The organism is Vibrio sp. OPT20 (assembly GCF_963889365.1).
Taxonomy (GTDB): domain Bacteria; phylum Pseudomonadota; class Gammaproteobacteria; order Enterobacterales; family Vibrionaceae; genus Vibrio; species Vibrio splendidus.
Genome location: NZ_CAWPOA010000085.1, coordinates 1 through 57,671 on the forward strand (window position 1 = coordinate 1; position 57,671 = coordinate 57,671).

Annotated in this window: 49 protein-coding genes and 17 tRNA genes (1 of these 66 running past the window's edge); 19 read left to right on the plus strand and 47 right to left on the minus strand. The window is 44.7% G+C overall.

The window, feature by feature from the left end:
- Positions 1 to 677: 677 nt before the first annotated feature.
- From AACR09_RS19000 to dusA, 7 genes are all read right to left on the minus strand, one after another.
- Positions 678 to 1,454 (minus strand): phosphoadenylyl-sulfate reductase, encoded by a 777-nt coding sequence (locus AACR09_RS19000; protein ID WP_017080080.1) that lies wholly within the window; start codon positions 1,452 to 1,454, stop codon positions 678 to 680.
- A complete protein-coding gene (cysI, locus tag AACR09_RS19005; RefSeq protein WP_017093961.1) occupies positions 1,447 to 3,174 on the minus strand; it encodes an assimilatory sulfite reductase (NADPH) hemoprotein subunit in 1,728 nt (575 codons plus the stop codon). The genes AACR09_RS19000 and cysI overlap by 8 nt, the downstream gene beginning before the upstream one ends.
- Positions 3,174 to 5,039, minus strand: a complete 1,866-nt coding sequence (locus tag AACR09_RS19010) for an assimilatory sulfite reductase (NADPH) flavoprotein subunit (protein WP_193835557.1) — start codon at positions 5,037 to 5,039, stop codon at positions 3,174 to 3,176. Before AACR09_RS19010 ends, cysI begins: the two co-directional genes overlap by 1 nt.
- Positions 5,040 to 5,162: 123 nt before the next feature.
- Positions 5,163 to 5,393 (minus strand): hypothetical protein, encoded by a 231-nt coding sequence (locus AACR09_RS19015; RefSeq protein ID WP_004735813.1) that lies wholly within the window; start codon positions 5,391 to 5,393, stop codon positions 5,163 to 5,165.
- A gap of 192 nt (positions 5,394 to 5,585) precedes the next feature.
- Positions 5,586 to 6,254 (minus strand): TIGR04219 family outer membrane beta-barrel protein, encoded by a 669-nt coding sequence (locus AACR09_RS19020; protein WP_029406239.1) that lies wholly within the window; start codon positions 6,252 to 6,254, stop codon positions 5,586 to 5,588.
- Between the two features lie 135 nt (positions 6,255 to 6,389).
- Positions 6,390 to 6,611, minus strand: a complete 222-nt coding sequence (gene pspG / locus AACR09_RS19025) for an envelope stress response protein PspG (RefSeq protein WP_010434219.1) — start codon at positions 6,609 to 6,611, stop codon at positions 6,390 to 6,392.
- Positions 6,612 to 6,900: 289 nt separating this feature from the next.
- A complete protein-coding gene (gene dusA / locus AACR09_RS19030) occupies positions 6,901 to 7,905 on the minus strand; it encodes a tRNA dihydrouridine(20/20a) synthase DusA (RefSeq protein ID WP_193835558.1) in 1,005 nt (334 codons plus the stop codon).
- Between the two features lie 104 nt (positions 7,906 to 8,009).
- On the opposite strand from dusA, the gene AACR09_RS19035 reads away from it, so the two are divergent.
- The gene (locus tag AACR09_RS19035; RefSeq protein WP_193835559.1) at positions 8,010 to 9,101 is read left to right on the plus strand and encodes a site-specific integrase; all 1,092 of its coding nucleotides are present in this window, start codon (positions 8,010 to 8,012) and stop codon (positions 9,099 to 9,101) included.
- Positions 9,102 to 9,192: 91 nt separating this feature from the next.
- Positions 9,193 to 10,551, plus strand: coding sequence for a KAP family P-loop NTPase fold protein (locus AACR09_RS19040; RefSeq protein WP_193835560.1), 1,359 nt, complete (start codon positions 9,193 to 9,195; stop codon positions 10,549 to 10,551).
- A 155-nt stretch (positions 10,552 to 10,706) separates the two neighbouring features.
- On the opposite strand, the gene AACR09_RS19045 is transcribed toward AACR09_RS19040, so the two are convergent.
- Complete coding sequence (locus AACR09_RS19045; protein ID WP_193835561.1) at positions 10,707 to 10,886, minus strand: hypothetical protein; 180 nt, start codon at positions 10,884 to 10,886, stop codon at positions 10,707 to 10,709.
- A gap of 247 nt (positions 10,887 to 11,133) precedes the next feature.
- Here AACR09_RS19045 and zur point away from each other — a divergent pair, with 247 nt between their 5' ends.
- Entirely contained in the window at positions 11,134 to 11,592 is a 459-nt protein-coding gene (gene zur, locus AACR09_RS19050) for a zinc uptake transcriptional repressor Zur (protein ID WP_017078243.1), read from the plus strand.
- A gap of 17 nt (positions 11,593 to 11,609) precedes the next feature.
- Positions 11,610 to 12,071 carry a chemotaxis protein CheX gene (locus AACR09_RS19055; RefSeq protein WP_004735847.1) on the plus strand — a complete coding sequence of 154 codons (462 nt, stop codon included), beginning with the start codon at positions 11,610 to 11,612 and terminating at the stop codon, positions 12,069 to 12,071.
- A 138-nt stretch (positions 12,072 to 12,209) separates the two neighbouring features.
- Here the strand turns inward: AACR09_RS19055 and pgi are convergent, their stop codons facing one another.
- Positions 12,210 to 13,862: a glucose-6-phosphate isomerase gene (gene pgi, locus AACR09_RS19060; RefSeq protein ID WP_004735848.1), complete on the minus strand. Its 1,653-nt coding sequence runs from the start codon at positions 13,860 to 13,862 to the stop codon at positions 12,210 to 12,212.
- Positions 13,863 to 14,188: 326 nt separating this feature from the next.
- Between pgi and AACR09_RS19065 the strand changes: the two genes are divergently transcribed.
- On the plus strand, positions 14,189 to 14,608 hold the full coding sequence (locus AACR09_RS19065) for a secondary thiamine-phosphate synthase enzyme YjbQ (RefSeq protein WP_102538009.1): 420 nt from the start codon (positions 14,189 to 14,191) through the stop codon (positions 14,606 to 14,608).
- A 116-nt stretch (positions 14,609 to 14,724) separates the two neighbouring features.
- On the opposite strand, the gene AACR09_RS19070 is transcribed toward AACR09_RS19065, so the two are convergent.
- The 3 genes from AACR09_RS19070 to AACR09_RS19080 are packed head-to-tail and all read right to left on the minus strand — an operon-like array spanning position 14,725 to position 18,437.
- The gene (locus AACR09_RS19070) at positions 14,725 to 15,930 is read right to left on the minus strand and encodes a BamA/TamA family outer membrane protein (RefSeq protein WP_193835571.1); all 1,206 of its coding nucleotides are present in this window, start codon (positions 15,928 to 15,930) and stop codon (positions 14,725 to 14,727) included.
- A gap of 23 nt (positions 15,931 to 15,953) precedes the next feature.
- Positions 15,954 to 17,039 carry an alanine racemase gene (gene alr, locus AACR09_RS19075; RefSeq protein ID WP_017080826.1) on the minus strand — a complete coding sequence of 362 codons (1,086 nt, stop codon included), beginning with the start codon at positions 17,037 to 17,039 and terminating at the stop codon, positions 15,954 to 15,956.
- Positions 17,040 to 17,045: 6 nt separating this feature from the next.
- On the minus strand, positions 17,046 to 18,437 hold the full coding sequence (locus tag AACR09_RS19080; protein WP_004735852.1) for a replicative DNA helicase: 1,392 nt from the start codon (positions 18,435 to 18,437) through the stop codon (positions 17,046 to 17,048).
- A gap of 176 nt (positions 18,438 to 18,613) precedes the next feature.
- On the opposite strand from AACR09_RS19080, the gene AACR09_RS19085 reads away from it, so the two are divergent.
- On the plus strand, positions 18,614 to 19,513 hold the full coding sequence (locus AACR09_RS19085; protein WP_029222163.1) for a DUF481 domain-containing protein: 900 nt from the start codon (positions 18,614 to 18,616) through the stop codon (positions 19,511 to 19,513).
- 254 nt (positions 19,514 to 19,767) lie between these two features.
- Here the strand turns inward: AACR09_RS19085 and rplI are convergent, their stop codons facing one another.
- The 5 genes from rplI to rnr form a co-directional block, all read right to left on the minus strand.
- Positions 19,768 to 20,220: a 50S ribosomal protein L9 gene (gene rplI, locus AACR09_RS19090; RefSeq protein ID WP_004735854.1), complete on the minus strand. Its 453-nt coding sequence runs from the start codon at positions 20,218 to 20,220 to the stop codon at positions 19,768 to 19,770.
- 38 nt (positions 20,221 to 20,258) lie between these two features.
- Positions 20,259 to 20,486, minus strand: coding sequence for a 30S ribosomal protein S18 (rpsR, locus tag AACR09_RS19095; protein ID WP_000090472.1), 228 nt, complete (start codon positions 20,484 to 20,486; stop codon positions 20,259 to 20,261).
- A 132-nt stretch (positions 20,487 to 20,618) separates the two neighbouring features.
- Entirely contained in the window at positions 20,619 to 21,032 is a 414-nt protein-coding gene (gene rpsF / locus AACR09_RS19100; protein WP_004735855.1) for a 30S ribosomal protein S6, read from the minus strand.
- 292 nt (positions 21,033 to 21,324) lie between these two features.
- Positions 21,325 to 22,065 carry a 23S rRNA (guanosine(2251)-2'-O)-methyltransferase RlmB gene (rlmB, locus tag AACR09_RS19105; RefSeq protein WP_004735856.1) on the minus strand — a complete coding sequence of 247 codons (741 nt, stop codon included), beginning with the start codon at positions 22,063 to 22,065 and terminating at the stop codon, positions 21,325 to 21,327.
- Positions 22,066 to 22,284: 219 nt separating this feature from the next.
- On the minus strand, positions 22,285 to 24,783 hold the full coding sequence (gene rnr / locus AACR09_RS19110) for a ribonuclease R (RefSeq protein WP_017078239.1): 2,499 nt from the start codon (positions 24,781 to 24,783) through the stop codon (positions 22,285 to 22,287).
- A 248-nt stretch (positions 24,784 to 25,031) separates the two neighbouring features.
- Here rnr and AACR09_RS19115 point away from each other — a divergent pair, with 248 nt between their 5' ends.
- Complete coding sequence (locus AACR09_RS19115; protein WP_193835562.1) at positions 25,032 to 26,441, plus strand: amidohydrolase; 1,410 nt, start codon at positions 25,032 to 25,034, stop codon at positions 26,439 to 26,441.
- 187 nt (positions 26,442 to 26,628) lie between these two features.
- Here the strand turns inward: AACR09_RS19115 and motX are convergent, their stop codons facing one another.
- Both motX and AACR09_RS19125 read right to left on the minus strand, forming a co-directional pair.
- A complete protein-coding gene (gene motX, locus AACR09_RS19120) occupies positions 26,629 to 27,264 on the minus strand; it encodes a flagellar protein MotX (RefSeq protein WP_102567622.1) in 636 nt (211 codons plus the stop codon).
- A gap of 298 nt (positions 27,265 to 27,562) precedes the next feature.
- Complete coding sequence (locus tag AACR09_RS19125) at positions 27,563 to 28,879, minus strand: adenylosuccinate synthase (protein WP_017078237.1); 1,317 nt, start codon at positions 28,877 to 28,879, stop codon at positions 27,563 to 27,565.
- A 172-nt stretch (positions 28,880 to 29,051) separates the two neighbouring features.
- On the opposite strand from AACR09_RS19125, the gene AACR09_RS19130 reads away from it, so the two are divergent.
- The gene (locus AACR09_RS19130; protein WP_026012244.1) at positions 29,052 to 29,240 is read left to right on the plus strand and encodes a DUF2065 domain-containing protein; all 189 of its coding nucleotides are present in this window, start codon (positions 29,052 to 29,054) and stop codon (positions 29,238 to 29,240) included.
- 228 nt (positions 29,241 to 29,468) lie between these two features.
- Here the strand turns inward: AACR09_RS19130 and hflC are convergent, their stop codons facing one another.
- The 8 genes from hflC to tsaE form a co-directional block, all read right to left on the minus strand.
- A complete protein-coding gene (gene hflC, locus AACR09_RS19135) occupies positions 29,469 to 30,446 on the minus strand; it encodes a protease modulator HflC (RefSeq protein WP_004735862.1) in 978 nt (325 codons plus the stop codon).
- Between the two features lie 2 nt (positions 30,447 to 30,448).
- Positions 30,449 to 31,651 carry an FtsH protease activity modulator HflK gene (gene hflK / locus AACR09_RS19140; RefSeq protein ID WP_004735863.1) on the minus strand — a complete coding sequence of 401 codons (1,203 nt, stop codon included), beginning with the start codon at positions 31,649 to 31,651 and terminating at the stop codon, positions 30,449 to 30,451.
- A gap of 27 nt (positions 31,652 to 31,678) precedes the next feature.
- Complete coding sequence (gene hflX / locus AACR09_RS19145; RefSeq protein ID WP_004735864.1) at positions 31,679 to 32,986, minus strand: ribosome rescue GTPase HflX; 1,308 nt, start codon at positions 32,984 to 32,986, stop codon at positions 31,679 to 31,681.
- Between the two features lie 44 nt (positions 32,987 to 33,030).
- On the minus strand, positions 33,031 to 33,297 hold the full coding sequence (gene hfq, locus AACR09_RS19150; RefSeq protein ID WP_004735866.1) for an RNA chaperone Hfq: 267 nt from the start codon (positions 33,295 to 33,297) through the stop codon (positions 33,031 to 33,033).
- A gap of 192 nt (positions 33,298 to 33,489) precedes the next feature.
- Entirely contained in the window at positions 33,490 to 34,422 is a 933-nt protein-coding gene (miaA, locus tag AACR09_RS19155) for a tRNA (adenosine(37)-N6)-dimethylallyltransferase MiaA (RefSeq protein WP_004735867.1), read from the minus strand.
- Between the two features lie 97 nt (positions 34,423 to 34,519).
- Positions 34,520 to 36,796, minus strand: coding sequence for a DNA mismatch repair endonuclease MutL (gene mutL / locus AACR09_RS19160; protein ID WP_193835563.1), 2,277 nt, complete (start codon positions 36,794 to 36,796; stop codon positions 34,520 to 34,522).
- Between the two features lie 51 nt (positions 36,797 to 36,847).
- On the minus strand, positions 36,848 to 38,569 hold the full coding sequence (locus AACR09_RS19165) for an N-acetylmuramoyl-L-alanine amidase (protein ID WP_193835564.1): 1,722 nt from the start codon (positions 38,567 to 38,569) through the stop codon (positions 36,848 to 36,850).
- A complete protein-coding gene (tsaE, locus tag AACR09_RS19170) occupies positions 38,563 to 39,027 on the minus strand; it encodes a tRNA (adenosine(37)-N6)-threonylcarbamoyltransferase complex ATPase subunit type 1 TsaE (RefSeq protein ID WP_004735870.1) in 465 nt (154 codons plus the stop codon). Before tsaE ends, AACR09_RS19165 begins: the two co-directional genes overlap by 7 nt.
- A gap of 247 nt (positions 39,028 to 39,274) precedes the next feature.
- Here tsaE and queG point away from each other — a divergent pair, with 247 nt between their 5' ends.
- A complete protein-coding gene (gene queG / locus AACR09_RS19175; RefSeq protein WP_193835565.1) occupies positions 39,275 to 40,417 on the plus strand; it encodes a tRNA epoxyqueuosine(34) reductase QueG in 1,143 nt (380 codons plus the stop codon).
- A gap of 632 nt (positions 40,418 to 41,049) precedes the next feature.
- Here the strand turns inward: queG and AACR09_RS19180 are convergent.
- The 18 genes from AACR09_RS19180 to orn form a co-directional block, all read right to left on the minus strand.
- Positions 41,050 to 41,125: transfer RNA gene (locus tag AACR09_RS19180), tRNA-Gly, on the minus strand.
- A 77-nt stretch (positions 41,126 to 41,202) separates the two neighbouring features.
- Positions 41,203 to 41,279 (minus strand) — tRNA-Met (locus tag AACR09_RS19185).
- 35 nt (positions 41,280 to 41,314) lie between these two features.
- Positions 41,315 to 41,390, minus strand: a tRNA-Gly gene (locus AACR09_RS19190).
- A 56-nt stretch (positions 41,391 to 41,446) separates the two neighbouring features.
- Positions 41,447 to 41,523 (minus strand) — tRNA-Met (locus AACR09_RS19195).
- A gap of 61 nt (positions 41,524 to 41,584) precedes the next feature.
- Positions 41,585 to 41,660, minus strand: a tRNA-Gly gene (locus tag AACR09_RS19200).
- Positions 41,661 to 41,735: 75 nt separating this feature from the next.
- Positions 41,736 to 41,812, minus strand: a tRNA-Met gene (locus AACR09_RS19205).
- Positions 41,813 to 41,915: 103 nt separating this feature from the next.
- Positions 41,916 to 41,991: transfer RNA gene (locus AACR09_RS19210), tRNA-Gly, on the minus strand.
- A gap of 77 nt (positions 41,992 to 42,068) precedes the next feature.
- Positions 42,069 to 42,145: transfer RNA gene (locus AACR09_RS19215), tRNA-Met, on the minus strand.
- A gap of 60 nt (positions 42,146 to 42,205) precedes the next feature.
- A tRNA-Gly gene (locus AACR09_RS19220) sits at positions 42,206 to 42,281 on the minus strand.
- Positions 42,282 to 42,356: 75 nt separating this feature from the next.
- Positions 42,357 to 42,433, minus strand: a tRNA-Met gene (locus AACR09_RS19225).
- 104 nt (positions 42,434 to 42,537) lie between these two features.
- A tRNA-Gly gene (locus tag AACR09_RS19230) sits at positions 42,538 to 42,613 on the minus strand.
- A 76-nt stretch (positions 42,614 to 42,689) separates the two neighbouring features.
- A tRNA-Met gene (locus tag AACR09_RS19235) sits at positions 42,690 to 42,766 on the minus strand.
- 120 nt (positions 42,767 to 42,886) lie between these two features.
- Positions 42,887 to 42,962, minus strand: a tRNA-Gly gene (locus AACR09_RS19240).
- A gap of 76 nt (positions 42,963 to 43,038) precedes the next feature.
- Positions 43,039 to 43,115 (minus strand) — tRNA-Met (locus AACR09_RS19245).
- 51 nt (positions 43,116 to 43,166) lie between these two features.
- Positions 43,167 to 43,242: transfer RNA gene (locus AACR09_RS19250), tRNA-Gly, on the minus strand.
- A 56-nt stretch (positions 43,243 to 43,298) separates the two neighbouring features.
- Positions 43,299 to 43,375, minus strand: a tRNA-Met gene (locus tag AACR09_RS19255).
- A 60-nt stretch (positions 43,376 to 43,435) separates the two neighbouring features.
- Positions 43,436 to 43,511 (minus strand) — tRNA-Gly (locus tag AACR09_RS19260).
- A gap of 179 nt (positions 43,512 to 43,690) precedes the next feature.
- Entirely contained in the window at positions 43,691 to 44,236 is a 546-nt protein-coding gene (gene orn, locus AACR09_RS19265) for an oligoribonuclease (protein WP_004733351.1), read from the minus strand.
- A gap of 149 nt (positions 44,237 to 44,385) precedes the next feature.
- Here orn and rsgA point away from each other — a divergent pair, with 149 nt between their 5' ends.
- From rsgA to AACR09_RS19290, 5 genes are all read left to right on the plus strand, one after another.
- On the plus strand, positions 44,386 to 45,441 hold the full coding sequence (rsgA, locus tag AACR09_RS19270; RefSeq protein WP_004733350.1) for a small ribosomal subunit biogenesis GTPase RsgA: 1,056 nt from the start codon (positions 44,386 to 44,388) through the stop codon (positions 45,439 to 45,441).
- A 125-nt stretch (positions 45,442 to 45,566) separates the two neighbouring features.
- Positions 45,567 to 46,493, plus strand: coding sequence for an archaetidylserine decarboxylase (asd, locus tag AACR09_RS19275; RefSeq protein ID WP_065607112.1), 927 nt, complete (start codon positions 45,567 to 45,569; stop codon positions 46,491 to 46,493).
- Positions 46,494 to 46,790: 297 nt separating this feature from the next.
- Positions 46,791 to 48,206 carry an SLC13 family permease gene (locus AACR09_RS19280; RefSeq protein WP_004733348.1) on the plus strand — a complete coding sequence of 472 codons (1,416 nt, stop codon included), beginning with the start codon at positions 46,791 to 46,793 and terminating at the stop codon, positions 48,204 to 48,206.
- Positions 48,207 to 48,466: 260 nt separating this feature from the next.
- Positions 48,467 to 50,347 (plus strand): methyl-accepting chemotaxis protein, encoded by a 1,881-nt coding sequence (locus tag AACR09_RS19285; RefSeq protein WP_193835566.1) that lies wholly within the window; start codon positions 48,467 to 48,469, stop codon positions 50,345 to 50,347.
- A 221-nt stretch (positions 50,348 to 50,568) separates the two neighbouring features.
- Complete coding sequence (locus AACR09_RS19290) at positions 50,569 to 51,456, plus strand: DMT family transporter (RefSeq protein WP_054542850.1); 888 nt, start codon at positions 50,569 to 50,571, stop codon at positions 51,454 to 51,456.
- A gap of 134 nt (positions 51,457 to 51,590) precedes the next feature.
- On the opposite strand, the gene epmA is transcribed toward AACR09_RS19290, so the two are convergent.
- Positions 51,591 to 52,562, minus strand: a complete 972-nt coding sequence (epmA, locus tag AACR09_RS19295; RefSeq protein ID WP_108189632.1) for an elongation factor P--(R)-beta-lysine ligase — start codon at positions 52,560 to 52,562, stop codon at positions 51,591 to 51,593.
- A 451-nt stretch (positions 52,563 to 53,013) separates the two neighbouring features.
- Here epmA and frdA point away from each other — a divergent pair, with 451 nt between their 5' ends.
- From frdA to frdD, 4 genes are read left to right on the plus strand one after another with little or no spacing between them, the layout of a single operon-like run.
- Positions 53,014 to 54,837: a fumarate reductase (quinol) flavoprotein subunit gene (gene frdA / locus AACR09_RS19300; protein ID WP_193835567.1), complete on the plus strand. Its 1,824-nt coding sequence runs from the start codon at positions 53,014 to 53,016 to the stop codon at positions 54,835 to 54,837.
- Positions 54,837 to 55,601: a succinate dehydrogenase/fumarate reductase iron-sulfur subunit gene (locus tag AACR09_RS19305; protein WP_004733343.1), complete on the plus strand. Its 765-nt coding sequence runs from the start codon at positions 54,837 to 54,839 to the stop codon at positions 55,599 to 55,601. The genes frdA and AACR09_RS19305 overlap by 1 nt, the downstream gene beginning before the upstream one ends.
- 1 nt (position 55,602) lies before the next feature.
- Positions 55,603 to 55,986, plus strand: a complete 384-nt coding sequence (gene frdC, locus AACR09_RS19310; RefSeq protein ID WP_004733341.1) for a fumarate reductase subunit FrdC — start codon at positions 55,603 to 55,605, stop codon at positions 55,984 to 55,986.
- Between the two features lie 11 nt (positions 55,987 to 55,997).
- A complete protein-coding gene (gene frdD, locus AACR09_RS19315) occupies positions 55,998 to 56,402 on the plus strand; it encodes a fumarate reductase subunit FrdD (protein WP_193835568.1) in 405 nt (134 codons plus the stop codon).
- A gap of 417 nt (positions 56,403 to 56,819) precedes the next feature.
- Here frdD and efp read toward each other — a convergent pair whose 3' ends face one another.
- The gene (gene efp, locus AACR09_RS19320; RefSeq protein WP_004733338.1) at positions 56,820 to 57,386 is read right to left on the minus strand and encodes an elongation factor P; all 567 of its coding nucleotides are present in this window, start codon (positions 57,384 to 57,386) and stop codon (positions 56,820 to 56,822) included.
- Between the two features lie 33 nt (positions 57,387 to 57,419).
- Between efp and epmB the strand changes: the two genes are divergently transcribed.
- Positions 57,420 to 57,671: the start of an EF-P beta-lysylation protein EpmB gene (gene epmB / locus AACR09_RS19325; protein WP_193835569.1), read on the plus strand. The gene runs 771 nt beyond the window's last position; 252 of the gene's 1,023 nt are visible here — the first part of the coding sequence; the start codon lies at positions 57,420 to 57,422; its stop codon lies beyond the right edge, outside the window.

Sequence of the window (57,671 nt, forward strand, 5' to 3'; positions counted from 1 at the left end):
TAAGATTTTGTCGGCTCAATGAATACTGACTTCAAAACTACAAAAAGTAATTCTAAAGCTATTATCTTTCCAACAGAAAGATAATGAATTGACTGTGCCAAATACTTTCTTTCTACAAGAGAAAGTAGTTATTCGTATTGGTCACTCAGTTCATTGAAACCAAAGTTGATTCCGAGGAATCTGTTTCACTTCTCTTAATTAAAAGGGAAGATAAAACGTTTTGATATTCATCAACGAGTGCCCACACAGATTGATAGGTTTAAATTGTTAAAGAGCTTCTCTTCGTTGTGACTTACATCACTTCGGAAGAGGCGGCCATTCTAGCGTTTTAATTCTCAGTGTCAAACACTTTTGAAAATTAATTTCTACTTTTAAAAAGTAGAAGCGAATAATCGCTTAAAGCTAGTTGCCTTACTAACATTCTTCGCTGAAGCCTTGTGGCGTCTACCGTGTCAGTGAGGCGGCATTATAGAGATGTTCCTCACATTGGCAAGTGTTTATTAAAGAAAAATGTAAAAATAACGGTTAGATGACGAATAAACACTCAAAGCCTTATTTGTGCAAGTTTAACTACAAAGTACCTACAGAATAACCACAGACTTATCCACAATTGCTCTAATTTTCACCCTAGAAAACAAAAAAGCTGCCTTATGGCAGCTTTTTAAATGGCAATGAGTCTAAATCCCAGAGCCATATTGCTCTCCATCGTCTTCATGGAGACCACATTCTCGTTTTAGACCATTAAAACGAGTTTCTTCTTCAGTCATACCCGGTTCCCATTTCTTAGTCGTATGAGTATCTCCAACAGAAAGGTACCCCTGCTCGCGAAGTGGATGGTAACTGAGACCATGCTCCTCTAAGTAATAATGAACATCTTTATTTGTCCAATCAATTACTGGCAAGAACTTAAACACACCATTTTGGATAGATAAGATAGGTAAGTTTGCACGCGATTGAGATTGCTCTCTTCTCAACCCAGAAAACCAAGTGCCTGCCTCTAGTTCATCCAGCGCTCTTCTCATCGGTTCAACTTTATTAAGCTTGTTGTACTTCTCTATCCCTTCTATACCTTGATCCCAAAGTTTGCCATATTGCGCTTCTTGCCAATTAGGGCTCTGCTGAGAACGAAAGACTTGAAGGTTTAGAGTCAACTTCTGACTTAACTCATCGATAAATCGATACGTTTCCGGGAATAGATACCCAGTGTCCGTAAGAATAACCGGAATATCTGGTTTTGCTTGAGTCACTAAGTGCAGCATCAACGCCGCTTGGATTCCGAAACTAGAAGACACAACATGTGTCCCTTCTAAATGTTCTAGTGCCCACTTAACTCTTTCTAATGCGGTTAGCTGCTCTAACTCAGCATTGATTTGTCCAAGACGAAGTATTTGCTCCGTCTTAGTCAATGCGAGTAGCTCTGCTAACTTCAGTTTTGAAGCGACAGAATTATGCATGCAGATCCCTCTTTGAAATGATCACCTCTTCGATGATGCCAGCTCGGATTGTAAAATCACCGAACCCTTCATTGTCGTTACGTTCCGTAGCCCAACGTCCCACCAGCGAATCAATCTCTTCTAAGATCTGAGCTGAAGTGATGTTCTCTTTATACATCTTCGGGATACGAGTTCCGGCTTTGTTGCCACCTAAGTGCATGTTGTAACGCCCCGGCGCCTTACCGACTAAACCCAACTCAGCCAACATTGCACGACCACAACCGTTTGGACAACCCGTGATACGAAGGATGATGTTATCTTCTTCTGGTAATCCGTGTTTCTTCAGAATGTCTTCAACATCCGTTACAAACTCAGGAAGAAAACGCTCAGCTTCTGCCATTGCTAAAGGACATGTTGGGAATGCCACACAAGCCATTGAGTTTTTACGCTGCTCGGAAACGGCATCATCCATCAGACCGTATTGACGTGCCAGTTTTTCAATTTTTGCCTTTTGGCTCTTAGGTACACCTGCAACAATGAGGTTTTGGTTCGCTGTCATTCGGAAGTCACCTTTGTGGACCTTCGCTATTTCAGCAACACCTGTTTTCAGCGCTTTCCCAGGGAAATCAAGTAAACGACCATTTTCGATGAATAACGCTAAGTGGTGCTTACCATCAATGCCTTCCGCCCAACCGATACGGTCGCCACGGCCAGTAAACTCATAAGGACGGCTTTCAGAAAACTCAACGCCTGCACGTTTTTCTACTTCTGCTTTAAATACATCAATACCAACACGGTCTAGTGTGTATTTGGTTTTTGCGTTCTTACGGTTCGAACGGTTACCCCAATCACGCTGAGTCGTTACCACCGCCGCTGCTACATCTAACGTTTTATCTAATGGCACAAAACCAAAGTCGTCAGCTTTACGTGCATAAGTAGAAGTATCGCCGTGCGTCATTGCAAGACCACCGCCCACTAATACGTTAAAGCCCACCAGCTTTCCGTCTTTAGCAATCGCGATGAAGTTAAGATCGTTAGCATGAACATCTACGTCATTTTGCGGAGGAATTACAACCGTCGTCTTGAACTTACGTGGTAAGTAGTTGCTACCTAAGATAGGTTCTTCATCCGTTGTTGCTAGCTTTTCACCATCTAACCAGATTTCTGCATAAGCACGAGTCTTAGGTAATAGATGTTCACTGATCTTTTTCGCCCACTCGTAGGCTTCTTGATGGAGCTCAGACTCAACCGGGTTTGTGGTACACAAAACATTTCGGTTTACGTCACCCGCCGTTGCAATGGAATCAATACCAATACTGTTTAGTGTTTGGTGCATTAATTTAATGTTCGGCTTCAACACACCGTGAAACTGGAAAGTTTGACGAGTTGTGAGACGGATAGAACCATAAGAGGTGCTTTCATCTGCGAATTTATCAATCGCGAGCCACTGCTTCGGAGTGATGATCCCGCCAGGCATACGAGCACGCAGCATGACATTATGTAAAGGTTCTAACTTTTGCTTGGTACGTTCGTTACGAATATCACGGTCGTCTTGTTGATACATACCGTGGAAGCGGATCAACTGAAAGTTATCAGCAGTAAAACCGCCCGTAATTCTATCTTGGAGATCTTGTTCAATCGTACCGCGAAGATTTTTACTTTCACGCTTAAGACGTTCATTGTCAGCCAAAGGTCCCAGTACTTGACCTAGCACTTCTTGCTCTATTACTTGCTTGCTCATTAGTACACATCCCTTTGGTAACGTTTCGCTTTACGTAAATCATTAATATATTGTTCAGCTTGCTCGCGGCTCTGATTGCCATGTTTTTCCGCAATTGTAACTAACGCTTCATGAACATCTTTCGCCATTCGAGTCGCATCGCCACATACATAGAGGTACGCGCCCTCTTGAAGCCATTGCCAAACCTGAGCTGCTTGTTCGATTAAGCGATCTTGAACATAAACCTTTTCTTTTTGGTCACGACTAAAGGCAACATCAAGCTTGGTTAGCGCACCAGACTTAAGGTACTTCTGCCATTCAACTTGATATAAGAAATCTTGAGTGAAAGTTCGATCACCAAAGAACAGCCAGCTTTTACCTTCGGCATCATTGTTTTCACGCTCTTGAACAAAACTGCGGAACGGTGCGATACCAGTACCCGGGCCAACCATGATGATTGGTGTATTGTCGTCTTGTGGTAGTTTGAAGTTATTGTTGTTCTCAACAAACACCTTCACTTCACCACCTTCTTCAAGACGTTGAGCTAAGAAGCTAGAAGCTCCGCCTAAACGAGATTCATCGCCTTTTTGGTATTCAACCAAACCAACCGTCAAGTGAACTTCTTCATCTACTTCTGCTTGGCTTGATGCAATAGAATAGAGACGCGGCGTCAGCTTACGCAGTAGACCAATCAATTCATCAGCCGATAGCTTAGTTTTCTTCTCAGCTAAAACATCGACAACTTGAGTATTACCCGCGTATTCACGAAGCTTGTCTTTATCTTCCACCAGCTTGATTAACTTCTTGCTGCCCGAAAGCTCAGCAAACTTAGTCACAAGTTGAGGATTTGAAGATGTAATCTCGAAGTTACTGACGAGTGCGCTGTGGATAGATAAGTTGTCACCATCGACATCAACACTTTCGATACCAGACAACCCAACCTTAGAAAGGATCTGATTAGCGAGTTCTGAACTGTTTTCAAACCATACGCCTAGCGCATCACCCGGTTGGTAAGTAATACCCGACTCATCAAGATCAATCTCGATATGACGAACATCTTTGCCCGAATCACGACCGGTGATCTTTTGGCTCGTCAATAATGTCGCGGTATATGGATTTTGTTTAGTGTATTGCGAATGACCGGCAGCCGCTTGACCTACTGGTAATTGAACCACATCGGCTTCAGTACCTGTCGATAGCGTCTCTTTTACTTGCTCTAATGCTTTAGCGCGCCATTCCGTTGCTGATTCTTCGTAATCAACATCACAATCAAGACGGTCGACAAACGATTTAGCACCAAGCTTAGCGAGGAAGCTATCGAAGTCTTTAGCCGTTTGGCAGAAGAACTCATAGCTTGAGTCACCTAAACCAATCACACCGTATTGTAGGTTTGATAATTTTGGCGCTTTCTTCGATTGTAGGAATTCATGCAACTCAATAGCGTTATCAGGGGCTTCGCCCTCACCATTAGTTGAAGCCACAAAAATGACGTGTGTCTCTTTGGCTAGGTTCTTACCTTTATAATCACTTGCATCGAAAAGCTCGACAGCAATACCTAAGGCTTTAGCTTCTGCCTCAAGCGATTCAGCGACGCCTTTAGCATTACCTGTTTGAGATGCGAAGATAATGCTGAGCTTACCCGCTGGCTTAGCCGCTACTGCAGCAGCCGCTTGAGCGATTGGCGCAGCTGCACCGACAGGCTGAGCTTGGCTCACTCCCCAAAGGTAACCACTGACCCATGCCAGTTGTTGTGAAGATAACTCAGAAACAGTGTGTTGCAGATGACCCAATTGTTGGTCATTAAGTGGTGCTGCTAGCCCAGGTAGCTCATTAGCCCCAGACTGTGCATTATTATTTTGTGAAGACTCTTTCTTATTTAAAGACATGGTCACGACATCCCTAATCATTGCGTGACGATAGATTAACCACTCCTCTTAATAACAAGAAAGAATAGAAAAGTATGTTTTATAACTTTTTGGAAGTAAAAACCGATTGAAACGCAAATTGACTTACTGGTTTTCAATACGCACTTGCTGAAAGCCAACCGCCATTGCCGACTTAGATGCTAGGTCTAAATCCGCGTAATGGCACTCTTCACCATGAACATCAGTAAGCAGAACAAAGCCACCTCCCATATGGCGAAACTCCACAACCCAAGACCCTTCTTGAATTGAGGGCTCTATGATCGCTTCAACTAACAGGTTTTCTCTATATAAATTTCGTAATTCATTGAGTGTCATATTCCATCCCTTGCTTTGACCTCACAACATAGACCTTATAAGAATAGACGCTAATTAGCTCTCTGTATAAAGGATGGTCGAAAGTGATGAATGTGCTAACTAATTCCAGAAGGATATAACCAATAGATATAAAAAAACGCCACTTAATAAAGTGGCGTTCTTAAAATTCGTTCTAAATTTGCTTTATGTGGCCTAGAAGCGCACTTCAGCGCCAGCAAACCAGCCATCAACCATGACAAACTCTTTGCCAACCTCTGAAGAGAAGAACTCTTCCGAATCAAGGTCGATCACGCGGTAACCACCACGCAGTGCCACTTCAGTTTCTGCTACAGGAATTCGGTACTGAACACCTGCCATCAAATCCGTGCTCTTAATACCACTGCTATCACCGAACTCCATCGTACCGATGATATCGAAATTGGTGTCAGGAACGTTGATCTCTGCGTTGCCGTAGAAGCTCCAAGTGAATTCATCAAAGCTTGTTTGAGCGCCACCCGTTTTCGGTTCGATGTAATTCGAGTTTGAATACTGAGTAAACGTCACACCCGCATCGAAGTTCATCAGCTTGTGATCTAACAACGTGTAATAGAAGGTGTAGTCGTACTTATCGAAGGCCAATGAATCTGCATCAACAGAAGTATAGCGAAAGCTAGCGTTTGGTAGCATCGGGGCATTATGCTCAAATGCGAAATACAACGAAGGTGAGTTAGAATCATCATCTTGTCTAACTTCGTTTAGCTTTGTACTTCCCCACCACATATCGGCACCGACTTTAGCCGTGTAAGAAAACTCTTCTTCAGCAGACACTGCCGAGCTTAAAGATAGCATTCCCACTAAAGCAATTAATGGCATTTTATTCATTTGAGATAGCTCCAATTCCATATCGTTGTGCTAATTGTATGCACATTCATAGATTATTGGGGAAAATTCTATCACACATCTTAAATTCTCAAACGATAAACCGCTGACGATCAAAGATTTGACGACACCATGACCTTAGTAACGTCTTTGGTTAGAACTGTGTACAAAGTTTTTGAAAAACCAGATACCCAATGCAATCACAATTAACCAAGGCAGCAACTTAAACACAACCCCCATCATACCCAAGACCAGCATAACTGCTAACGCGATTCCGGTTGCAGCCAATACCGTCATAAACGTGATACCAGTGACAAGTAGAGTTGCGACGAAAATAAGAACAAAGATTAATTCAAACATAATGGTCTCCCTAATGAGTTAATGACCTATCTTTCCTACTTTCTAACATTGCAGCTTCCATACCAAGTTAGTAAAACCAATAAAACCCTTACTTATCAGGCAAATAAAAAGCCACGCATCTAAATGCGTGGCTTTTAAAGAAACTATCAATGGCAAATTTAGCCTCTAGTGGCGAATTTAGCCTTAGGTTTTTAAGCTTAGGTTTTTAAGCTTAGGTTTATAAGCTTGGTTTTTAAGCTTAAGTTTTTAGCTTGGGCTTTTAAGCTCGAACTTTTCACCTCGAGGGAGGTTATACGTTTAGCTCTTTAGGGATCTTAGCCAATGCCGTTTGCATCACTTCGATACCTGCACCTTTCTTATGTGCGTTTTCACTGATGTAGCGACGCCATTGTCTTGCACCCGGCATACTTTGGAACAAACCAAGCATATGACGAGAGATGTGTCCTAAGCTTGCACCATTTGAAAGCTCACGCTCAATGTACGGGTACATTTCTTCAACCACTTGTGAGCGCTTCTTGATTGGCGTGTCTAAACCAAAGATCTGCTGATCAACTTCAGCCAAGATAAATGGGCTATGGTAAGCCTCACGACCGATCATCACACCATCAAGGTGTTGCAAGTGCTCTTTAGTTTGCTCAAGAGTAGTAACGCCACCATTCACGGCAATCACAAGATCAGAGAAATCTTTCTTGATTTGGTATGCACGATCGTAATCTAGCGGTGGAATCTCTCGGTTCTCTTTCGGGCTAAGACCACTCAACCATGCTTTACGCGCATGAATAGTAAATTGCTCACAGCCGCCTTTTTCAGAAACCGTCGAAACAAACTTAGTTAAGAACTCATAAGAGTCTTGGTCGTCGATACCAATACGCGTTTTCACGGTAATTGGAATATCAGTGACTTCTTTCATCGCCGACACACAATCTGCCACCAGCTCAGGCTCAGCCATTAGGCAAGCACCAAAGCGACCATTCTGAACTCGGTCGGAAGGGCAACCGACATTAAGGTTGATTTCATCATAGCCACGCTCACCAGCAAGCTTGGCACACGCCGCCAAATCAACCGGGTTTGAACCACCGAGTTGAAGTGCAAGAGGATGTTCTTGCTCGTTATATTCTAGAAAGTCGCCCTTACCATGTAAGATCGCACCCGTTGTTATCATTTCCGTGTACAGAAGCGTCTGCTGAGAAAGCAAACGGTGAAAGTAACGACAGTGGCGGTCAGTCCAATCCAACATGGGTGCAACAGAAAGTCGGTTACTAGCGTATTTACTGGCTTTATTAGTGTTTGTCATGATTCAGTCTCAATTAATACTGTACAAACATACAGTTAATTACCTAGAATTAAACGGAATTACTTCCTGTAGTACCCCTCAAGTACCCCTTTAGGAGTTGGACAATGGCAAGTTATACCATCGAGACCAGAAAGCTAAAAAGCGGTGAACCAAGGTTCAAGGTAACAATCATCGTTAAAAAGAATTCGCGCATTATACACAGGGAAAGCAAAACTCTAAAAAAGAAAGCACTCGCTAAATCTTTCGGTAAAAAAAGGGTAGCTGAACTAGAAGCTCAAGGGGTACTCAATCAGCCAAAAACAGTCCCCCTTTCGGTACTCCTCGATTTGTTCATGGCAGAACGAGATCTCTGGGACAATACAGGCCGAACAAAACGCTACGTTATTAAAATGCTTAGGGATTGCGACATCGCCAATGTTGAGAGTAATCAACTGCGAACTAGCGACTTAATCGAGCACTGTAAAAATAGAAGAGGCGCAGGAGCCAAACCCGCAACTATTTATCATGATATTGCTTACCTACGTTCTGTAATGAAAAAGTCTAAACCTGTCTTCAACATCGACACCAATCACCAGATATTTGATGAAGCCGTGCCCGTTCTGGTTGATATGGGGTTAGTCGGTAAGAGTCAGAAACGAACACGCCGCCCAACTTCTGAAGAACTGAAACTCTTAAAGCTTGGATTAGAGCAACGTGAATCTTTCCGGCCAAACGGCACAACTCGAATCCCATTCACCGATATTCTTGAGTTCAGCATTATTACTTGTATGAGAATTGGTGAAGTCTGCAAGCTGCGTTGGGAAGACCTCAACCAAGAACATAAGACGATACTGGTTAGAGATAGAAAAGACCCAAGGAAGAAAGAAGGTAACCACATGATTGTGCCGTTGCTTGGCGAGTCATTTGAGATCGCACTAAAACAACCAAACAAAGGTGAGCTTATTTTCCCGTACAACTCACGAAGTGTTAGCGCAGGCTTTCAGCGAGTGAGAAACGAATTGGGTATTGAGGATTTGCGGTACCACGATTTACGAAGAGAAGGTGCAAGCCGTTTGTTTGAAAAAGGGTATTCAATTGAAGAGGTAGCTCAAGTGACAGGGCATAGGAACCTAAACATTTTGTGGCAGGTATATACCCAGTTGTTCCCACACAAATTGCACAATAAACAAGTCGAAACCATCAATTCAGATAGGTGACAAGTATCAATACAATTAAACACACTTGATGATACCGTCATAACCAATTATTCACGGCTAATTCGGCCTCTCTTAATTATGGATTAAGTTAATGTTCGACATACATTTCAACAATCGAGATGAATTCAATCGACAATCTATCGCTATAAATATCATCAACTTACTAGAAAGCGACATTAGTATTTCACCACTAATTATTGATGGTGGATGGGGGACTGGCAAAACTGAATTTTGCTGCAAATTGATAAACCTTTACAAAGAAAAAGATTCGAGCTCAATAATCTACATAGATGCTTATAAATCAGATCATGCTGATGAGCCTTTATTAACCATTCTTGCTGAGGTACTTAAACTCGTACCGGAGAAAGATGGTAAGAGACAAAAGACCATAAACAAAATCCTACCTGCAATCCGTTTTGGGTTAAAAACTTCCCTAAAAGCTGGAGTTGGACACTTATTAAAAACAGATGCAGCTGACATTGCAGAAGGATTCGAAAAAGAGGTCGCCCAAGCAACAGACGCAGCAATAGATGCTTCTGTTGAGAGTATCTTAAAGAGTCACATCGAGGCAGAAGAAAGCTTAGCCGCGTTACAACAAGTGCTAAAGAAGTTATCTTCAGAAAAACCAATTACAATATTTATTGATGAACTCGATAGGTGTAAACCTAGCTATGCCATCAAACTTTTAGAAGTGATCAAACATACATTTAATGTTCCTAACGTTAAGTTTGTCTTAGTTACCAACTCAAAGCAGTTAGAAGCGTCAATAGAACACTGCTATGGCAATGGTGTCGACGCTTCAAAATATCTAGACAAGTTCATAAACTATAAAATAGCACTACCTACAACTCAAAAAACAAACTACGCAATTGATACAAATAAAGTATCTTCTGTTCATTACAAAAATTTGATTAAGTCTAGTTTAACTCTTGGTGACACATGCCTTAGAGGACAATACAGCGAACAGTTCACAAATCTAGTCACAAGAGCAATCTCAGTACATAGCTTATCACTCAGAGAAGTTGAAACCCTTGTACGACATATTGAAGTTCTAAACATCGTCACCCCTGATTACCTTTCTGAAAATAAAATCTTTGGTTACTCGATGCTACACATTACGGGAATTTTATTCTCAGTTATAACTCCACAAGTTGCTCGAAAAATACATTCAAGAAGTGTCACTGCTGAAGAAATAGGCACCCTTTATGGCTTAACTGCAATCCCCGAGCTCAGTGAAAACCAATGGGAATCACCTGAGCACTATGAAATATTTACAGCTCTTATAGCTCAAGAATGTTCATCTAAAGAATCCTTCACAATTGACGGAGAGGATGAGACAAGGTGGGAGCATTTGTTTAATAGGATGTTTGGGCGAGGGTGGGATAAACCAGATAAAACCATAGAAATTCTGGCATCCATTATAGACAGCATACATCTTTACAAAGCCTAATTATTGAGGGCTCTCTATGAGCCCTTCTTCCTAACTAAACGTTTTAGTCTCAAGTCGAATCAGTCGACTGTTATGCCGCCAAAACATTCCAATAATAACGATCATGGATGGCGGCAACCCCATCGAAGTTAAGTACTGTAAAATCTCAACCATAATTACTTGAACTCATTCCGTAGGGTTTCCCATAGGCCAAATACTATTGGAGCACTTGCGCCAATAATGCCACCGAATTGAACACCATCTGCCGATACGCTTGCGGTGATAAGCTCAGGGTGACCCGCGACCAAAGCCGCTCCCGCACCCAGTAACGCTAAACCTTTCCTAGTCGATGACAAGCTAATGTCTATTGAGAGCTTTTTATTAAAAGCACCTTATTGCACATTTTTTTATAAACATATTCACCAGATCTCTAATTCAGCCTCATTAATCAGTTATGCCTTGAGTCACACTGTCATTTTGAGTTACCTTGTCTTATTCAAAGTCGTGGGTCACAATACGCTCTGTACCTGACTTTAATAGAAATCATTGGCTCCCAAAACGTAGTAACCTAGAAATAGGGTTTGAATAGGGATGTCCGATTGAATGGTGAAAAATTTGGACCACACATTAATAGAGCAAGTTGAAGGGATATGCGCATCTCGAGGCGTTAGATTAACACCTCAGAGAAAGCGAGTGTTTGAGCTCATTTTCTCTAATAAAAAAGCCTCTAGTGCTTATGAATTGTTAGAGCAATTGAAAGTCAGTGAACCACAAGCCAAGCCTCCGACAGTATATCGCGCTTTGGATTTCTTGTTGGAACAAGGTTTCATTCACCGAGTTGAATCAACCAATAGCTTTATATGCTGCTGTTCTTGCAATGCAAACAAACATTTCTCCCAACTACTGATCTGCGATAAATGTGGCACTGTGATAGAATTACAAGACGATGCGCTTGTCACTCTACTCGCTAGTAACGCTGAGAAGCATGGCTTTCAATTGACCAATCATGTCATTGAATCGCATGGCATTTGCCAATCTTGCTCCTCCGAAATGAAAGAATAAGATTATAGAAGAACATTATGCGCGCTGAATTTGTAAACCCGTTTTTAGCTTCTTTGATGAATGTACTAAAAACGATGGCTTCTCTTGAATTGAAGCCACAAAAACCAAGAGTTAAGAAAGATGAGATCGCTCGTGGTGATGTATCCGGCCTAATTGGTATGGTTGGCACACAATCTCGTGGCTCAATGTCGATCACTTTTGATGAAGGTCTTGCCCTAGAAATCATGGAAAACATGCTGGGTGAACGACCAAATGGCTTGAACGAAGAAGTGACCGATATGGTGGGTGAAATCACTAATATGGTGACTGGTGGTGCAAAACGTATTCTTGCAGAAAGCGGCTTTGATTTCGACATGGCAACGCCAATCGTCGTTTCAGGCAAAGGCCACACCATTCGTCATAAGTGTGAAGGTGCTATTATCATCATGCCTTTCACATCTCAGTGGGGTAACGCCTTCATCGAGATCTGTTTCGAATAGAGACAATCGAGTAAATAAAAAATGAAAGGCTGACGTACATACGTCAGCCTTTTTTATTGCCGTAAAATCAACGGACATAAAAAACGCCAACCGAAAGGTTGGCGTTTACAGTTATTACTTGGTGTTACTTAAACAGTCTTAAGCTTTAAGCGCTTTAAATGCGTTGATTAGACCGTTAGTTGAGCTGTCGTGAGATGTTACTTGAGCATCATCAGCAAGCTCTGGAAGAATTTGGTTTGCTAGTTGCTTACCAAGTTCTACACCCCATTGGTCGAAGCTGAAGATGTTCCAGATAACGCCTTGAACAAAGATCTTGTGCTCGTACATCGCGATTAGGTTACCTAAAGAGCGAGGGTTGATTTGCTTAACAAGAATAGAGTTCGTTGGACGGTTACCTTCAAATACTTTGAAAGGTACAAGCTCAGCCACTTCTTCAGCTGTTTTGCCAGCCGCTAGGAATTCAGCTTCCACTGTCTCTTTTGTCTTACCGAATGCTAGTGCTTCAGTTTGAGCAAAGAAGTTAGACATTAGCTTCTGGTGGTGATCAGATGCTGGGTTGTGGCTGATAGCAGGGGCAATAAAGTCTGATGGGATCAGCTTAGTGCCTTGGTGAATCAGTTGGTAGAAAGCGTGTTGGCCGTTAGTACCAGGTTCACCCCAGATGATAGGACCTGTTTGGTATTCTACTGGGTTGCCTTCACGGTCAACAAACTTACCGTTTGATTCCATGTTACCTTGCTGGAAGTAAGCAGCAAAACGGTGCATGTACTGATCGTAAGGTAGAATCGCTTCTGACTCAGCGCCATGGAAGTTGTTGTACCAAACACCAATAAGAGCAAGAATCACTGGAATATTGCTTTCAAACTCAGTTGAAGCAAAGTGGTTATCCATCTCGTGTGCGCCATCTAATAGCTCAGCGAAGTTATCGAAGCCGATAGAAAGAGAGATAGAAAGGCCGATTGCAGACCATAGTGAGTAACGACCACCAACCCAGTCCCAGAATTCGAACATGTTGTCAGTATCAATACCAAACTCAGCAACTGAAGTTGCGTTAGTTGATAGCGCTGCGAAGTGCTTAGCTACGTGTGCGTCATCACCCGCTTCAGCCAGGAACCAATCACGAGCAGAGTGTGCATTCGTCATTGTTTCTTGAGTAGTAAATGTCTTAGATGCCACTAGGAACAACGTTGTTTCTGGGTTAAGAGGCTTAAGTGTCTCAACAATGTGAGTGCCATCTACGTTAGAAACGAAATGCATGTTCAGGCGAGTTTTGTATGGCGTAAGTGCTTCAGTCACCATGTATGGACCAAGGTCCGAACCGCCGATACCGATGTTAACTACATCAGTGATCTCTTTACCTGTGTAACCTTTCCACTCACCAGAAACGATGCGGTGCGTGAACAGTTCCATTTTCGCTAGTACTGCGTTCACTGCTGGCATTACGTCTTTGCCATCAACCATTACTGGGTTGTCGCTACGGTTACGTAGAGCAGTGTGAAGTACTGAACGACCTTCAGTCTTGTTGATTGCATCACCGCCGAACATTGCTTCGATTGCAGACTTCACTTCAGTCTCGTTCGCAAGAGCAAATAGGTGCTGCATCGTTTCAGCATCGATAAGGTTCTTAGAGTAATCCACTAAGATGTCAGAACCGAAACGAGTAGAAAAGCTCTCGAAACGCTTTGCATCTTGAGCAAACAGCTCTTTCATATCCATATCTTGAGCAGACTCAAAATGTGCAGTTAGAGCTTTCCACGCTTGTGTTTGCGTTGGGTTGATATTTTTCAACATGGTATCTATCCCGATGTTACTGTAGGTTTTATTCTAAACGTCACCTGGGTGATGAATAGAACCCCCGATTAGGCGAAAGTTTATATTTTTCTGTGATGACCAAACCGCGTCACCACTGAAAGATTCTTTGTAATTTTTTTTCACGACGTATTATGCCGCATATGAAGAGCTGTACCTTGAGATAAATCAGGATTCGATTTCCTGATACAAGAATCGGTACAGACTCTAGCTCTAACATAATTAAATGTGAGCGATACCTGATAAATTCAAGTTCAAAAGATAGCGTTAAACCACTTTTTTTCCAAATACATTATAAAGGATGGCGTATGTGGATTCAGAAGACTATACACCTAAATGCACGAAAGCGTGGATTTCATCTCATTACTGATGAAATTGAACAACAGATACACGATATCAATTCTCTATCTGTTGGTTTATTACATCTTTTTATCCAACATACCTCTGCCAGCCTCACGCTAAACGAGAACGCTGACCCTACCGTCCGTGACGATATGGAATCACACTTTAATAAGTTTGTACCTGAGCGAGCACCCTACTACAGACACACCTATGAAGGCGATGATGACATGCCTGCCCACATTAAAGCATCGACACTTGGCACCAGTGTGACAATACCAATTAGCAATGGTCGTTTAGCTTTAGGAACATGGCAGGGCATTTACTTAGGAGAACACCGAGATTGTGGTGGAAGCCGTACGGTTATTGCGACCATTCAAGGTGAATAACCTTAAGTAGCCAGCTATAAAATATTATTAAAAACATAATGATAGAAAACAAAAAAGGGTGACACAGTTATGTTCCACCCTTTAAAAACATGAGATATTCGAGTTAGTAAACCAGATTAGAAAGGCTGGTTTATCATGACCCTAAAGGTCCCTTCATCACCACCTCGAGCTAACTCAGCACGAACAACAATACCCTCTACTTGGAAACGAACCGCGCCGCCTAGGCTCCATTTCATATCCGAGTGCAGTGTTTTTATATCGTACTCATCCGCAACGCGCCCGACTTCGGCAAACGCGACCCATTGCCACCAAGGCAAATCGTAGTAATTAATCAGTGGGATATCACCCAAAGGTTGCCAGTCAGGAATCACTCGGTACTCAGCAGAGTAATGAACCGCAGAACGTCCGTGGTAGCGACCTCCGGTATAGCCTCGTAAGCGATATAAACCACCCAATCGAGCTTGTTCAGTTTCCGGTGGACGAGCACAATCTTGCCCAGAGCAGTTATCCCAGGTTGGTGTATCAGCAGTATAGAAATCGAGTGCCACGACTTGTTGGTCGAACAGGTCCCCTAAAGGGCCTAATGCGAAGTACTGACTGTTTTGGAACGTCCACTTCAACCATAAATCATCGTTAGACCAGCTTTCTGCGCCGGTCGTGAATTCAAGGTTAGTATGAGAGCCCGTGGTTGGGTTACGTGTGCTATCACGGTTATCCCAATCCAATGCCAGACTAAAGCCTGTCGCCTCTTCAGTATTATTTAAACCTTCTAGCTCACGAGCAGTATAAAAAGGCGTGAAGATAATCGAGCTGACACCCGACTCGACGGGCGAAGCAAAACTCACATCTTTGATTGGCTGAAAAGCCCCTAACAAGCCATGTTCTGCAACATTGCCCCAAGGTAGCAAATACTTGAATTCAAACTGATAGTTTTGCTCTAAGCCATCGGCAATGGTTTTATCATCAATAGATGAATCGTTGTCGCCTTGAGAGCCAATGTAATAAGGATTGTCGTTGAAGCGCGCTTGGTACATCTGAGTACTGAATAAAACATTCTCAGACAAAGCGTAGTTAAAGGCCGATAGAAAACCGACGTAACTGTCTTTGTCTGAATAAAGCGCCATACCAAACAGAGCGGCTTGAGGTTGCCAAACACCCTTTGCGACACCCGCAACCCCAAAGGTATTGCCCAATGTTTCAGTACTAAAATAGAAAGGAACAAAGGCTGAATCTTTTTCTTCGCTCAAGACAGAAGAAGAAAAACTGACACCGAGCAATGCCATAGCTGACGTTAGCCATTGTCGAGTAGTTCGCTTGAACATCATTTAGTTTACAAGATCCATAGCTACTTCACATACTCCATCGCAACACGCGAAGTCAGCTTAGTGACTAACTCGTACGCGATAGTGCCGATATGCTCTGCTACTTCTTCTGAAGGTAAATCTTTACCCCATAATGTCGCTTCATCACCGACTTTATCTGCAGCATCAGGGCCAAGGTCGACCGTTAGCATGTCCATTGACACACGTCCTGCGATCGGTACTTTTCGTCCATTAACGAACACTGGAGTGCCGTTAGGAGCCATGCGTGGATAACCATCACCGTAACCAATCGCGATCACGCCAACCTTAGTATCACGTTCACTGGTCCAGTTAGCGCCATAGCCAACGCTTTCACCCGCTTTAACATCACGAACCGCAATCAGATGTGAGGTCAGAGTCATCACAGGCTTAAAGCCAAGCTCTTGTGCTGATTTATCAGCAAAAGGCGAAACACCGTAAGATATGATTCCCGGACGAACCCAATCAAGGTGGCTGTTAGGCCAAGCCAATAGACCCGCAGAGGCAGCAAGTGAACGCTCACCTTCACAACCGTCAGTGAGAGACAAGAAAAGCTCAGTCTGTTCAACGGTGGTTGCTCTATCAAGTTCATCAGCACAACCGAAGTGGCTCATGTAACGTAGAGGTTTGGCAACATTCGCACATTGATGCAAACGCTCAACAAAGTTTTGGTATTGCTCAGGGCGAACACCTAATCGGTGCATGCCACTGTCGACTTTAAGCCATACCACGACAGGTGTTTCCAAATCTGCATTCTCTAGCGCGCTTAATTGCTCTTCACAATGCACCACGGTTTGAATGTTATTGGTCACCAGGATGGGTAAATCACCCGAAGAGTAAAAACCTTCCAGCAACAAAATGGGTTTAACAATACCACCAGCACGGAGTTGTAAGGCTTCTTCAATACGCGCCACACCAAAAGCATCTGAGTTTTTAGAGTGCTTGGCGATATGCAGTAAGCCGTGCCCGTAGCCATTCGCTTTCACAACCGACATAACTTTACACTGTGGAGCCTTCGACTTTATCTGGTTCAAGTTATGTTCGAGCGCGTTTAAGTCAATGCTTGCCGTCGCTGCTTTCATGTAAGTCATTAGCGATTACTCATCATCAAATGCAGGGCCTGCATAGTTATCAAATCGGGAGTGTTGACCTTGGAATGTCAAACGAACCGAACCGATAGGACCGTTACGTTGCTTACCAAGGATGATCTCTGCGATGCCTTTCAGTGAACTATCAGGGTTATAAACCTCATCACGATAGATAAACATGATCAAATCGGCATCTTGCTCGATAGAACCTGATTCACGCAAGTCCGAGTTAACTGGGCGTTTATCAGCACGTTGCTCTAGGGAACGGTTAAGCTGAGAAAGTGCGACAACCGGAACGTTCAGTTCTTTCGCCAACGCTTTCAATGAGCGAGAAATCTCGGCAATTTCAAGAGTACGGTTATCTGATAATGAAGGAACGCGCATTAATTGAAGGTAATCTATCATGATCATAGAGATACCATCATGCTCACGAGCAATACGTCGAGCACGCGAACGCACCTCTGTTGGTGTTAAGCCCGAGCTGTCATCGATATACATATTCTTCTTATCCATCAGAATACCCATACTCGACGAAATACGAGCCCAATCTTCATCGTCCAGTTGACCGGTACGAATCTTGGTTTGGTCGACACGAGAAAGTGACGCAAGCATACGCATCATCAGCTGTTCGGCTGGCATCTCAAGAGAGAAGATTAACACCGGCTTATCTTGCTTCATCGCCGCGTTTTCACACAAGTTCATCGCAAAGGTGGTTTTACCCATCGATGGACGCGCAGCAACAATGATTAAGTCAGAACCCTGTAGGCCTGCTGTCTTCTTATTGAGGTCGTTAAAGCCAGTGTCGACACCGGTAACACCATCTTGTGGCGATTTATATAAGATTTCGATACGTTCTAGCGTCTTCTCGAGAATGCTATCAACGTTTTGTGGGCCTTCGTTTTCACTTGCTCGGCCTTCTGCAATCGCGAAGACTTTACTTTCAGCAAGATCAACCAGCTCTTCCGATGTACGACCTTGAGGGTCATAACCAGAATCGGCGATCTCATTCGCCACACCGATCAAGCTACGAACCAGTGCTCGCTGTGCCACGATATCTGCATACGCATTAATGTTAGCGGCACTGGGGGTGTTTTTGGCTAAGTCAGCAAGGTAAGCAAAGCCACCTACGTCTTCTAGCTGCTCACGAAGCTCTAAATGTTCAGAGAGTGTAATCAGGTCCAGAGGAGAACTTTCTTCAAGGATATCCTTTACCGCTTCAAAGATCAGACGGTGAGGACGGCTATAAAAGTCTTTGGCCACAACCTTTTCAGCAACTGTATCCCAGCGTTCGTTATCCAATAACAAACCGCCAATAACAGATTGCTCAGCTTCTAATGAATGTGGTGGGACTTTGATGGCGTCCACCTGATCGTTGGCTGATTTCTGACTTTTGGTATCCACTATGACTACACTCAATAACTAATAATGATCGTTCATTATACCCAAGAACACTCATTTGTAATCCGTTCCTAAGCGTTTGTTTTATTCTTCAGGAAGAATTTACCTATTGCTGACGGAATTAACCAAGGGTAGCATTACGATCCTGCCATTCACTCACTGTATAACTAGAGGTATGCGTGTCCAAATTATTGGCTCTGAGCACTGGTCTTCTAAGCTCTGGTCTTCTAAGCACCAGCCTTCTGAGCTCTCCGTTGGCCTTAGCTGATGATGATGCTAAAGCCTCTGTCGATGCAATCCTCGACTCTATAGTAGTTTCAGAACCTACTGTTGAGCCGATCGTCGTTGCACCGACACCTGAAAAAGATATGGATATCGCACCAAGTGATACGAGTGACACAGAACTGCCGAACCCACTCAAGACGGAAGTCGAATTTGGGTATCAGTCGCATACTGGTAATTCTGATTCACGATCGCTAAATGCCCGCCTAAACGGTGAGTATACGGCTGGCCGTCATAGAACCAGTGGCGAATGGAAATACTACAACCTCTACAAAGACGGTGAAGAAGATAAAAGGCAATCGACTTACTCGGCTCAGAGTGACTACAAGTTAAGCCCTAAAACCTACCTCTACGGCAGCTTTAAAGGTGTCGATTCACGATACAGTGCTTACTTTAAAGACTACACAATCTCTAGTGGTTTGGGTTATCAGTTCTCGAACACTGAAGAGTTTGTGTTGGAAGTCGAAGTCGGACCGGGTTTTCGTTACCAAGAACCTAATCTCGATGAATTGGACGACGATGACATCATCTTCCCAGAGATTGTTGAAGAGGCGATTTTCCGTGGCAATGTGAATACATCATGGCAGGTGTTGAAGAATTTGCAGCTCAAGGCTGATGTGACGTTAGTATCTGGCCACAGTAACCTGAAATTTGATACTGAATTAGAAGCGATCAACGATATTACTGACAATATCGCACTGAAGATTGCTCACTCTCGTCAATACCACGATAAAGTGCCTCACGGATTAAGCAAAGAAGACTCTGTGCTGTCGATTAACCTGCTCTTTCAGTTCTAATCTCAAGAGCAGTTCTAATCTCAAGAGCAGTTCTAGTCTCAAGACCAATTCTAGTCTCAAGAGCAGTTCTAATCTTAAGGCCACTTCTAACCTTGAGAACAGCCTGTTCAGCAATAACAGCTTTTGGATCACTGCAAGCTTTTTACTTACCATAACCCCTTCGCTATGTTTTCCTATATTTCAGACATAAAAAAACACCAGCCGAAGCTGGTGTTTAAAACTTTCAAAAGAAAGAATTCGTCTTGGTACTGAAATTACTCAGCTGCAACGATAGCGATTTTCGCAGTAGCAAAAACTTCAGAGTGAAGTTGGATGCTTACTTCGAATTCGCCGATGTTACGTAGAGCGCCTTCAGGTAGGCGTACTTCGCTCTTAACTACTGCAACACCAGCTGCTGTAATAGCATCTGCGATGTCACGAGTACCGATAGAACCGAATAGTTTGCCTTCGTCACCAGCTTTAGAAGCGATTGTAACGCCTTCTAGAGTGTTAACTGTCTCTGCGCGAGCTTCTGCAGCAGCTAGTTGCTCAGCAACTTTAGCTTCTAGTTCAGCACGGCGAGTTTCGAACATAGCAACGTTGTCTTTAGTTGCCATAACTACTTTACCCTGTGGGATAAGGAAGTTACGAGCGTAACCAGATTTAACGTTTACTTGGTCGCCAAGGCCACCTAGGTTACCGATTTTATCAAGTAGAATAACTTGCATTATCTTAGTCCTCTTAAACTATTGTTAACTATTACCGATTACTGATGCTTGTCAGTGTACGGTAGTAGAGCTAGGTAACGAGAACGCTTGATAGCGCGAGCTAGCTGACGTTGGTATTTAGCACTTGTACCAGTGATACGGCTAGGTACAATTTTACCAGCTTCAGTGATGTAGTTTTTTAGAGTTGCTACGTCTTTGTAGTCAATCTCTTGTACGCCTTCTGCAGTAAAACGGCAGAATTTACGACGACGGAAGAAACGAGCCATGGGCTATCTCCTGATCTAAATTTAATAATGCGGTATTAACACAGGCTTATAAATAAGCGTAAGCAAATGCTTGTAGTGAAAATACCTAAACGAGTTGAATAAAATTTAATGACCTAAAAGGCCAAAAAAGAATTACTCAGCAGCAGCTTCTGGCTTAGCTTCTTCTTCACGACGTGGTGCACGTTCTTCACGGTCATCACGACGAGGAGCACGCTCTGCACGCTCTTCTTTTTGCTTAAGCATGATAGATTGCTCAGTCACAGCGCCTTTAGTGCGCATGATCATGTTACGTAGAACTGCATCGTTAAAACGGAAAGCAGTTTCTAGCTCGTCCATCACTTCTTGGCCAGCTTCAACGTTCATAAGAACGTAGTGAGCTTTGTGAAGTTTGTTGATTGGGTAAGCCATTTGACGGCGGCCCCAGTCTTCTAGACGGTGGATAGTACCGCCAGCTTCAGTGATTGAACCAGTGTAACGCTCGATCATGCCAGCAACTTGCTCGCTTTGATCAGGGTGAACCATGAATACGATTTCATAATGACGCATTTGGTTGCTCCTTACGGATTATTAGCTTCCACGAAAGGCTCGGTCGTCCAAGGGAAGCAAGGAACTAAAGAAAAATGACCGAGTTTTAAGGACGGCAAATATTATAGAAAGAACCCGGTATTGGCAAGCGGTATTTGGCTAATAATGAAACAGTTTTTCTTTCGCCATCTAGCCATCTGTGATTCTGTCAATTTGTCACTCTACGCCCTAAAAAGAAACGCCCACCAGCAAGTGGTGAGCGTTAATAAATTCATAGACTTAGAGTCGTTTTGCCTTTTGACTCAGCTTAACGCTATTGAGCTAGGCGCTGACGTACCGCTTCGAACAGACAGATGCCTGATGCTACCGAAACGTTTAGGCTCGACACGCTGCCTGACATTGGGATCTTAATAAGGTCATCACACGTTTCACGCGTTAGACGACGCATGCCGTCACCTTCTGCGCCCATCACAACGGCAAGAGGACCCGTTAGCTTCGCTTGATAGATATCATGCGTTGCTTCACCTGCGGTACCCACGAACCATACACCCTGCTCTTGCAGTGCACGCATTGTACGAGCTAGGTTGGTTACGCGTACTAGAGGAACGGTTTCAGCTGCGCCACAAGCAACCTTACTTACGGTTGCCGTTAGCGGCGAAGAGCGATCTTTAGGTACGATAACAGCCGCCACACCCGCAGCATCCGCGTTACGTAGACAAGCACCTAAGTTATGAGGGTCTGTTACACCATCTAGAACCAACAGCAGAGGCTGTTCGTGCTGCGCTAGGATATCGTCTAGGTGAGTTTCATTAAGCTGCTTAGCAGGCTTCACCTTAGCAATAAGACCTTGGTGATTTGCACCCTGGGCTTTTTCATCAAGCGGCTTACGGCCCATTTGTTGAATCGACACACCAAATTGCTGCAGTTGATTCAGTAATGGAAGAAGACGATCGTCTTGACGACCTTTAAGCACGTACGCTTCAATAAAGCGCGCTGGATCTTTTTCTAGTACGGCTTTCACCGCGTGAATACCGTAAATAAATTCGTTACTCATTGTCTCTGGTTACTCTTATTGCTCAGAGATGAATGACATCAAACCCGATGCACCCACCCCTGTGTTGTTTATTTCGAGAGTATGCGTCTTGCGCCTGATACTCTCGCATTAAAGTCTTTTCGCGTTAAAGTCATCTCGCGTTAAAGTCATGTCACATTAAACTAGCGCTGTACTAAACCTAACTAGCAAAGCGCCTTATTAAGCTTAAGACTTATAAATTTAAGACTTATCAGCCTTTGGCTTACGACTTGCGGTACGCTTTTTCTTAGCTCGCGCCTTCGCAGCACCGGTTTTATTCGCTGACTTCTTCTTAGCTGAACTTTCAGAGCTACCGTCTGGTCGCTTAGTCGGTTCAACTAAAGGCGTCGCAGGTACACCCGGCTTATTACTCTTCACCGCTGAACGCTTCTTGCTTTTCGCCTTTTTCATCGCTTCAGCTGCACGCTTCTTGGCTGTTTTACCTTTACCACGAGGCTGACGATCGGTGTCTTCTAAATCAAAGTCGATTTGGCGAGTTTCTAGATTAACCGCAGAAACCTTCACTTTAACCGAATCACCTAAGCGGTAGATGTTACCTGAGCTTTCACCGACTAAACGCTGACCAACAGCATCAAATTGGTAGTAATCATTCGCTAGCGCTGAGATATGTACCAAGCCATCAATGTGCAGTTCAGTGAGACGAACAAAGAAACCGAAGCCAGTCACGTTAGCAATTACGCCATCCATCACTTCGCCGACATGGTCTTGCATGTACTCACACTTCAGCCAGTCGTTCACTTCACGCGTAGCATCATCAGCACGACGCTCAGTCATTGAACACTGCTCGCCGTAGAAGTCCATATCATCGAAAGTGTAGTGGTAACCACCCGTTGGCGTCCAACGCTCACTCTGACGGCCTTCTTCTTTCGCAATAAGGTACTTAATCGCGCGGTGCAATAGCAAATCTGGGTAACGACGAATTGGCGAGGTAAAGTGAGCGTAGCGTTTAAGAGCTAAACCAAAGTGACCTGCGTTGTCCGCGTTGTATACCGCTTGCTTCATCGAGCGCAGTAGCATGGTTTGGATTAACTCACGATCTTCACGCTCATTAATCTGTTGCATCAGTTGTGCATAGTCTACTGGTGATGGCGACAGGCCACCTTCCAGCGTTAAACCTAGCTCACTAAGGAAGCTCTTAAAGCCAGTTAAGCGCTCTTCTCCCGGAGTATCGTGAACACGGTACAGTGCAGGTTCTTTCGCTTTTTCTACGTAAGACGCCGATGCGATATTCGCAAGAATCATACACTCTTCGATGATCTTGTGTGCATCGTTACGGATGACGGGTTCAATACGGTCAATCTTACGATCCGCATTGAAGATAAACTTAGTTTCTACCGTTTCAAACTCAATCGCACCACGTTCATCACGCGTTTTCTTAAGTACCTTGTACATCTTATGAAGCTCTTCAAGATGTGGTACTTCAGGCTCGTAACGCTCACGAAGTTCTTCATTGCCATCTAAGATAGCGCCAACTTTGTTGTAAGTCAGACGGGCATGAGAGTTCATTACCGCTTCGTAGTGCTTGTAACCCGACAGTTTACCTTTGTCTGAGATAGTCATCTCACACACCATACATAAACGGTCGACTTGAGGGTTCAATGAACATAAGCCATTAGAAAGGACTTCTGGCAGCATTGGCACAACTTGTGACGGGAAGTATACCGAGTTACCACGGTTAATCGCTTCTTTGTCTAGCGCGGTATCTGGGCGAACGTAGTAACTTACGTCAGCAATCGCTACCCACAGGCGCCAGCCTCCGCCTTTCTTCGCTTCACAGTAAACCGCATCATCGAAGTCACGCGCATCTTCACCATCAATGGTAACCAATGGCAGTTTGCGTAGATCAACACGTCCTTCTTTTGCTTCTTCAGGAACATGCTCACCGAGGTTTACGATTTGCTTATCTACCGCTTCAGGCCACTCTTGTGGGATCTGGTGAGTACGGATCGCGATCTGCGTTTCCATACCCGGAGCCATGTTTTCACCAAGAACTTCGGTCACTTTACCCATCATGTTACGAGAACGACCACCACGATCCGTAATTTCAATCACAACCACATTACCCATTCGAGCACCGCCTTTATGCTCAGTTGGGATCTGGATGTCGTGACTAATACGAGAATCATCAGCAACCACGTAAGAATGGCCATATTCTAGGAAGAAGCGACCAACAAGTGGCGTTTTTCGCTCTTCAAGAACACGAACCAAACGACCTTCACGACGACCACGTTTACTGTTGTCAGTAGGCTGAGCCAGTACGTAATCACCGTGCATGATGGTTTTCATCTGGTGATGCGGCAACACGATATCATTGTCTTTACCCACACTGCCGTCTGGGCGAACCCAACCATGACCGTCTTTATGACCAATCACATAGCCTTTAATCAATTCCATCTTCTCAGGCAATGCGTAGCACTGACGACGGGTAAAGATAAGCTGTCCATCACGTTCCATTGCACGTAAACGACGACGCAGCCCTTCATATTGTTCCTCTCCAGCCAAACCCAAAGCTTCGAATAGATCGTTACGGTTCATTGGGATATTCGCGTCTGTTAGAAACGAAATAATGAACTCTCGGCTTGGTACTGGGTTTTCGTAATTTTTCGACTCTCGGTCGGCAAAAGGATCAACAGTGGTTGTCGCTGTCGTGTTTTCTGACATTGGTGTGTTTTTTGACATAGGCGGGCCTGCTTAAGCAAGGAATGTATATACCCCTAGTATATCTGATGCTAGGGGTAAGCTACAGATATGCTTTGGAAAAGCCTAAAATAACCTAAGATTGATACATATCTTCACTTTGTGAAACATCGCTTCATAGAGGCGGACTATCATCAAAATTTCAAGCAAACGATAAAACAAACGTTTGCGCCATGAATGAAATACACTATTATCCCGACACTTTACCAACTCCTGTTCTGAGTATTGATATGAAACTAAAACGCACCCTATTGGCTTCAGCAATGGCAAGCCTCGCTCTATTTCCATTTGCGAGTTCAGCAATGGAAAAAGCTGACCTGATGATTACCGATGCAATGGTTCTAACCATGAACCAAGACAAAACGGTTTATGAGAGCGGTACTGTTGTCGTAAAAGACAACAAAATCATTGCCGTTGGTGATGCTTCACTAGAGAAGCAGTACCAAGCGAAACAAGTGTTAGACGTGGATGGCGATATCGTCATGCCGGGCCTCATCAATACTCATACTCATGTATCGATGACGGTTTTCCGTTCGTTGGCCGATGATGTGCCTGACCGTCTTCACCGCTATATCTTCCCTCTAGAGAAGAAACTGGTATCGCGAGACATGGTACGCATTGGAGCTAATCTCGGTAACGTTGAAATGGTGAAAGGCGGTGTCACGACTTACGCCGACATGTACTACTTTGAAGATGAAGTTGCGAAAACTGTCGATAAGATCGGTATGCGTGCCATTCTTGGTGAAACCGTTATTAAGTTCCCAGTAGCGGACGCTGCCAACGCGGAAGAAGGCATCCAATACGCGCTGAATTTCATTGAAGAATACAAAGACCACCCGCGTATCACACCCGCGTTTGCACCACACGCGCCTTACACCAACACCGCAGAGATACTGCAGAAGATCTCTAAGCTCTCTCTAGAGCTCGATGTACCAGTAATGATTCACCTAGCAGAATCACACCGTGAAGAAGAGAAAATCGCCGAGCGTTCAGATGGGCTATCACCGGTTCAATACATGGACAGCATTGGCGCACTCAACAAAAACTTGGTGGGTGCACACATGATCCTTGTTGACGATCATGATATCGAGCTGGTGAAAAAATCGGATATGGGTGTGGCTCACAACATGAGTGCCAACATCAAGTCAGCAAAAGGCGTATCTCCTGCACTTAAGATGTATGACGAAAATGTTCGTATTGGTTTAGGTACTGATGGCCCAATGTCTGGTAACACACTGAGCACCATTGATGAATTCAACCAAGTCGCTAAAGTTCACAAGCTGGTTAATAAAGATCGTGCCGCAATGCCGCCGATCAAAGTGATCGACATGGCAACAATGGGCGCAGCAAAAGCGCTACACATGGAAGATAAGATCGGTTCTCTTGAGGCCGGTAAACTCGCCGACATCATAGTGATCGATACGAAAGCGCCAAACATGGTTCCGGTCTACAACCCATACTCGGCATTAGTTTACTCAGCTAATTCTGGTAACGTTCGCCACACCATCGTTGACGGTAAGATCATCATGCAAGACCGCGACATGCTAACGGTCGATGAAGATAAGATTCGCCAAGAAGCACTCGATTTCACTAAAGTCGTTCGTAAGACGGTGATTGAATCTGGTGAAGTTGTTCAATAACGACTAAGACTGACTCACTGCGCTTTCTGTTAACTCTAAAAAGCGGTTAAACAAAAAAGCAGTTCAGATCAAAAAAGGCCTCATAGGTGTTTACCTACGAGGCCTTTTTATATCGATATCTTTCTCGATCAAGATAGATGATTAACGAGTGCAGTCGTTAGTCATCAACCTTAATTAATATTCGTCATTACCAGAACACATCTCGGCGTTTTGCTCGAGCAATAATATTGTCTGGCATTCTCCGCTCCAAACCGCTTCGAAGCACAGTAATACGTTTGTGTTGCCTATCATCCGCGGTCACCGAGTTATATAACCAGCGGTAAGCATCTTCATAATCTAGCGGGCTACCGTAATCACGCAGTAAGAGTTCCGCTAAGTGAATGCTTGCACTTAGGTTACCCATAGAGGCAGCTTCACGTAGGTACGGAATTGCACGCTCTTTGTCTTGTTGAACCAAGGTTCCACGAGAATAATAACGACCCAGTTGCTCTAGTGCTGCGGGTAAACCTTGATGTGCTGCGTTTTCCATATAGTAAATGCCAAGCTCTACATCTTGTGGAACACACACACCCCACGCCAGCATATCACCGTATAAAAACTCATAAGAAGGCAAGCTAATACGCGTTGCACGAGCAACGATATCTTCTACTAGTTGGCACTTATCCGCTTTCACACGCTCTAGATGTCGATTATTTTCGATTAATTTAATCAGTTCAGCTTCTGTATATATTGGAACGGGCTCTCCCACGTCAGTCAAATTTGCATGACTCAAGGGTGAGCTCAGCGCCATTATCAATGAAGCTGCTACAATTCGTAGCTTCATACCTGCACTCTATTATCTGTCGCTAAAGTTATCTATTGAGGGCCGCAGAGGATTTCTACACGCACAAAACAGGGTGAACTTCACTTTCCATGATATCTGTATCGGCAATAACCCTGACGGCTTTAGACAAAACTTGCCGCTAATGGGCAATATTTTGCCTGATGACGCTTAAAAGATCACCATCAAAGAGTGCGTGGCTAAATTGCAGGTATTAAAAAGCCGACTTAATAAAGTCGGCTTTTAGAAAACTATTTCATTATCAGAGCACGGTTAGTGCCTGGTAATCACTCAGCGGGCATTATGCGCCGTATGGGTGAACCTTGATGATAGTTTCGTTACGATCTGGGCCAGTTGATACGATATCAATTGGAACGCCAGTTAGGTCTTCGATACGCTTGATGTAATCTAGAGCAGCTTGTGGAAGCGCGTCGATAGATTTAGCACCAAATGTGTTTTCAGACCAACCAGGCATTGTTTCGTAGATTGGCGTCGCTTCTTCGAATGACTCAGCAGCCATTGGAGAAACTTCTAGGATAGAACCATCTTTCATCTTGTAACCAGTACAGATTTTTAGTTCTTCTAGGCCATCTAGAACGTCTAGTTTAGTTAGACAGATACCAGATAGAGAGTTGATTTGGATTGCACGACGCATAGCAACAGCATCGAACCAACCAGTACGGCGTAGACGACCAGTCGTTGCGCCAAACTCGTGACCAACATCGCCTAGGTGCTTACCAACTGGGTCTTGTTTTTCAAGGCCATCGTATAGTTCAGTTGGGAATGGACCTGAACCAACACGAGTACAGTAAGCCTTAGTAATACCAAGGATGTAACCGATGTGACGAGGACCAAAACCAGAACCTGCAGCAACACCACCAGCAGTCGTGTTAGAAGACGTTACGTATGGGTAAGTACCGTGGTCGATATCTAGTAGCGTACCTTGAGCACCTTCGAACATGATCTTGTCGCCGCGCTTACGTGCTGCGTCTAGTTCGTCAGTTACGTCGATAACCATCGCAGTTAACATGTCTGCGTAGCTCATCGCTTGCTCAAGAACTTCTTCGTAGCTTACTGTTTCAGCTTTGTAGAAGTGCTCTAGTTGGAAGTTGTGGAATTCCATAACTTCTTTTAGCTTCTCAGCAAATGCTTCTTTATCGAAAAGGTCGCCAACGCGTAGACCGCGACGAGCAACTTTATCTTCGTAAGCAGGACCGATACCACGACCCGTTGTACCGATAGCTTTAGCGCCACGAGCGATTTCACGCGCGTTGTCGATTGCAATGTGGTACGGAAGAATTAGAGGACAAGCTTCAGAGATGAAAAGACGCTCACGTACTGGGATACCGCGATCTTCAAGAGGTTTCATTTCTTTAAGAAGTGCGTCAGGCGATAATACTACACCGTTGCCAATAACACATTTAACGTTATTGCGTAGGATACCTGATGGAATTAAGTGAAGAACGGTTTTTTCACCGTCAATTACAAGTGTGTGACCTGCATTGTGACCGCCTTGGTAGCGAACCACGTATTTTGCATCTTCAGTTAAAAGGTCAACGATTTTACCTTTACCTTCATCACCCCATTGGGTGCCTAGAACGACTACGTTATTTCCCATCTTTCCAATTTCTGTTGCTAATTAAAAATGGATTCTAGCACCGAATCACATTTCTTGCAGTCATTTTTTGTTCATAATTGTTAAAGCTAACGACAAGCAAATTTGCAATGACACCGCGAAGATCCGTAAAGATGCTGATATTATTATCTTTTTACAGGCAAAAGGCAGCAACATGTCTAATTCTATCTGGCTCGCAATCGGGCTTGTTCTTATCGTTGAAGGGCTGGGGCCCTTGATTGCACCCAATGGCTGGAGAAACATGGTTGCTCAATTAAGCCAACAGCCAGACACACAACTGCGCCGAATTGGCGGTTGCCTTGTGGTTGCCGGCGTCGTTATCGCTTTCATGACCTACCGCTAGGCTTTCTCAAAGCACGACTCTGTCACTCGATTTTCCTTGAGGACGCAATGGCCAATATTCAGTCTTTAGTCTTTAGTCTTTAGTCTTTAGTCTTTAGTCTTTAGTCTTCAGTCTTCAGTCTTCAGTCTTCAAAGAATAGAATAGAAAACAAAAAGGCTCCCATAATGGGAGCCTTTTAAGTTTTAACGTATTTTGCTTATTGAGCTAAGCATCCGCTAACGCATCAGCTTATTTTGCTGGAGCGCCGCTCGCTTGATTCATGTATTGGAAGAAGTCAGTCTTCGGATCCAGTACTAGAATGTCGCTCTTATCGCTAAACGATGTCTCATAAGCTTGCAATGAACGCATGAAGCCATAGAACTCAGGATCTTTACTGTACACATCAGAGTAGATCTTCGCTGCTTCTGCATCCGCATCACCACGAGTGATTCGAGCTGTACGGTCAGCTTCTGCAAGAACTGTTGCTACTTCTAGCTCAGCTTGAGCACGAATAACTTCTGCTTTCTCACGACCTTGAGAACGGTGTCTACGAGCAACCGATTCACGTTCTGCACGCATACGGCGGTAGATAGATTCACTGATTTCGTCAGGAAGGTTAATCTTCTTCATTCGGAAATCAACAACTTCAACACCTAAATCAGCCATCGCACTTTCTGACGTTCCAGACAAAACGTTTTCCATGATCTTGTCGCGTTCGCCATCAACTTCTAGAGCTTCTGCAGCTGCTACCGTTGTGACGACTTCGCTATCAGCAGAGTCTGGCAGGATGTCCTTATTACGAGGGCCTGACACGATCTGCTTAATTTCACGAGCACCAATTTCAGAACGAAGAACATCTGTCACTTTACGCTCAAGAAGTGCTTCTGCCGTCATGATATTACCGCCGCCAGTACTCAGATAAAAACGTCCAAAATCAGCAATACGCCATTTTGCGTAGGTATCAATTAGAACGTCTTTTTTCTCTGATGTTACGAAACGGTCAGAACGACCATCCATCGTTTGAATACGAGCATCAAGTACTTTTACGCGATCAAACATAGGCAGTTTAAAGTGCAAGCCTGGTTCATAGATTCGTGATACGCCGTTGTCATCGAGAACTCGACCAAAACGAATTACCATGCCACGCTCGCCTTCTTGAATCACAAATAGTGACATCAATAGAAGGGCAATCGTCACAACTAATACAGGGATCATTAATTTACGCATTATTAGTATCTCCCTTGACGTGAACTGTCTGAACGAGTTTGAGTGCTAGACTTTGGATCCGCTTGAGTTTCTAACTCAATTTGATCGTAAGTTGATGATGCTTTTGCAGGGCGAGTACCCGACTGAGAACCACCTTGTGCGCCTAGCTTATCAATTGGTAGGTATAGCAAGTTACCGCTTGATTCAGAATCAATCAGGACTTTCGATGTGCTTGAGTACACTTTTTCCATTGTATCAAGGTACATACGGTTACGTGTTACTTCAGGAGCAGCTTGGTATTCAGGTAGCAGTTTCTCAAACTGAGCAACTTGACCTAGAGCACCATTAACTGTGCGCTCTGAGTAACCGACCGCTTCTTTCTTCAAACGCTCAGCTCGACCTGTTGCTTTTGGAAGAATGTCATTTCGGTAAGCTTCAGCTTCACGTTCAAAACGCTCTTCATCCTCTCGAGCCGCGATAGCATCATCAAATGCATCTTTCACTTGCTCAGGTGGACGTGCTGACTGGAAGTTCACATCAACAATCAGAATACCCATGTCGTAGCTATCAATAATACGGTTCAACGTTTCTTGAGTGCTTTGACGAATCTGCTGACGACCACTTGTTAGGATACTATCCATTAGTGAGTCACCAATTACCGCACGAAGCGCAGAATCAGTTGCTTGACGTAAGCTATCGTCCGCATCCGTTACACGATACAAGTACTTGTATGGGTCAGAAACACGGTATTGAACGCCCATTTCAACCGTCACAACGTTTTCATCTTTCGTTAGCATGGTGCCAGAAGCACGTAGAGAACGAATCGCTTGAACGTTAACCAGTTGCTCATCTTTGATTTCATCGATGAAGCGTGGGTGCCAGTTAAGACCCGGTTCTTCGATACGGTCGAATTGACCTAGTCGAAGTACAACGGCTCTTTCTGCTTCGCCAACGGTGTAGAAACCAGCGAAGAACCAGATAGCAATCGCAATGACAGCAATGACACCAAAGCCAATTGCACCGCCACCACCAATAGATGGCCCGTTACCGTTGCCACCTTTTTTACCAAACTTGCCACCTAACTTTTGACTTAGTTTACTAAACACTTCGTCTAAGTCTGGCGGTCCTTGATCTCGGCCGCCGCGATTATTGTTCTTACCCCAAGGGTCATTATCGCGGCCGTTATTATCGCCGTTGTTATTATTTCCAGGCTCATTCCACGCCATTAGAAAGCTCCATCATTTGATATGACGTTATACTGTAGCAGTCTCTTTGGTAACGATAAAGTCACCTAAGAGCGCCCCTTCTCTTTTTTCAAGTTTAGACCAATCTATTTGTTGCATTCGGATATCTATCAACAAGTTACCATTTTCATCATACTCTTCCTGTTGAATACATTTCATCTCGAAGAATAAGCTGCGAATACGGCCTTGATGTTGATGTGGAATACACAACCGGAATTGAACCATTTGACTCGCTAAACGCTCAGTTAAAGCCTCAAACAGCAGTTCAATCCCTTCTCCTTCCATTGCAGAAACCCAAACAGCGCGTGGTGCGCCCTCTTCGTCTCTTTCAATTCGAGGTTTTTGGTCTTCCATGCAGTCAATTTTGTTCATGACTACAAGGGTTGGCACTTCATGAGCATCGATTTCTTCTAATACTTCATGAACAGCCTGAATGTTCTCACGAAAGCGGTCATCACTGGCATCAACAACATGTAACAAAATGTCAGCTTCCTGCGTCTCTTGTAACGTAGCCTTGAACGCAGCGACCAAGTCGTGTGGTAGATGACGGATAAAACCTACGGTATCTGCGAGAATTGCAGGCCCGACATCTGCCAATTCAATCTTACGTAGTGTTGGGTCTAGAGTTGCAAACAGTTGGTCTGCCGCATAAACACCTGCACTAGTGATTTGATTGAAAAGTGTTGATTTCCCTGCGTTGGTATAACCAACCAAAGAAATTGTTGGGATTTCAGCTCGATTACGAGCACGTCGCCCTTGTTCACGCTGCTTAGCCACTTTCGCTAAACGACGTAATATCGCTTTTATACGGTCACGCAACAAACGTCGATCGGTTTCCAGTTGAGTTTCACCTGGACCACGAAGACCAATACCACCTTTCTGCCTTTCAAGGTGAGTCCAACCACGAATCAATCGGGTAGAGATATGACGAAGCTGAGCGAGCTCAACTTGTAGCTTACCTTCATGAGTTCGCGCACGTTGTGCAAAGATATCTAAGATTAAACCCGTGCGATCAATCACACGACATTTACACAATTGCTCGAGGTTTCGCTCTTGGGCAGGAGAGAGAGAGTGGTTAAAAATCACAATTTCAGCACCGGTCAGCTGAACGGCTTGAGCGATTTCTAGGGCTTTACCTTCTCCAACGTAGTATTTAGGGAGTGGGGATTGTCGGCTACCAGTAATCACTTGTAGCGTTTCTACCCCCGCTGAGGAGACCAGCATTTCACATTCGCTTAGGTCTTCCCATTCTCCCTCTTGCGTGAAGTTGATATGAACAAGTACGGCTCGCTCGCCGGATTCATAACGGTCAAACAAGCAACCAACTCCTTATTACAGCGCAAGCTGTATCAATTGAACGATTAATCTTCAGTCTTCTCTGGACGATCAGATGGCGCACGCTGTTGCTCGCCGCTGTGGTGACTAACTGCACGAGCAGGAACCACAGTAGAAATCGCATGCTTGTAAACCATTTGGTTTACTGTGTTCTTCAATAAGATCACGAATTGATCGAAAGACTCGATCTGACCTTGCAGCTTGATGCCGTTAACAAGATAGATAGAGACTGGAATGCGCTCACGACGGAGTGCATTTAGGAATGGGTCTTGTAGCGATTGCCCCTTAGCCATTTTATTTTCCTTATTTATATTTTGTTGTAATTATTTAGCTAGTGGTGCACAAAAAGGTGCGGCCTTTGCATCTGAGCTAAACGAATAAAAAAACTCCGTTGTTATTGAAAGGCTGTGATTTTTAAAAGCCTCAATAACTGATCCTTTTCAGAGTATATTCACGCAAAAGCGATCACATTATACACAGCAATACTAATCAGATGCTATTGCATCTGAAAGAGTTTCTAACGCCTGTTCAATGTTTTCGCTATCCAACCAAGTTAAATCATCCCAACTGCGTAACCAGGTGATTTGTCGCTTGGCCAATTGACGGGTTGCGCAGACACCACGGAAAACCGCTTCGTCTAAATCGCAATTCCCATCTAAATAATCCCACATCTGCCTATAACCAACGCATCGGATCGATGGCAGTTCAGGGTGAAGATCGTCTCTGGCATATAGCGCCTTCATCTCATCTTCAAACCCCGCCTCTATCATCTTCTCAAAGCGAAGTTCAATGCGGCGATGGAGCTCTTTCCTTTCCTTGGGAGCTATTGCAAATTGTTTTACACGAAATGGCAGGCTATCGCCTTTCGTTTGAGTTAGCTCTGTTAATGTTTTACCCGAAATTCGGTAAACTTCCAATGCCCTTGAAAGCCTTTGTGGATCATTTGGGTGTATTCTTTCAGCGGATACGGGATCTATCTCTCTTAATTGATCATGCAATGCCTGCCAACCCTGTTCAATAGACTCCGCTTCAATCTGCTTACGAATCTCTTGATCCGCGGCCGGTAATGGCGATAAGCCTTCCAACAATGCCTTGTAGTACAGCATTGTGCCACCAACCAGTAACGGGATTTTTCCTTCCGCTACAATCTTATTCATTTCATTGATCGCATCACGACGAAAATCTGCCGCAGAATACGCTTCGCTTGGATCGAGAATATCAATCAAACGATGGGGCGCGAGCGCGAGCTCTCCTGCATCCGGTTTAGCGGTGCCGATATCCATGTCTTTGTAGATCAATGCTGAGTCGACACTGATGATCTCTACTGGGTACTTCTGACGTAAGCGGATAGCTAAATCTGTTTTTCCTGACGCCGTTGGGCCCATTAAAAACAACGCTAAAGGTAATTTTTCAGTCATGATATTTTGTATTTGTTTCTCTGTTAGAGCGCTTTATAAAAAAGGGCTTCGTATCACGATACATTCAGTTGCAAAGATAAATGCCATCGCGAAAAAGTTAAACCGTAAACGCGGCTATGGTCGCTGAAAAGTCGATAGGATTTACAAACTCTGGATCATCTAATGGAAGTAGACCATGCCAAAGCTGTTCAAGTTCTCCAACTAGTTGAACCGCTTCAGATAAAGTGTAGTCGCTTTTTACTTGTGCCGTTTGAATCCCGATCCAGTTGACCAATGATGGCAACATATCGTTAAAAACAGTAGCAGCGTGATTATCGACAATCTGAGCGTTTAATGAAGCCGCGTAAGATAACAGATCTGGGATCAAAATTTGTAAGTTTTGCTGCCTCAAAGGAGAAGGCACGCCCATCACCATTACCGCTTCACTGTTTCGCGCCTTAAGCTCAATCCCCAATAACGCCAGTGTTTGACTCAACGCCTTAGCAACCTCGACAAGTTCACTACCAAGCTTAATCGATAAAGGCACCAATAGTGGTTGGCTTTTTAACGCACCTTCTCGAGTATCAAGTTGGCCAATCACACGTAGCAATTCCGCTTTGGCTAAAGACACCAATACGCTTCCGTTTTTGTTTCCCATTACCAAATATTGGCGTTCCACTACCGAGACGGCTTTGCCTAAGTCCGTCACAGGAGCTCTTGGTTTTGAATGAACCAGGTTCTGTTGAGCAGGCTTAGCTTCTATATTTCCTTTATTTTCTATATTTTCTATGTTGTCTTTGGTTTCTACTGGTGCCACATGCTCTTGAGGAGATGATGGAACTACAACTTGACCATCAAAATCTGGCGTTTTCAGAAGCTCTTTATAGGCTTTCACTTCTCGCTTAGAGGGCGCGGGTTCACCATGATTTTGGTGCTGCTCTTTTTCTTTTTTAGGTTCAGGTCGAGACTCGATCCACTCTTGACGAGGGGACCCGGTAAAACTGGTCTCGCGAGCCGACGAGCCTGTGTTAGCTGAACTAATGTTAGTAGACGAATCTAAGTTGGTTGAAGAGCCCCTGCTAGGCGATGCACCAATTCTAGACGATGAACCTCGGTTGGCTGTTGAGCCATAATGTTGCCCAGCATCATTAACGCTGTGTTGAGGTTGATCATAAGCGCGCTCAGACTCTGCTTTTCTTGGGTAGGCTGGCGTTTGCTCAATAGCATGTCGTTCACTATCAGATACTTGGGTTTGATCCGAACGGCTAGGCATTGTGCTTTCAGGCTCTGGAAAACTGGCCACTTCACCGATACCAGTGTTCGAGCTATCTTGCTGATGATGAATCACTTCTGACTGATGAAACGCAGACTGCTTGATCGGTGCTGCATCAATTTGTTTACTTTGGGCTAGTCCATCACTCAGTGCTTGGTAAATGAAATCATGAACAAGGCGGGCTTGATGGAAACGCACTTCGTGTTTGGCAGGGTGAACATTCACGTCCACCTGATGTGGGTCTAGCTCAATGAACAACACATACGTCGCGAATTGATCTGGGCGCAGGCTAGTCTCATAGCTTTGGCGAATCGCATGATTGATCAGCTTGTCACGCATCATACGACCATTCACATAGCAGTATTGCAGATCGCTTTGTTGCCTTGCTCCTTCTGGCGTGGTGATCCAGCCATGAAGTTTTAGGCCTTGATGCTCAAGTTCGATCTTAAGCATATGACGAACAAAAGGATTGCCACATACCGCAGCGATTCGCTTTTCTGCTTGAACTTGTGTTTTGGCAGCGCGGTACTGACGAATCATTTTACCGTTATGGCGAAGGTTAATCGTCACATCAAAGCGACTCAATGCGATGCGTTTAAGAAGCTCATCGATATGCGTGAATTCGGTTTTCTCGGTGCGTAAGAACTTGCGGCGTGCTGGCGTATTGAAGAACAGGTCCAACACCTCAACCGAGGTACCAATGGGGTGCGCGGCAGGCTGCAGTTTCACCTGCATATCACGACCTTCACTGTGTGCCGCCCAAGCTTGGTCTTGAGTGGCAGGGCGTGAAGTCATGGTTAAGCGCGCAACAGAGCTGATACTCGCGAGCGCTTCACCACGGAAACCAAGGCTGACGATCGCCTCAAGGTCATCAAGGGTATGAATCTTAGAGGTAGCATGACGGCTCAGCGCCAACGCAAGCTCATCTTTGACGATGCCCTTGCCGTTGTCACGAACGCGGATCATCTTAGCGCCGCCTTTCTCGATATCAATATCGATACGTGTGGCACCCGAATCCAAACTGTTCTCAACCAGCTCTTTTACAACAGAAGCTGGTCTTTCTACCACTTCACCCGCTGCGATTTGGTTAGCTAATCGAGCTGGCAGTATTTTGATCGTCATATTTATAGCTACCTTACTGCCATTGATGGAAACATGTCTGCGTTAAAAAGCTTACTTGTGCGGAATAATCAACACCTGCCCCACCGCTAGGCTGTCAGATCGTAGCTTATTCGCTTGGCGAATACTGTTAACACTCACGCCGTACTTAGAAGCAATCTTGCCAAGGTAATCACCTCTTGCGACTTTATGTTTACGCAGAGGGACATCTTTCACTTCAACCGTAATACGTAACTTCTGGCCTACTCTAACGGTTTCAGATTTCAAGCGGTTCTCACGTTTGATATCTGCCACCCGTACTTTGTAACGGCTGGCTATCTTGCCTAGGTACTCTCCAGACTTAACCGTGTGGGTTATGGTCTTGGTTTTCACTGCGCTGCTTGATGATGACCCTGAAGCACTGCTTGGGATCTTAAGCACTTGGCCGATCGCTAGGCTGCTCGATTTCAGATTGTTGAATTTCATCAACGTCTGTGTCGAGGTGCCATATTTACTCGCAATCACCGATAAAGACTCACCACGAGACACTTTATGTTGGCTCACGCTACCGGTTGATGACGTTGCATTAGACAAGATAATCCCTTCTGGCGGGTTAGCCTTCAAATACTTAACGACCGCTTTGGTCACTGCTCGTGCCAATTTATCTTGGTGCGAACGTTGGAAGAGCAGCTTCTCTTCGGTCGGATTCGAAATAAAGCCCGTCTCGACCAAGACCGATGGTATCTGTGGTGAACGTAATACTGCCAAACTGGTATTGATTGGTTTATTGTTATGAAGCTTAGCAACCTTACCCATCTCAGACAGAATGGTGGTTGCAAGCTTATAGCCCTCTTTCTGTGAGTGGCTGAACTGCAAATCAAGCAGAGTTTGGTTTACGTTCTTATCATCAATATTGCCAGTGAAAGCCGCACCGCTACCACCGAGTAATTCAGACTGCTTCTCTTTGTTCTCGATCCATCGAGAGATCTCAGTATTTGCGCGTCGAGTATTCAACACAAACACCGAACCACCTCTTGGTTGAGGGGTCGTAAAAGCATCCGCGTGAATAGAGATAAACAGATGAGCTTCGTTTTCACGAGCAATTGCAACACGTCGGTTAAGGTTTACAAAGTAGTCGGCATTACGGGTCATGCGAGTTTTGATCCCAGGAACCGCATTCAACTGTGCAGCAAGCTTACGAGAAATACTCAGAGTCGCATTCTTTTCATACTTACGACTTGGACCAATAGAGCCTGGGTCCTCACCACCGTGACCAGGGTCAATCACGATCAGAATGTCTTTCTGACGTTTAACCTGATTAATATTTTTGCTCACCGTTGGTTTACTCGGCTTCGACGTCGTTGCCCCCTTGCTTGTCGCACCATGAGGCAGATCGATCACCAGACGATGTCCGTACTGACCACCAGGAGTCGGGCTGAGTTTAAACAACTCCGCTGTAGAGGATTTCTTCAACTCAAAAACCAAGCGATAGGTATTTTTGTCTGGCGGTGAACTCTTACGAATCTTAGATAGAACGGGGCTATCTTTCACCACGACCGGTAACTTAGTTGCAAGGTTGGTATGTTTTAAATCGACCACTAAACGACTCGGGCTACTCAAGGTGAAATAGCTAAAGTCCGCTTCTGATTTTAAGTCGATAACCACACGAGTTTCTTCTGGAGAAGGCCAAACCCTTAAACTTTTCAGTGAGTTTGCAGAAACAAGTGAAGAAAATAGTATAGAAAAAACAGTAGCCATCATGGCTACTGCTGAAATAAGGCGTCTAGAAATCAACATAACTCCAACTGACTAAGTAAGCGCTGTCCGTATTCACTATTAGCGGTTAAAGAAACAATACGGTGATCGTCTTGGTAACGAATATCAATGTCCAAATCGGCTTCCGGTAGCATCCCATAGCCTTTCTCAGGCCATTCAACCAAACAGATAGCATCTGGTGTGAAGTAATCACGAATCCCCATGAACTCCAATTCTTCAGGATCGGCTAAGCGATAAAGATCGAAGTGATATACCTGCCAATCGGCAAGTTGATAAGGTTCAACTAGAGTATACGTTGGGCTCTTTACATTTCCTTGATGGCCAAGTGCTTTTACAAAGCCACGACTGAAGGTCGTTTTACCTGCGCCAAGATCACCATGCAGATAAATAGTCGTCTGCTGTGAGCAAAGATTAGAAAGCTCCGTCCCTAATTGAATCGTTGCTTGTTCATCTTTCAAAGTAAATTGTTTCGTGCTCATGAATACGTTCTCTAAAAATCGATCGTTGACTATATAAAAATCAAAAGAACAAGAATAGTAAACCGTGATGCTTTTAGTAGACAAGCACTCAAGTGTAAGTTCTATGAAAAATACTGATCAAAACACGTCAGTTCTGGTCAATATCACTAAGATCCGTTAAGATCCGCCCCCATTTTTGCCGAACCTAATTTTAATTAGCCTTATCTCTAATTGTAAAACAGAGAAAATAAGAATTAAGAATGAAGCCATGAATCTAGACCATCTTGCTGAAAAAATTAAAATCTGGGGAAAAGAGCTCGGCTTTCAAAAAGTTGGCATCTGCGATGTTGATTTAAGTGAACACGAAGCCCCTCTTCAAGCATGGCTAGATGCTGGCAACCACGGCGAAATGGATTGGATGGCTCGACATGGAATGATGCGCGCACGTCCTGATGAACTTCATCCAGGCACCATTCGAGTGATCAGCGCCCGAATGAACTACCTACCACCAGAAGCTCAGTTTGCCTCTAACCTAAGCGATACCACTCTAGGCTATATCAGCCGTTATTCTTTAGGCCGCGATTATCACAAATTGTTCCGTAACCAGTTGAAAAAGCTGGGACAAAGAATCGAAAAAGAGGTCGAAGGTTTAGACTCACGTCCTTTCGTGGATTCAGCGCCTATTTTAGAAAGACCGCTCGCTCAAAAAGCGGGGTTGGGTTGGACAGGTAAACACTCGTTAATTCTTGATAAAGACGCGGGCTCTTGGTTCTTCCTAGGCGAGCTGTTGGTTAATATCCCGCTTCCTGTTGATGAACCCAGTGTTGATGAGTGCGGAAAATGCACCGCATGTATCACTTCTTGCCCAACGGGTGCCATTATTGCTGATGGCGTAGTGGATGCTCGAAAATGTATCTCATACTTAACCATTGAATACGATGGTGTGATCCCGGAAGAATTTAGAGACGCCATTGGTAATCGTATTTACGGTTGTGATGACTGTCAGTTAGTGTGCCCGTGGAACCGTCATGCCGAACTCACAGAGCAAACAGACTTTCATCGTAGAGAAGATTTCCAAGAAGCCGATCTGGTTTCACTTTCAAGTTGGGATGAAGCAACCTTCCTAAAGAAAATGGAAGGCTCAGCAATAAGACGTATCGGCCACACCCAGTGGTTACGCAATATCTTTGTTGCTATGGGCAATGCGCCATTTCAACAACGCATTGTTGAAACACTAGAATCTCATCAAGGCAAAAACGAAATGCTAGATGTGCATATTGAGTGGGCTTTGAATAAACAACTACAACAGTTACCCAACGCTAGCGGTGTGCAAAGAAGTAGCAGTAAAATATCCACCAAAAAGCACAGGCTGATACGTATTGTTGAGAAGGGACTGCCAAGAGACGCCTAGCCCTTTAGGCATCAACGATTGGCTAGCTAACCTACCTAAATAGTCCAACATTTAAGACAACCCGTTGCACATAATTTTAGAACAATGTTTGACCTTGTTCTCAATTTTAGCAATGTGGAAAAAATTCAGAACTCTCGTAAACTTCCGACACTCTCACAAAGTTAAACACAGTACCGATAAATGATTAAGATCAAAAAACAACAAGTTAACGATCTTTTATCAAATTCAAGATAAACACTCAAACTCATAAAAAACAACAAGTTACGATCGCCACAATTCAGCTAATATATTGAAAACAAGAAAGATCTTTTGGGGATATGTAAAGAATTAAGTCTGAAATAACTTTATCAACCAAGTTATCCACACCTAACATTTTGTGGATAAGTCTGTTTATAGATATGAAAAACCTCAAGTATCTGCTTCAGAGACCTGATGTTTACTAGCATTCCAGTTGCTAAGAAAAATTTAAGACAAAAAAATATCCACCATGATGGAGGATTATTTGCTTTTTGGGGGGATTATGCTTCGCAGCATTAAAGAAAGAGCGTGACCTTTAAGGTCGTCTTTAAACTCTGTGATCTAAAGAAAAACACGGTGGCTTAAAGAATCTTAATAGCTTTTTAGAAGAAAGCTGGAGCGATACATCGGGTTCGAACCGATGACCTCAACCTTGGCAAGGTTGCGCTCTACCAACTGAGCTAGTATCGCATTAGTTAACCGTTAATACTGTCTGCTAAGAAGCTAAGCGCTTACTGAAAGGCAGTGACCAACGTGTAACTGTAATGTGGTTGCGGGAGCCGGATTTGAACCGACGACCTTCGGGTTATGAGCCCGACGAGCTACCAAACTGCTCCATCCCGCGTCCGGATGCATTGTTTAAGACAATGAGGCTTAAATTGGAGCGATACATCGGGTTCGAACCGATGACCTCAACCTTGGCAAGGTTGCGCTCTACCAACTGAGCTAGTATCGCATTAGTTAATCGCTGCTCTTACTGCCTTGGGCAACAGATAGCGCTTAACTGTAATGTGGTTGCGGGAGCCGGATTTGAACCGACGACCTTCGGGTTATGAGCCCGACGAGCTACCAAACTGCTCCATCCCGCGTCCGGATGCATTATTTAAGTTAATGACTCTATATTCCCAACGTCAATCCTAAGAAAGAAATTGGAGCGATACATCGGGTTCGAACCGATGACCTCAACCTTGGCAAGGTTGCGCTCTACCAGCTGAGCTAGTATCGCTTAGTTAACCGTTAAACTTGTCTGCTAGAAACTAGGTTCTTACTGCAAAGAAGCTATCAACGTTTAGCTTTAATGTGGTTGCGGGAGCCGGATTTGAACCGACGACCTTCGGGTTATGAGCCCGACGAGCTACCAAACTGCTCCATCCCGCGTCCGGATGTTTCTCTTTTCGTATCATTACCGTTTAAGACAATGAGACTAAACCATTTTCATTCTGAGTACTTTCTCTAGGAGATGACTTCTAAGAACTGAATTTGGAGCGATACATCGGGTTCGAACCGATGACCTCAACCTTGGCAAGGTTGCGCTCTACCAACTGAGCTAGTATCGCATAAGCTAACCGTCCATCTTTTCTACTAAGAAGCTAAGTGCTTACTGCAAAGAAGTGACCAACGTTCAACTGTAATGTGGTTGCGGGAGCCGGATTTGAACCGACGACCTTCGGGTTATGAGCCCGACGAGCTACCAAACTGCTCCATCCCGCGTCCGGATGCATTGTTTAAGTCAATGAGTCTATTTCCCAACATCAATCCTAAGAAAGAAATTGGAGCGATACATCGGGTTCGAACCGATGACCTCAACCTTGGCAAGGTTGCGCTCTACCAGCTGAGCTAGTATCGCTTAGTTAACCGTTAAACTTGTCTGCTAGAAACTAAGTTCTTACTGCAAAGAAGCTATCAACGTTTAGCTGTAATGTGGTTGCGGGAGCCGGATTTGAACCGACGACCTTCGGGTTATGAGCCCGACGAGCTACCAAACTGCTCCATCCCGCGTCCGGATGTTTCTCTTTTCGCATCATTACCGTTTAAGGACAATGAGACTAAACCATTTTCATTCTGAGCACATTCTCAAAGAGACAGCTTCTAAGAATAGAATTTGGAGCGATACATCGGGTTCGAACCGATGACCTCAACCTTGGCAAGGTTGCGCTCTACCAACTGAGCTAGTATCGCATAAGCTAACCGTTAATCTTTTCTGCTCAAAACTAAGTTTTTACTGCAAAGAAGCTATCAACGTTTAGCTGTAATGTGGTTGCGGGAGCCGGATTTGAACCGACGACCTTCGGGTTATGAGCCCGACGAGCTACCAAACTGCTCCATCCCGCGTCCGGATGTTTCTCTTTTCGCATCATTACCGTTTAAGACAATGAGACTAAACCATTTTCATTCTGAGTACTTTCTCTAGGAGATGACTTCTAAGAATATTACTTCTTGTTCGAATAAAAGTGGAGCGATACATCGGGTTCGAACCGATGACCTCAACCTTGGCAAGGTTGCGCTCTACCAACTGAGCTAGTATCGCATAAGCTAACCGTTCATCTTCTCTGCTCAAAACTAAGTTCTTACTGCAAAGAAGCTATCAACGTCTAACTGTAATGTGGTTGCGGGAGCCGGATTTGAACCGACGACCTTCGGGTTATGAGCCCGACGAGCTACCAAACTGCTCCATCCCGCGTCCGGATGCATTATTTAAGTTAATGACTCTGTTCTCTAAAAAGAGAGAATTTGGAGCGATACATCGGGTTCGAACCGATGACCTCAACCTTGGCAAGGTTGCGCTCTACCAACTGAGCTAGTATCGCAATAGTTAATCGCTGTTCTTATTACCTTGGGCAATAAATGGCGCCTAACTGTAATGTGGTTGCGGGAGCCGGATTTGAACCGACGACCTTCGGGTTATGAGCCCGACGAGCTACCAAACTGCTCCATCCCGCGTCCGGATGCATTGTTTAAGTCAATGAGTCTATTTCCCAACATCAATCCTAAGAAAGAAATTGGAGCGATACATCGGGTTCGAACCGATGACCTCAACCTTGGCAAGGTTGCGCTCTACCAACTGAGCTAGTATCGCAATCTGAAACGTCTTTCGTCGTTCAGGGCTGCGAATTATAAGAGCATTTTTTTGTGATGCAAGTCCTTAATGCAAAATTACGAAAGTTTTTACTCAACTGCTGTAAAAGCACGCAGATTTGCAAAAAAATCAGCTCTTATGTCCCTGAAAAGTTAGATAAACGTGATCATTTGATCTGATTAGATGTTAATAATCGTTTTTCGGTAGTACTGCAGTTCAGCGATCGACTCACGAATATCATCCAATGCAAGGTGACTTCCCGACTTTGAAAAACCATCAAGTACTTCGGGTTTCCAGCGACGAGTCAGCTCTTTCAGGGTACTTACATCGACATAACGGTAATGGAAGTACTCTTCCAGCTCTGGCATGTGTTTGTATAAGAAACGGCGATCTTGGCCAATGCTGTTACCACAAATCGGTGATTTGCCTTTTGGTACCCACTTCTCAAGAAACTCAATCGTTTGTTGAATAGCCTCTTGCTCTGAAACCGTGCTTTCTTGAATTCGTTTCACTAGGCCGCTGCCGGTGTGGGTCGTTGTACACCACTCGTCCATCTTGTCCAATTCACTCTGAGGTTGGTGAATAGCCAAAACAGGTCCTTCAGCCAGGATGTTAAGCTCACTATCAGTAACGATAGTAGCAATTTCAATGATTTTATGAGTTTCAGGATCAAGTCCCGTCATCTCTAGATCAACCCAAATCAGGTTCTGATCGCTAAAGGACATAAGGCGTCGCCTATTTGTTTATGTATAAAAGAGGTACTATACCCAAATAACTATACTCAAACTAGCTTTAGGGCCATCGAAATCAATGGTACCAACAACATTCCGTTTGAGTCCTCAATCATCAAGTTAGATGTGTTAAGTGAAAAATTGTGGCTAAAAAAAAGAAGTTAACCAAAGGTCAAGTGCGTCGTGTACGTAGCAACCAGAACAAGCGACTCAAGAAAGAAGATTCTATCCAGTGGGATGAGAACATGCTTGGCGGAACAAAAAGCGGACTCGTAATTACGCGCTTTGGCCAACATGCCGATATCGAAGATCTTGAAACCAACGAAGTTCACCGTTGTAACTTACGCCGCAGTATTGAAACGTTAGTTTCTGGAGACAAAGTCATTTGGCGCGCAGGACTTGAATCAATGGCCGGCATCTCTGGTGTTGTAGAAGCCGTTGAGCCAAGAACGTCAATGCTAACTCGCCCTGATTACTATGACGGCCTAAAACCGGTTGCCGCAAACGTAGATCAAATGGTTATCGTTTCAGCTGTACTGCCGGAGCTATCACTTAATATCATCGACCGTTACTTGATCGCCTCTGAAACGGTGAATATTGCCCCGTTAGTTGTGCTCAATAAAGTCGACTTGCTGACAGAACAACAAATTAGCGAATACCGCGAAACGCTGAAAATATACGAGAAAATCGGCTATAAAGTCATGTTCGTCAGTAAAGAGTCGGGTTACGGCATCAAAGAGTTGGAAGCCGAATTGAAAGATCGTATCAACATTTTCGTTGGTCAATCTGGCGTAGGTAAATCCAGCGTAGTGAATGCACTCATGCCGACATTAGACATTGAAGAAGGCGCGGTTTCTGAAAACTCAGGACTGGGTCAACACACTACGACTGCAGCGCGTTTGTATCACTTCCCTTCTGGTGGTGATCTTATCGATTCCCCAGGGGTACGTGAATTCGGCCTATGGCATTTAGAACCCGATGAAGTCACTGATGCTTTCATTGAATTCAAACCATACCTAGGTGGTTGTAAATTCCGTGACTGTAAACACAATGACGATCCTGGATGTCTTCTACGTGAAGCCGTTGAAGACGGTAAAATTAGCCGCTTACGTTTTGCTAGCTACCATCGCATTATTGAAACAATGGCTGACAACAAAGATAACCGTCAGTACTCACGAAGCAAGAAAGCCGATCTCTAATCGCGTTTTTGTGAACAAATGTGTGCATTTACTGACAATTGGCGCGAATTTAAGTAACATCTCGCGCCCTAAACCGTCATCGACAGATTTAATTGAAAAACAATTAGCATTGGAAAATTAATACAATGGATAAGATTAAAGTTGGATTGCAGTACTGGATCCCACAGCATGGGCTAACTCGCCTAGTCGGTAAACTGGCATCTGCTAAAGCGGGTGGCTTAACGACAGCGATCATCAACTGGTTCATCAAGCAATACAAAGTAAACATGGATGAAGCTCTGCATAGCGATCCAAAACACTTTAAAACATTCAATGAATTCTTCGTACGTGAATTGAAAGAAGGCATGCGCCCTATCGCAGAAGGTGACTCTGTTATTGTTCACCCTGCTGATGCACGTGTAAGCCAGTTTGGCCCAATTACTGACGGTCAACTGATTCAAGCTAAAAACCATAACTACTCAGCTCGTGAGCTATTGGGTGGTGATGCTGCTCTAGCGGATGAATTTAAAGACGGCGAATTTGCAACGCTTTACTTGTCGCCAAGTGATTACCATCGCGTGCACATGCCATGTGACGGCACACTGCGCCAAATGATCTACGTTCCGGGTGACCTTTTCTCTGTAAACCCGTTAACGGCAGAGAACGTTCCAAACCTATTCGCACGTAACGAGCGTGTGGTTTGTATCTTTGATACTGAGTTTGGCCCAATGGCACAAGTGCTGGTTGGCGCAACTATCGTTGGCAGCATCGAGCAAGTATGGGCTGGCACCATTACTCCACCTCGTGGTAACTCAGTTTACAAATGGGATTACCCTGCACAAGGTGATACAGCCGTCGTCTTGAAGAAAGGCGAAGAGATGGGCCGCTTTAAGCTTGGTTCAACGGTTATCAACCTGTTCGCTAAAGACGCAATCAAGTTTGACGAAACGATGCAAAATGGTGAGAAAACCGTTCTAGGCACCCCTTTCGCGCATATTGCGGGCAAAGACGCTGAAGTAAATGAAGAGACTGCTGAAGCTGTTGATTCAACAGAGAACACAGACCAAGTCTAACTCTCTGAGTTAACTTAGTAAGCTTTAAGGGCGCGTTAGTTTTCTATTTTTAGAGAATAACGCGCCTTTTTCTTATCTAGTTCGAGACATTTCCCTTCAAGATTTCAACAAATCTAACTATCGATAACCTTATTCTCAACGAGCAGTACGTCGAATTACCTCATAAAAAGATTGACCAAAAACAAAACAACTGTCGAAACCTTAAACAACTTTCCGATTTTACAACCCGTCTCCAAGTACCAAAAAACCAGATAACTTACTCTATTTGAAGATATTTTATTCATAGGGTCTTTGTACATGCCTAAACTCAATGTTGGCGTTCTGGCCAAGCTGTTGATTTGTTTTGCGATTCCCTTGGGCGTGTTATTCATGCCGATAGATTCAATACCAATCGATGATCTCACGCTGATTCAACACCGCTTGTTGGCAATATTCTTGTTGGCCGCTCTACTGTGGGTGCTTGAACCTGTTCCGGTATTCGCCACTTCCATTTTGATCATAGCACTTGAACTGGTGATGATTTCCGACAAAGGTTTGCACCTATTTAGAAACCCACCAGCGGGACACGATCTCGGTGAATTAATCAAATATACCGACATATTCGGTGCATTTTCGTCACCAATCATCATCCTCTTTATGGGTGGTTTCGCTCTTGCGATATCCGCATCCAAATACGAACTCGACAACAACTTAGCACGAGTATTACTCAAACCATTTGGTACAGAACCGCGCTTCATTATGCTCGGCTTAATGCTGATCACCGCCGTGTTCTCAATGTTCATGTCAAATACCGCAACAACGGTAATGATGCTCGCGCTGCTAGGCCCAATCGTAGCCTCTGCGCCAAAAGGCGACATGGGGATTAAAGCGCTCGTGTTGTGTATTCCAATTGCTGCTAACACCGGTGGTATCGCGACACCAATCGGTACACCGCCCAATGCCATCGCACTGCAATACCTGACGGGTGAGAACAGTATCGACTTCCTAAGCTGGATGATGATGGGCTTGCCCTTTGTGATCATTCAACTCACCATCGCTTGGTTCCTTCTACAGAAGTTTTTCCCGTCCAAGGAAAGAAACATGGTGCTCAAGCTTGATGGCCAATTTAGAAAAAGCTGGCGAGCGATTGTGGTTTACGTCACCTTCGCTGCCACTATCCTATTGTGGATGACCACCAAACTGCACGGCATGAACACTTATGTGGTGTCTATCATTCCACTGGCTGTGTTTACTCTCACCGGCATCATGGGCAAAGAAGAGCTCAAGCTGATTAACTGGGATGTATTGTGGCTAGTAGCCGGTGGTATTGCGATTGGTATAGGACTCGATAAAACAGGCTTAGCCGTGGCACTCGCACACGCGATTGATTATGAGTCGCTCTCACCAACGGCGGTAGTGCTAACGTTATCCATCGTATGTTGGTTAATGGCGAACTTCATGTCAAACACCGCAACGGCCAACTTACTGATGCCGATCGCCGCTGCGATTGGTGCATCAATGGAAAGCTTGGTTGCGATAGGAGGCCTGCAAGGACTACTGGTTGTGGTCGCCTTCTCTGCATCGCTAGGTATGATTTTACCCGTATCGACACCACCAAACTCGTTGGCCTACTCGACCGGGCTTATCGAAAGTAAAGACATGGCGAAGATGGGCATCATCTTAGGGATCGTCGGCTTACTAATGGTCTACCTCGCCCTGTTTATCATCACTTAGCACGTTAGCTTTTCACTACAACCCTCCAGATAGCAATCATGATTTCGCTATCTGGAGGGTTTATCAGTTTTTAATCGATAGATAATTGTGATTCTACTTCACGGTTTATTAAAAATAACGATAAGTCATTTTAAATTTTTGATTTTAAACACATTTACCAACATCAAGACAACGGCACTATACACGCATCAGAGACACACCAATTCACCATCAAGTACGTCACTGTAATTAGGTTTTTGTCTAATAGAGAGGAATAGACCTTGAGACATACTATTAAGTTTAAAATTCAGATCGCGATTGCGGTCATCATCGCCGTCGTGAGTGGCGCTCAAGCCTGGATATCAGTTAATCAGCTCACTCAAGAAACAGAGGTCGCGATTAACCAAGAAATGAAAAATGTCAGTGTTGGCACCACCAATTACATTGCCGATTGGCTCTCAATCCGCAGTGATATGATGCTTGCCAATGAATCGACTATTTCAAGTAGTAGCAACTCTGATCGCGAGTTATTGATCACCAAGCAAGCCGGACAATTCTTGTCTGTTTATGCAGGGTTCAGCGATGGCACTATCGCCTATGGCGACAAAGGTGAAGATTGGCCAGCAGGCTATGACCCGCGCACTCGCCCTTGGTATAAAGATGCCAACGCAACATCAGACCTCATCATTACCGAACCTTATCAGGACTTTGACGGCAGCATTGTCATCAGCTTTGCCAAAGCATTCAGTGGCGATAGACAAGGTGTTCTCGCGGCCGATCTAACCGTAACCAGCATTATCGATACCGTGCTCAATGTAAAACTGGATAACGATGGCTTTGCGTTTTTAGTCGACGGCAATAACAACATTGTGGCCTACAGTGATGAAGAACTGAGTCAAAAACCACTGACCAGTTTGAATCCAGAACTCACAACCAACAAGGTGTCACAACTGCTCCAAGACCAAATGATCACCACTCTCACTTGGCCGGGTCAAGGCGATAAGCTGGTCTATATTGCCAATGTCCCGAACACCGATTGGTCGTTAGGTATCGTTATCGATAAAGAAATGGCGTTTTCTGCAGTATCCGATGCCATTCAATTCATCACGCTGACCTCTTTGGTGTTGTACATCATCATTTCAATTGCGAGTACCGTGGTGATCAACCGCCTACTTTCTCCATTACAAACCTTGTCTGAAGCCTTAACTCAGCTCGCACAAGGCAGAGGCGATCTCACTCAGCGCATTGATATCACACGTATGGATGAGATTGGCAAACTTGCCGAGCTTGTGAACCAGTTCTTAAGCCAGATGCAAAGCATGTTGAAGGGCGTAATAGAACACAGCCACGATCTCAACAATCATGCAGAGAAAGCCAATCAACTGGCGACCCAGTCTTCGATTAGCGTTGAGAATCAACAAAACGATATCAACCAAATTGCGACCGCGATTCATGAGATGTCCGCCACCGCAGCCGAAGTAGCTAGCCATGCCGAATTAACGGCATCCGCTTCTCAGGCATCCGCTACTGCTTGTAACGAAGGCCAAGAGGTCATCCAACAAAACCGCGATGCGATTACTGGCCTGGCGACTCAAGTTGAAGATGCAGCCAATGTGATTCGTGAATTAGAGAGCAATGCTCAAAGCATCAACCAGATCCTATCCACCATTCAAGGCATTGCCGAACAGACCAACCTGTTGGCATTGAATGCCGCGATTGAAGCCGCTCGTGCGGGTGAACAAGGTCGTGGGTTTGCGGTTGTGGCCGATGAAGTGCGCGTGCTCAGCCAAAGAACGCATGGCTCGACCGAAGAAATCCGCGTGATGATTGATACGCTGCAGAAGAATACCGAACATGCCGTTGAAAGCATGACCACCAGCACTCAACTGGCAGAGAACAGTGTTGGCTTCGCAGAACAAGCCCATGGTAGCCTGACTAAAATCACGCAAGCAATCACTGAAATCAACGACATGGCGCTGCAAATAGCCAGTGCTGCAGAAGAGCAACGCGCGGTCAGCGAAGACATCAGCCGCAATACGCAAGGAATCAAAGACGCCTCCGACGATTTGGCACAACAAGCAGAAAGCAGTCGCAATAGCTCAAATGACATGAGCAGCGCTGCTGAGTCGATGCGCCAAGACGTGGAGCGCTTTAAGGTATAGCGCTTTAAGATTTAGCGCTTTGAGGTTTAGCGCTTTGAGGTTTAGCGCTTTGAGATATAGCGCGCCTCAAGCAAAGTAAGTTGAACCACACCAGCAAGTGACAGCTGACATAAACTAATAACTGAAACAAAGTCGTTCTTTCATAAGAATCACTTTGTTCTCAGTTCGGTTTGATGCATATTGATGAGCTAATTTATCCCAGACACAAGGATGTTATTCAGATGGGATTCGAATGGTTAGCTCTAGCTGCCGCTTTTCTTTGGGCGATTGCGAGCCTAATGTCAGTAAAGCCTGCTCAACACTTAGGTTCTTTCGCCTATAGCCGCTGGCGAATGGGTTGTACCGCGATCATCTTATCAAGCATGGCTTGGTTTACTGGCGGCTGGTCAAGTGTCGAAGCCGACCTCGTCACGCCGATGATGCTGTCAGGCCTGATTGGCATCTTCATTGGTGATACCGCCCTATTTGCTTGTTTGAACCGAATGGGACCGCGCCAAGCGGGTTTGCTGTTCTCTTGTCACGCCGTGTTCTCGGCGATTCTTGGTTACTTCCTGTTTAGCGAAAGCATGACTTCAGTAGAGCTGATTGGCTCGGCATTGGTGTTTAGCGGTGTGTTAACCGCGATATTTTTTGGTCGTCGCGGCCAAGCGAACAATCAACTCGAAACCATTAAGGGCACGGTGTGGATTGGCGTTGCGCTGGGAATCACCGCCGCGATCTGCCAAGCATTGGGCGGCATTATTGCCAAACCCGTGATGCAAACTAGCATTGACCCAATAGCCGCCTCTGCCATTCGAATGATCACCGCCTTTGTTGCTCACTCACTGTTTCGTTTAACGGGCGCCAAACTTTCACGCTCACTTAACCCAATGAATAAGCAGATATTCGCGATTACCGCGGTTAACGGCTTTTTGGCAATGGCGGTGGGAATGACGCTGATCTTGTACGCATTGCAGGAAGGCAATGTCGGTATGGTCGCACTGTTATCTTCAACCACGCCCATCATGTTGTTACCAATACTCTGGCTTTACACCAAGCAGAGACCAAATGCCTACGCTTGGATAGGTGCCATTGTTGCCGTAGTGGGCACTGGTATTCTGGTTAGCTAGTAGGCACCGGTATTTTGGTCAGATAGAGCACCGGTATTCTGGTTAGCTAGTGAAGCGAATTGAAAGCTGAGAGTTAATGGTTAACCGTTAATAGCTAAGGACTACTAACTCTCAGTAAAAACAAAAGCAAAAAACTAAGAACGCGGGAAAGGAAAAGCCGTCACGTCATCGATGTGGTCGTAGCCCAGCGCCAGCATGATCAGCCTGTCGATACCTAGAGCAACACCCGCACAGTCTGGTAAGCCCGCTTTTAATGCCTCAATCAAGTGATGGTCAATCGGTTGAGGCGATAAGCCCATCTCAATACGTTTGGCATTATCACCTTCAAAGCGCTGAAGTTGTTCTTGTGGTTTATCGAGTTCATGGAAGCCGTTTGCTAATTCAATCCCTTTGAAATACACCTCAAAGCGATCCGCTACCCTAGCATCATTAGGGTTAATCTTGGCTAGTGCAGCTTGTGATGCTGGGAAGTCATAAACAAACGCAGGCACTTGTTGCCCTATCTTAGCTTCAACCCCAATACTAAACAGCAGCTGCAATAAGGTGTCGCGGTCTTCTTCTGGATCTGCAATGTCGCTGAGCCCTAGTTTCGCTGCAGCTTGCTTTAGCGTATCAATCGAATCCTCCAACGGACACACACCTAACACATCAATAAAGGCTTGTTGGTAAGTCATTCGCTGTGCTGAGCCTGATTTAAGCACCTGCTGTAACAGCAAATCCATTTCATCCATCAGGTCATGATGATCAAAACCAACGCGATACCACTCCAACATAGTGAACTCAGGGTTGTGATAACGGCCATTTTCTTCGTTACGAAAAGACTTACAAATTTGGTAGATACAGCCACTGCCCGCCGCTAACAGTCGTTTCATATGAAACTCTGGGCTCGTCATAAAGAACAGTGGCTGGCCGTGCGCATAACCCGGCCCTACGAATTCAGTTTTGAACGTATGCAAATGCACATCCGTCACCGTGGCGTGACTCATGGCTGGCGTATCCACTTCCATCACGTTTCGTTCTGTAAAGAACTGGCGAATTTGATTAAGGATATCAGCACGTTGCTTTAATTGCTTAATGGTTGCGGCGGGTTGCCATGTAGAGTGCATTATTAAGTTCCATATCACTGAATTCTAGGCGACGAAAATTACCACCTTTCGTCTCTTTTGTAAGCTTCTATCTGTCTATTGATGAAAGCAAAATGTTGTTTTAATGAAGCCAGAAAATTACGTTCTACAATACAATTATCAATACAGCTTTCACATCAACATTGATAACGAAAATCATACTCAACAAGCCGTTAACACCCGTCCTGTGGGTTAATCGTTATCAACAATTCATTGCCGTGATTGCAGTCACATAACCTATAATTTCTATGCCTCCATATGCATTACCGACCTAAAAACCCAAATACATCAATTTTTGAAATGCCTTCCTCTCTTACACTGAACCTACCACTTAAGGCTTAGGGGTGCTAAATGGTTCCTACGATTTAGAACCTCCTAAATAAGCTTTTTATAATAACAAGCGGAATACTCCGCATCACACTGGAGAATAACTGTGAAGACAATTACCACAGATATCGCAGTCATCGGCGCAGGCGGCGCTGGTCTTCGTACAGCTATCGCTGCGGCTGAAGCTAATCCTGAATTGGAAGTAGCACTGATTTCTAAAGTTTACCCAATGCGTTCGCACACGGTAGCAGCAGAAGGCGGTTCAGCAGCAGTAATTAAAGACGAAGATAGCCTAGATAACCACTTCAACGATACTGTTGGCGGTGGCGACTGGCTATGTGAACAGGATGTTGTTGAATACTTTGTTGAAAACTCGACTCGCGAAATGATCCAAATGGAACAATGGGGCTGCCCATGGAGTCGTAAAGAAAACGGTGAAGTAAACGTACGCCGATTCGGCGGTATGAAAGTAGAAAGAACGTGGTTCGCAGCGGATAAAACCGGCTTCCACATGCTTCATACTCTGTTCCAGACTTCGATGAAGTACGACACAATCAAACGATTTGATGAGTACTTTGTGGTGGATTTGATCGTTGAAGATGGCGAAGTACAAGGCCTAATCGCGATTCATATGTCTGAAGGTGAGCTTGTTACGATTAAAGCGAAATCTGTTGTATTAGCAACCGGTGGCGCAGGTCGTGTTTACCACTGCAATACTAACGGCGGCATCGTAACTGGCGACGGTATGGCAATGGCTTATCGCCACGGTGTACCACTGCGTGATATGGAGTTCGTTCAATACCACCCAACAGGCCTACCGGGCACTGGCATCTTGATGACCGAAGGTTGTCGTGGTGAAGGCGGTATCATCGTCAACAAGAACGGCTACCGTTACCTACAAGATTACGGCATGGGCCCTGAAACTCCAGTGGGCGAGCCGAAAAACAAATACATGGAACTGGGTCCTCGTGACAAAGTTTCTCAAGCATTCTGGCACGAGCAGCAGAAAGGCAACACCATCAAGCACCCGCTTGGTGATGTCGTACACCTTGACCTTCGCCATCTGGGTGAAGAGTACCTGCAAGAGCGTCTTCCGTTCATCTGTGAGCTTGCAAAAGCGTACGTAAACGTAGACCCAGCAAAAGAGCCAATCCCAATTCGCCCTACCGTTCACTACACCATGGGTGGTATTGAAACTAACGGTACGTGTGAAACTCGCATTAAAGGCCTATTCGCCGTTGGTGAATGTGCTTCAGTTGGCCTACACGGTGCAAACCGCTTAGGTTCTAACTCTCTGGCTGAGTTCGTGGTATTTGGCCGCGTAGCCGGTGAACAAGCCGTGAAACGTGCCGCTGAATTCAAAGGCTGGAACGAAGAGGCTATCACTAAGCAAATTAAAGCGGTTGAAGATCGCATCGCAGGCATCTTGGCTCAAGAAGGCGATGAGAACTGGGCTGACATCCGTACTGAAATGGGTCACACCATGGAAGCGGGTTGTGGTATCTACCGTCAAGAAGACTTGATGCAAGAAACCATCGACAAAATCACTGAACTGAAAGCGCGCTACAAGAAGATCAGCATTAAAGACAAAGGCAAAGTGTTCAACACTGACCTACTTTACGCTATCGAAGTGGGTTACGGCCTTGAAGTTGCAGAAGCGATGGTTCACTCAGCGATCCTTCGTAAAGAGTCTCGCGGTGCACACCAACGTCTAGACGACAACTGCACAGAACGTGATGACGTGAACTTCCTGAAACACTCTCTATCTTTCTACAACGAAGATGCTGCACCAACCATCGACTACAGCGGCGTTAAGATTACTAAATCTAAACCTAAAGCTCGTCTATACGGTGAAGCAGCCGAGAAAGCCGCTGCCGCTGAAAAAGCAGCAGAAGAGAATGCGAAGAAGAGCGAAGAGGAGCAAGCATAATGTCAGCGAATCGAATCCAAAAAATTGAAATCCTGCGTTATGACCCTGAGCACGATGCAGAACCTCACTTTCAAACCTTTGAAGTTCCGTTTGATGAAACCATGTCAGTACTTGATGCGATTGGTTACATCAAAGATAACCTAGATAAAGACCTGTCTTACCGTTGGTCTTGTCGTATGGCGATTTGTGGTTCTTGCGGCATCATGGTTGATGGCGTGCCAAAACTGGCATGTAAAAGCTTCTTACGTGACTACCCGAATGGCTTCAAGATTGAGCCTTTGGCTAACTTCCCAATCGAGAAAGATTTGATTGTCGACATGACACCGTTCATCGAGCGCCTTGAAGCAATCAAGCCATACATCATTGGTAACGACCGCAAGCCAGAAGACGGCACTAACATCCAAACTCCAGAGCAAATGGCGAAGTACAAACAGTTCGCTGGCTGCATCAACTGTGGTTTGTGTTACGCAGCGTGTCCTCAGTTTGGTCTAAACCCTGAGTTCATCGGCCCTGCGGCACTTGCTCTTGCTCACCGCTACAACCTAGATAGCCGTGACAATGGTAAAGCTGAACGTATGAAGCTTATCAATGGCGACAATGGCGCTTGGGGCTGTACGTTTGTAGGTTACTGTTCTGACGTTTGTCCGAAGAAAGTAGACCCAGCGGCTGCAGTAAACCAAGGTAAAGTTGAGTCTTCAATGGACTTCGTTATCTCGATGTTCAAACCTGATGGCGAACCGGTTAAAGCGACGGAGGAAGCGTAATATGAGCAATCGTAAACCTTATGTTCGTGAAATGAAGAGAACGTGGTGGAGCAACCATCCGTTCTACCGTTTCTACATGCTACGTGAAGCGACTGTACTGCCTTTGATTCTATTCACTCTGTTCCTAACCTTCGGTTTGGGTTCGCTAGTGAAAGGGCCTGAAGCGTGGGAAGGCTGGTTAAGCTTTATGGCTAACCCTGTCGTTGTTGGTATCAACATCGTTGCACTGCTAGGCAGCTTACTGCACGCTCAGACCTTCTTCAGCATGATGCCTCAAGTAATGCCAATCCGCCTTAAAGGCAAATTGGTAGATAAAAGAATCATCGTACTGACCCAGTGGGCAGCGGTGGCATTTATTTCTTTAATCGTTCTTATGGTGGTGTAAGGAGCTTCGTTATGAACACAAATTACAAAATGAAACCTGTTAACCACCTTAAGTCTGTTAACCAAAACCCTAAACGCTCTGATGAACCAATCTGGTGGGGCCTATTCGGCGCTGGCGGTACTTGGTTCGCGATGATCACTCCGATCACGATTCTAGTGCTGGGTATCTTAGTGCCTATGGGCATTATCGATGCCGATGCAATGAGCTACGAACGTGTGTCTGAGTTTGCCACCAGCATTATCGGTGCGCTATTCATCATCGGTACGCTAGCACTGCCAATGTGGCACGCAATGCACCGTCTTCACCACGGCATGCACGACCTTAAGTTCCACGTCGGCGTTGCAGGTAAAGTTGGCTGCTACTTCGTTGCAGGCCTAATCAGCGCGTTGTCTGTTATCTTCATCTTCATAATCTAACAGTTAAGAGCAGATTCGGGATTCGAGTAATCGAGATTCGAAGAGCTAAAAGCAGATTCGAGATTCGGGTAAACGAGTATCGAAGAGCTTAAAAGCAGAAAAGCGAAAGCAGAGCTAGGTTATCCAGCTCTGCTTTTTTATTGCTTGTCGAATCTCTTATCCTCTAACTCGCTCTTGCTCTTCTTGCTCTTCCCGCTCTTCGTATCTCGTATCTCGCTTACTCTCATCTATCCCTTCCGCTCTTCGTATCCCATAACCCGTTTACTCGCATCTGCCCTTTCCGCTCTTCGTATCCCGCATCTCGCTTACTCGAATCTGCTCTTCTGCTTTTCCTGATCGCCAGATACAAAAAAGGCCGCTCATGAGCGACCTTTTCTATTTCACTGAGCCATCCTAAACAAGATGGACACAATCAAATTATTTTACACGACCAACGTATTCGCCAGTACGAGTATCAACTTTAACAACTTCACCGATAGCGATGAACAGAGGTACACGAACAACCGCGCCTGTTGCTAGAGTTGCAGGTTTACCCCCCGTACCCTGTGTATCGCCTTTCAGGCCAGGATCAGTTTCAGTTACTGGGATCTCAACAAAGTTTGGCGGAGTAACAGTGATAGGGTTATCATTCCACAACGTTAGAGTACAAACGTCATTTTCAACTAACCATTTTGCTGAATCAGCGACTGCTTTTACGTCTGCTGCGATTTGCTCAAATGTTTCGTTGTTCATGAAGTGGTAGAATTCGCCATCGTTGTATAGGTAGCCTAATTCAACGTCAACAACATCTGCAAGCTCGAAGCTTTCGCCTGACTTGAATGTTTTCTCTAACACTTTGCCTGACAGCAGTTTACGAAGTTTTACACGGTTAAACGCTTGGCCTTTACCTGGCTTAACGTATTCATTGTCGATAATTGCGCAAGGCTCATTATCTAACATGAATTTTAAACCGCCTTTGAATTCATTGGTGCTTACTGACGCCATGATTTTCTCTTCCACATCTTTGAGTTAATTTCAATGCCGCATATCATAACCCGAAAAGTCGAATCTGTTGAGCAAAACTGGCTCAAACAACTATCGAATGCGATCTCTGACCCGTCAAAACTGCTTGAGGCATTGGAAATAGACCCAACACCGTGGCAAGCAGGCTTCGCTGCTCGTGAATTATTTGCACTTAGGGTACCCCTTAGCTTTGTCGAACGAATGGAAAAAGGCAACCCGCACGACCCTCTATTGCGTCAGGTGTTACCGCTAAACGAAGAGTTCGAG

Excerpts from the sequence above, each read along its gene's own strand:
- AACR09_RS19000 (WP_017080080.1), bottom strand. The coding sequence starts at position 1,454 with ATGCATAATTCTGTCGCTTCAAAACTGAAGTTAGCAGAGCTACTCGCA.
- cysI (WP_017093961.1), bottom strand. The coding sequence starts at position 3,174 with ATGAGCAAGCAAGTAATAGAGCAAGAAGTGCTAGGTCAAGTACTGGGA.
- AACR09_RS19010 (WP_193835557.1), bottom strand. The coding sequence starts at position 5,039 with ATGTCTTTAAATAAGAAAGAGTCTTCACAAAATAATAATGCACAGTCT.
- AACR09_RS19015 (WP_004735813.1), bottom strand. The coding sequence starts at position 5,393 with ATGACACTCAATGAATTACGAAATTTATATAGAGAAAACCTGTTAGTT.
- AACR09_RS19020 (WP_029406239.1), bottom strand. The coding sequence starts at position 6,254 with ATGAATAAAATGCCATTAATTGCTTTAGTGGGAATGCTATCTTTAAGC.
- pspG (WP_010434219.1), bottom strand. The coding sequence starts at position 6,611 with ATGTTTGAATTAATCTTTGTTCTTATTTTCGTCGCAACTCTACTTGTC.
- dusA (WP_193835558.1), bottom strand. The coding sequence starts at position 7,905 with ATGACAAACACTAATAAAGCCAGTAAATACGCTAGTAACCGACTTTCT.
- AACR09_RS19035 (WP_193835559.1), top strand. The coding sequence starts at position 8,010 with ATGGCAAGTTATACCATCGAGACCAGAAAGCTAAAAAGCGGTGAACCA.
- AACR09_RS19040 (WP_193835560.1), top strand. The coding sequence starts at position 9,193 with ATGTTCGACATACATTTCAACAATCGAGATGAATTCAATCGACAATCT.
- zur (WP_017078243.1), top strand. The coding sequence starts at position 11,134 with ATGGTGAAAAATTTGGACCACACATTAATAGAGCAAGTTGAAGGGATA.
- AACR09_RS19055 (WP_004735847.1), top strand. The coding sequence starts at position 11,610 with ATGCGCGCTGAATTTGTAAACCCGTTTTTAGCTTCTTTGATGAATGTA.
- pgi (WP_004735848.1), bottom strand. The coding sequence starts at position 13,862 with ATGTTGAAAAATATCAACCCAACGCAAACACAAGCGTGGAAAGCTCTA.
- AACR09_RS19065 (WP_102538009.1), top strand. The coding sequence starts at position 14,189 with ATGTGGATTCAGAAGACTATACACCTAAATGCACGAAAGCGTGGATTT.
- AACR09_RS19070 (WP_193835571.1), bottom strand. The coding sequence starts at position 15,930 with ATGTTCAAGCGAACTACTCGACAATGGCTAACGTCAGCTATGGCATTG.
- alr (WP_017080826.1), bottom strand. The coding sequence starts at position 17,039 with ATGACTTACATGAAAGCAGCGACGGCAAGCATTGACTTAAACGCGCTC.
- rplI (WP_004735854.1), bottom strand. The coding sequence starts at position 20,220 with ATGCAAGTTATTCTACTTGATAAAATCGGTAACCTAGGTGGCCTTGGC.
- rpsR (WP_000090472.1), bottom strand. The coding sequence starts at position 20,486 with ATGGCTCGTTTCTTCCGTCGTCGTAAATTCTGCCGTTTTACTGCAGAA.
- rpsF (WP_004735855.1), bottom strand. The coding sequence starts at position 21,032 with ATGCGTCATTATGAAATCGTATTCATGGTTCACCCTGATCAAAGCGAG.
- rlmB (WP_004735856.1), bottom strand. The coding sequence starts at position 22,065 with ATGAGTAACGAATTTATTTACGGTATTCACGCGGTGAAAGCCGTACTA.
- rnr (WP_017078239.1), bottom strand. The coding sequence starts at position 24,783 with ATGTCAAAAAACACACCAATGTCAGAAAACACGACAGCGACAACCACT.
- AACR09_RS19115 (WP_193835562.1), top strand. The coding sequence starts at position 25,032 with ATGAAACTAAAACGCACCCTATTGGCTTCAGCAATGGCAAGCCTCGCT.
- motX (WP_102567622.1), bottom strand. The coding sequence starts at position 27,264 with ATGAAGCTACGAATTGTAGCAGCTTCATTGATAATGGCGCTGAGCTCA.
- AACR09_RS19125 (WP_017078237.1), bottom strand. The coding sequence starts at position 28,879 with ATGGGAAATAACGTAGTCGTTCTAGGCACCCAATGGGGTGATGAAGGT.
- AACR09_RS19130 (WP_026012244.1), top strand. The coding sequence starts at position 29,052 with ATGTCTAATTCTATCTGGCTCGCAATCGGGCTTGTTCTTATCGTTGAA.
- hflC (WP_004735862.1), bottom strand. The coding sequence starts at position 30,446 with ATGCGTAAATTAATGATCCCTGTATTAGTTGTGACGATTGCCCTTCTA.
- hflK (WP_004735863.1), bottom strand. The coding sequence starts at position 31,651 with ATGGCGTGGAATGAGCCTGGAAATAATAACAACGGCGATAATAACGGC.
- hfq (WP_004735866.1), bottom strand. The coding sequence starts at position 33,297 with ATGGCTAAGGGGCAATCGCTACAAGACCCATTCCTAAATGCACTCCGT.
- miaA (WP_004735867.1), bottom strand. The coding sequence starts at position 34,422 with ATGACTGAAAAATTACCTTTAGCGTTGTTTTTAATGGGCCCAACGGCG.
- mutL (WP_193835563.1), bottom strand. The coding sequence starts at position 36,796 with ATGACGATCAAAATACTGCCAGCTCGATTAGCTAACCAAATCGCAGCG.
- AACR09_RS19165 (WP_193835564.1), bottom strand. The coding sequence starts at position 38,569 with ATGTTGATTTCTAGACGCCTTATTTCAGCAGTAGCCATGATGGCTACT.
- tsaE (WP_004735870.1), bottom strand. The coding sequence starts at position 39,027 with ATGAGCACGAAACAATTTACTTTGAAAGATGAACAAGCAACGATTCAA.
- queG (WP_193835565.1), top strand. The coding sequence starts at position 39,275 with ATGAATCTAGACCATCTTGCTGAAAAAATTAAAATCTGGGGAAAAGAG.
- orn (WP_004733351.1), bottom strand. The coding sequence starts at position 44,236 with ATGTCCTTTAGCGATCAGAACCTGATTTGGGTTGATCTAGAGATGACG.
- asd (WP_065607112.1), top strand. The coding sequence starts at position 45,567 with ATGGATAAGATTAAAGTTGGATTGCAGTACTGGATCCCACAGCATGGG.
- AACR09_RS19280 (WP_004733348.1), top strand. The coding sequence starts at position 46,791 with ATGCCTAAACTCAATGTTGGCGTTCTGGCCAAGCTGTTGATTTGTTTT.
- AACR09_RS19290 (WP_054542850.1), top strand. The coding sequence starts at position 50,569 with ATGGGATTCGAATGGTTAGCTCTAGCTGCCGCTTTTCTTTGGGCGATT.
- epmA (WP_108189632.1), bottom strand. The coding sequence starts at position 52,562 with ATGCACTCTACATGGCAACCCGCCGCAACCATTAAGCAATTAAAGCAA.
- AACR09_RS19305 (WP_004733343.1), top strand. The coding sequence starts at position 54,837 with ATGTCAGCGAATCGAATCCAAAAAATTGAAATCCTGCGTTATGACCCT.
- frdC (WP_004733341.1), top strand. The coding sequence starts at position 55,603 with ATGAGCAATCGTAAACCTTATGTTCGTGAAATGAAGAGAACGTGGTGG.
- frdD (WP_193835568.1), top strand. The coding sequence starts at position 55,998 with ATGAACACAAATTACAAAATGAAACCTGTTAACCACCTTAAGTCTGTT.
- efp (WP_004733338.1), bottom strand. The coding sequence starts at position 57,386 with ATGGCGTCAGTAAGCACCAATGAATTCAAAGGCGGTTTAAAATTCATG.